At 66.9% G+C, this 54,693-nt stretch carries 64 protein-coding genes (2 of these 64 only partly in view); 22 read left to right on the plus strand and 42 right to left on the minus strand.

The genetic code is table 11. From position 1 onward, the window contains the following. The 6 genes from RA164_RS11245 to efp form a co-directional block, all read right to left on the minus strand. Positions 1-7, minus strand: partial view of a squalene/phytoene synthase family protein gene (locus RA164_RS11245; protein WP_329740943.1) — the 5' end (the start) only. The gene continues 848 nt to the left of window position 1, outside the view; only the first 7 of its 855 coding nucleotides appear in the window; its start codon is at positions 5-7; the stop codon falls past the left edge of the window. Further along, positions 4-678, minus strand: coding sequence for a phosphoglycolate phosphatase (gene gph, locus RA164_RS11250; RefSeq protein ID WP_329740944.1), 675 nt, complete (start codon positions 676-678; stop codon positions 4-6). The genes RA164_RS11245 and gph overlap by 4 nt, the downstream gene beginning before the upstream one ends. Further along, positions 675-1,388, minus strand: coding sequence for a bifunctional 2-polyprenyl-6-hydroxyphenol methylase/3-demethylubiquinol 3-O-methyltransferase UbiG (gene ubiG, locus RA164_RS11255; RefSeq protein ID WP_329740945.1), 714 nt, complete (start codon positions 1,386-1,388; stop codon positions 675-677). Before ubiG ends, gph begins: the two co-directional genes overlap by 4 nt. A 138-nt stretch (positions 1,389-1,526) precedes the next feature. After that, complete coding sequence (locus RA164_RS11260; protein ID WP_329740946.1) at positions 1,527-1,781, minus strand: YciI family protein; 255 nt, start codon at positions 1,779-1,781, stop codon at positions 1,527-1,529. A gap of 20 nt (positions 1,782-1,801) precedes the next feature. Further along, positions 1,802-3,133 (minus strand): TRZ/ATZ family hydrolase, encoded by a 1,332-nt coding sequence (locus RA164_RS11265; RefSeq protein ID WP_329740947.1) that lies wholly within the window; start codon positions 3,131-3,133, stop codon positions 1,802-1,804. Between the two features lie 209 nt (positions 3,134-3,342). Then, positions 3,343-3,912, minus strand: a complete 570-nt coding sequence (efp, locus tag RA164_RS11270; RefSeq protein ID WP_329740948.1) for an elongation factor P — start codon at positions 3,910-3,912, stop codon at positions 3,343-3,345. Between the two features lie 96 nt (positions 3,913-4,008). Here efp and epmB point away from each other — a divergent pair, with 96 nt between their 5' ends. Continuing rightward, the gene (epmB, locus tag RA164_RS11275; protein WP_329740949.1) at positions 4,009-5,019 is read left to right on the plus strand and encodes an EF-P beta-lysylation protein EpmB; all 1,011 of its coding nucleotides are present in this window, start codon (positions 4,009-4,011) and stop codon (positions 5,017-5,019) included. Between the two features lie 160 nt (positions 5,020-5,179). After that, positions 5,180-7,225, plus strand: a complete 2,046-nt coding sequence (locus tag RA164_RS11280; protein WP_329740950.1) for an EAL domain-containing response regulator — start codon at positions 5,180-5,182, stop codon at positions 7,223-7,225. Positions 7,226-7,379: 154 nt separating this feature from the next. Here RA164_RS11280 and rplS read toward each other — a convergent pair whose 3' ends face one another. The 7 genes from rplS to RA164_RS11315 form a co-directional block, all read right to left on the minus strand. After that, the gene (gene rplS / locus RA164_RS11285; protein WP_329740951.1) at positions 7,380-7,772 is read right to left on the minus strand and encodes a 50S ribosomal protein L19; all 393 of its coding nucleotides are present in this window, start codon (positions 7,770-7,772) and stop codon (positions 7,380-7,382) included. Positions 7,773-7,784: 12 nt separating this feature from the next. After that, positions 7,785-8,564: a tRNA (guanosine(37)-N1)-methyltransferase TrmD gene (trmD, locus tag RA164_RS11290; RefSeq protein WP_329740952.1), complete on the minus strand. Its 780-nt coding sequence runs from the start codon at positions 8,562-8,564 to the stop codon at positions 7,785-7,787. A gap of 17 nt (positions 8,565-8,581) precedes the next feature. After that, complete coding sequence (rimM, locus tag RA164_RS11295) at positions 8,582-9,097, minus strand: ribosome maturation factor RimM (protein WP_329740953.1); 516 nt, start codon at positions 9,095-9,097, stop codon at positions 8,582-8,584. Positions 9,098-9,099: 2 nt separating this feature from the next. Beyond that, positions 9,100-9,357: a 30S ribosomal protein S16 gene (gene rpsP / locus RA164_RS11300; RefSeq protein WP_329740954.1), complete on the minus strand. Its 258-nt coding sequence runs from the start codon at positions 9,355-9,357 to the stop codon at positions 9,100-9,102. Between the two features lie 128 nt (positions 9,358-9,485). Then, positions 9,486-10,868, minus strand: a complete 1,383-nt coding sequence (gene ffh / locus RA164_RS11305) for a signal recognition particle protein (protein WP_329740955.1) — start codon at positions 10,866-10,868, stop codon at positions 9,486-9,488. A 76-nt stretch (positions 10,869-10,944) separates the two neighbouring features. Continuing rightward, entirely contained in the window at positions 10,945-11,610 is a 666-nt protein-coding gene (locus RA164_RS11310; protein WP_329740956.1) for an SdpI family protein, read from the minus strand. After that, positions 11,607-11,894, minus strand: coding sequence for an autorepressor SdpR family transcription factor (locus RA164_RS11315; RefSeq protein ID WP_329740957.1), 288 nt, complete (start codon positions 11,892-11,894; stop codon positions 11,607-11,609). The genes RA164_RS11310 and RA164_RS11315 overlap by 4 nt, the downstream gene beginning before the upstream one ends. Before the next feature lie 120 nt (positions 11,895-12,014). Between RA164_RS11315 and RA164_RS11320 the strand changes: the two genes are divergently transcribed. Further along, a complete protein-coding gene (locus RA164_RS11320) occupies positions 12,015-12,821 on the plus strand; it encodes a cytochrome C assembly family protein (protein WP_329740958.1) in 807 nt (268 codons plus the stop codon). 22 nt (positions 12,822-12,843) lie between these two features. Here the strand turns inward: RA164_RS11320 and radA are convergent, their stop codons facing one another. From radA to RA164_RS11355, 7 genes are all read right to left on the minus strand, one after another. After that, positions 12,844-14,220, minus strand: a complete 1,377-nt coding sequence (gene radA / locus RA164_RS11325) for a DNA repair protein RadA (RefSeq protein ID WP_329740959.1) — start codon at positions 14,218-14,220, stop codon at positions 12,844-12,846. Positions 14,221-14,306: 86 nt separating this feature from the next. Further along, positions 14,307-15,395 (minus strand): alanine racemase, encoded by a 1,089-nt coding sequence (gene alr / locus RA164_RS11330; protein WP_329740960.1) that lies wholly within the window; start codon positions 15,393-15,395, stop codon positions 14,307-14,309. 139 nt (positions 15,396-15,534) lie between these two features. After that, complete coding sequence (locus RA164_RS11335) at positions 15,535-16,932, minus strand: replicative DNA helicase (protein WP_329740961.1); 1,398 nt, start codon at positions 16,930-16,932, stop codon at positions 15,535-15,537. A gap of 216 nt (positions 16,933-17,148) precedes the next feature. Beyond that, the gene (gene rplI, locus RA164_RS11340) at positions 17,149-17,595 is read right to left on the minus strand and encodes a 50S ribosomal protein L9 (RefSeq protein ID WP_329740962.1); all 447 of its coding nucleotides are present in this window, start codon (positions 17,593-17,595) and stop codon (positions 17,149-17,151) included. Between the two features lie 102 nt (positions 17,596-17,697). Then, positions 17,698-17,928: a 30S ribosomal protein S18 gene (gene rpsR / locus RA164_RS11345; RefSeq protein ID WP_008213232.1), complete on the minus strand. Its 231-nt coding sequence runs from the start codon at positions 17,926-17,928 to the stop codon at positions 17,698-17,700. 13 nt (positions 17,929-17,941) lie between these two features. Beyond that, positions 17,942-18,367, minus strand: coding sequence for a 30S ribosomal protein S6 (gene rpsF / locus RA164_RS11350; protein ID WP_329740963.1), 426 nt, complete (start codon positions 18,365-18,367; stop codon positions 17,942-17,944). Positions 18,368-18,543: 176 nt separating this feature from the next. Beyond that, a complete protein-coding gene (locus RA164_RS11355) occupies positions 18,544-18,870 on the minus strand; it encodes a HesB/IscA family protein (RefSeq protein ID WP_329740964.1) in 327 nt (108 codons plus the stop codon). 123 nt (positions 18,871-18,993) lie between these two features. Between RA164_RS11355 and asnS the strand changes: the two genes are divergently transcribed. The 7 genes from asnS to RA164_RS11390 all read left to right on the plus strand — a co-directional run bounded on the left by asnS (position 18,994) and on the right by RA164_RS11390 (position 24,997). Beyond that, complete coding sequence (gene asnS / locus RA164_RS11360) at positions 18,994-20,394, plus strand: asparagine--tRNA ligase (RefSeq protein ID WP_329740965.1); 1,401 nt, start codon at positions 18,994-18,996, stop codon at positions 20,392-20,394. A gap of 91 nt (positions 20,395-20,485) precedes the next feature. After that, the gene (locus RA164_RS11365) at positions 20,486-21,196 is read left to right on the plus strand and encodes a MalM family protein (RefSeq protein ID WP_329740966.1); all 711 of its coding nucleotides are present in this window, start codon (positions 20,486-20,488) and stop codon (positions 21,194-21,196) included. Further along, positions 21,193-21,510 (plus strand): hypothetical protein, encoded by a 318-nt coding sequence (locus RA164_RS11370; RefSeq protein ID WP_329740967.1) that lies wholly within the window; start codon positions 21,193-21,195, stop codon positions 21,508-21,510. Before RA164_RS11365 ends, RA164_RS11370 begins: the two co-directional genes overlap by 4 nt. Positions 21,511-21,564: 54 nt before the next feature. Then, entirely contained in the window at positions 21,565-22,353 is a 789-nt protein-coding gene (locus RA164_RS11375; protein WP_329740968.1) for an SDR family oxidoreductase, read from the plus strand. A gap of 69 nt (positions 22,354-22,422) precedes the next feature. Further along, positions 22,423-23,880: an aldehyde dehydrogenase gene (locus RA164_RS11380; protein WP_412731024.1), complete on the plus strand. Its 1,458-nt coding sequence runs from the start codon at positions 22,423-22,425 to the stop codon at positions 23,878-23,880. A gap of 29 nt (positions 23,881-23,909) precedes the next feature. Continuing rightward, positions 23,910-24,575 carry a carbonate dehydratase gene (gene can / locus RA164_RS11385; protein WP_329740970.1) on the plus strand — a complete coding sequence of 222 codons (666 nt, stop codon included), beginning with the start codon at positions 23,910-23,912 and terminating at the stop codon, positions 24,573-24,575. Then, entirely contained in the window at positions 24,572-24,997 is a 426-nt protein-coding gene (locus RA164_RS11390) for a RidA family protein (RefSeq protein WP_329740971.1), read from the plus strand. Before can ends, RA164_RS11390 begins: the two co-directional genes overlap by 4 nt. A 69-nt stretch (positions 24,998-25,066) precedes the next feature. Here RA164_RS11390 and RA164_RS11395 read toward each other — a convergent pair whose 3' ends face one another. The 3 genes from RA164_RS11395 to RA164_RS11405 all read right to left on the minus strand — a co-directional run bounded on the left by RA164_RS11395 (position 25,067) and on the right by RA164_RS11405 (position 27,605). Then, positions 25,067-25,312, minus strand: coding sequence for a hypothetical protein (locus RA164_RS11395; protein ID WP_329740972.1), 246 nt, complete (start codon positions 25,310-25,312; stop codon positions 25,067-25,069). Between the two features lie 139 nt (positions 25,313-25,451). Beyond that, complete coding sequence (gene hutG / locus RA164_RS11400; RefSeq protein ID WP_329740973.1) at positions 25,452-26,231, minus strand: N-formylglutamate deformylase; 780 nt, start codon at positions 26,229-26,231, stop codon at positions 25,452-25,454. Positions 26,232-26,345: 114 nt separating this feature from the next. Then, positions 26,346-27,605: an NAD(P)/FAD-dependent oxidoreductase gene (locus RA164_RS11405; protein ID WP_329740974.1), complete on the minus strand. Its 1,260-nt coding sequence runs from the start codon at positions 27,603-27,605 to the stop codon at positions 26,346-26,348. A gap of 108 nt (positions 27,606-27,713) precedes the next feature. Here RA164_RS11405 and RA164_RS11410 point away from each other — a divergent pair, with 108 nt between their 5' ends. Continuing rightward, the gene (locus tag RA164_RS11410) at positions 27,714-29,066 is read left to right on the plus strand and encodes a hypothetical protein (protein ID WP_329740975.1); all 1,353 of its coding nucleotides are present in this window, start codon (positions 27,714-27,716) and stop codon (positions 29,064-29,066) included. Positions 29,067-29,236: 170 nt separating this feature from the next. Next, on the plus strand, positions 29,237-29,767 hold the full coding sequence (locus RA164_RS11415; protein WP_329743534.1) for a C40 family peptidase: 531 nt from the start codon (positions 29,237-29,239) through the stop codon (positions 29,765-29,767). Positions 29,768-29,844: 77 nt separating this feature from the next. Here RA164_RS11415 and RA164_RS11420 read toward each other — a convergent pair whose 3' ends face one another. Continuing rightward, on the minus strand, positions 29,845-30,330 hold the full coding sequence (locus tag RA164_RS11420; RefSeq protein WP_329740976.1) for an FKBP-type peptidyl-prolyl cis-trans isomerase: 486 nt from the start codon (positions 30,328-30,330) through the stop codon (positions 29,845-29,847). A gap of 71 nt (positions 30,331-30,401) precedes the next feature. After that, a complete protein-coding gene (locus RA164_RS11425) occupies positions 30,402-31,637 on the minus strand; it encodes an MFS transporter (RefSeq protein WP_329740977.1) in 1,236 nt (411 codons plus the stop codon). 242 nt (positions 31,638-31,879) lie between these two features. On the opposite strand from RA164_RS11425, the gene RA164_RS11430 reads away from it, so the two are divergent. Then, positions 31,880-33,187, plus strand: coding sequence for a DEAD/DEAH box helicase (locus RA164_RS11430; RefSeq protein ID WP_329740978.1), 1,308 nt, complete (start codon positions 31,880-31,882; stop codon positions 33,185-33,187). A gap of 91 nt (positions 33,188-33,278) precedes the next feature. Here RA164_RS11430 and RA164_RS11435 read toward each other — a convergent pair whose 3' ends face one another. From RA164_RS11435 to RA164_RS11445, 3 genes are read right to left on the minus strand one after another with little or no spacing between them, the layout of a single operon-like run. Continuing rightward, complete coding sequence (locus tag RA164_RS11435; RefSeq protein WP_329740979.1) at positions 33,279-33,833, minus strand: GNAT family N-acetyltransferase; 555 nt, start codon at positions 33,831-33,833, stop codon at positions 33,279-33,281. Beyond that, complete coding sequence (gene fghA, locus RA164_RS11440) at positions 33,830-34,678, minus strand: S-formylglutathione hydrolase (RefSeq protein ID WP_329740980.1); 849 nt, start codon at positions 34,676-34,678, stop codon at positions 33,830-33,832. The genes RA164_RS11435 and fghA overlap by 4 nt, the downstream gene beginning before the upstream one ends. 39 nt (positions 34,679-34,717) lie before the next feature. Further along, complete coding sequence (locus RA164_RS11445; RefSeq protein ID WP_329740981.1) at positions 34,718-35,467, minus strand: SDR family NAD(P)-dependent oxidoreductase; 750 nt, start codon at positions 35,465-35,467, stop codon at positions 34,718-34,720. Between the two features lie 106 nt (positions 35,468-35,573). Between RA164_RS11445 and RA164_RS11450 the strand changes: the two genes are divergently transcribed. Beyond that, positions 35,574-37,406: a DEAD/DEAH box helicase gene (locus RA164_RS11450; protein WP_329740982.1), complete on the plus strand. Its 1,833-nt coding sequence runs from the start codon at positions 35,574-35,576 to the stop codon at positions 37,404-37,406. A gap of 125 nt (positions 37,407-37,531) precedes the next feature. Further along, positions 37,532-38,314 (plus strand): dioxygenase family protein, encoded by a 783-nt coding sequence (locus RA164_RS11455; RefSeq protein WP_329743535.1) that lies wholly within the window; start codon positions 37,532-37,534, stop codon positions 38,312-38,314. A gap of 21 nt (positions 38,315-38,335) precedes the next feature. Here RA164_RS11455 and RA164_RS11460 read toward each other — a convergent pair whose 3' ends face one another. After that, positions 38,336-38,722: a YkgJ family cysteine cluster protein gene (locus RA164_RS11460; protein WP_329740983.1), complete on the minus strand. Its 387-nt coding sequence runs from the start codon at positions 38,720-38,722 to the stop codon at positions 38,336-38,338. A 124-nt stretch (positions 38,723-38,846) separates the two neighbouring features. After that, a complete protein-coding gene (gene ypfJ, locus RA164_RS11465; protein ID WP_329740984.1) occupies positions 38,847-39,710 on the minus strand; it encodes a KPN_02809 family neutral zinc metallopeptidase in 864 nt (287 codons plus the stop codon). A gap of 112 nt (positions 39,711-39,822) precedes the next feature. Between ypfJ and RA164_RS11470 the strand changes: the two genes are divergently transcribed. Then, positions 39,823-40,218: an MAPEG family protein gene (locus RA164_RS11470; protein WP_329740985.1), complete on the plus strand. Its 396-nt coding sequence runs from the start codon at positions 39,823-39,825 to the stop codon at positions 40,216-40,218. Between the two features lie 9 nt (positions 40,219-40,227). Next, positions 40,228-41,085 (plus strand): CPBP family intramembrane glutamic endopeptidase, encoded by an 858-nt coding sequence (locus RA164_RS11475; RefSeq protein ID WP_329740986.1) that lies wholly within the window; start codon positions 40,228-40,230, stop codon positions 41,083-41,085. A gap of 7 nt (positions 41,086-41,092) precedes the next feature. Here the strand turns inward: RA164_RS11475 and RA164_RS11480 are convergent, their stop codons facing one another. The 8 genes from RA164_RS11480 to RA164_RS11515 form a co-directional block, all read right to left on the minus strand. Beyond that, positions 41,093-41,692, minus strand: a complete 600-nt coding sequence (locus RA164_RS11480; protein WP_329740987.1) for a Maf family protein — start codon at positions 41,690-41,692, stop codon at positions 41,093-41,095. A gap of 2 nt (positions 41,693-41,694) precedes the next feature. Beyond that, positions 41,695-42,144 carry a GNAT family N-acetyltransferase gene (locus RA164_RS11485; RefSeq protein WP_329740988.1) on the minus strand — a complete coding sequence of 150 codons (450 nt, stop codon included), beginning with the start codon at positions 42,142-42,144 and terminating at the stop codon, positions 41,695-41,697. A 37-nt stretch (positions 42,145-42,181) separates the two neighbouring features. Beyond that, positions 42,182-42,652, minus strand: a complete 471-nt coding sequence (rlmH, locus tag RA164_RS11490; RefSeq protein WP_329740989.1) for a 23S rRNA (pseudouridine(1915)-N(3))-methyltransferase RlmH — start codon at positions 42,650-42,652, stop codon at positions 42,182-42,184. A gap of 136 nt (positions 42,653-42,788) precedes the next feature. Next, positions 42,789-43,175, minus strand: a complete 387-nt coding sequence (gene rsfS, locus RA164_RS11495; RefSeq protein ID WP_329740990.1) for a ribosome silencing factor — start codon at positions 43,173-43,175, stop codon at positions 42,789-42,791. A 116-nt stretch (positions 43,176-43,291) separates the two neighbouring features. After that, a complete protein-coding gene (locus RA164_RS11500; RefSeq protein WP_329740991.1) occupies positions 43,292-44,356 on the minus strand; it encodes an NAD(P)H-dependent flavin oxidoreductase in 1,065 nt (354 codons plus the stop codon). A 111-nt stretch (positions 44,357-44,467) separates the two neighbouring features. Further along, entirely contained in the window at positions 44,468-44,842 is a 375-nt protein-coding gene (locus tag RA164_RS11505) for a pentapeptide MXKDX repeat protein (protein ID WP_329740992.1), read from the minus strand. A gap of 107 nt (positions 44,843-44,949) precedes the next feature. After that, the gene (locus RA164_RS11510) at positions 44,950-45,603 is read right to left on the minus strand and encodes an NrsF family protein (protein ID WP_329740993.1); all 654 of its coding nucleotides are present in this window, start codon (positions 45,601-45,603) and stop codon (positions 44,950-44,952) included. Between the two features lie 5 nt (positions 45,604-45,608). Beyond that, positions 45,609-46,265 carry an RNA polymerase sigma factor gene (locus RA164_RS11515; RefSeq protein WP_329740994.1) on the minus strand — a complete coding sequence of 219 codons (657 nt, stop codon included), beginning with the start codon at positions 46,263-46,265 and terminating at the stop codon, positions 45,609-45,611. A gap of 142 nt (positions 46,266-46,407) precedes the next feature. Between RA164_RS11515 and RA164_RS11520 the strand changes: the two genes are divergently transcribed. The 5 genes from RA164_RS11520 (at position 46,408) to RA164_RS11540 (ending at position 51,171) form a co-directional block, all read left to right on the plus strand. Continuing rightward, entirely contained in the window at positions 46,408-48,135 is a 1,728-nt protein-coding gene (locus RA164_RS11520) for a cytochrome c biogenesis protein DipZ (RefSeq protein WP_329740995.1), read from the plus strand. 29 nt (positions 48,136-48,164) lie between these two features. Beyond that, on the plus strand, positions 48,165-48,785 hold the full coding sequence (msrB, locus tag RA164_RS11525) for a peptide-methionine (R)-S-oxide reductase MsrB (protein ID WP_329740996.1): 621 nt from the start codon (positions 48,165-48,167) through the stop codon (positions 48,783-48,785). 259 nt (positions 48,786-49,044) lie between these two features. After that, positions 49,045-49,338 (plus strand): hypothetical protein, encoded by a 294-nt coding sequence (locus RA164_RS11530; protein ID WP_329740997.1) that lies wholly within the window; start codon positions 49,045-49,047, stop codon positions 49,336-49,338. Continuing rightward, a complete protein-coding gene (locus tag RA164_RS11535) occupies positions 49,338-49,601 on the plus strand; it encodes a hypothetical protein (RefSeq protein ID WP_329740998.1) in 264 nt (87 codons plus the stop codon). The genes RA164_RS11530 and RA164_RS11535 overlap by 1 nt, the downstream gene beginning before the upstream one ends. 13 nt (positions 49,602-49,614) lie before the next feature. Next, on the plus strand, positions 49,615-51,171 hold the full coding sequence (locus tag RA164_RS11540) for a PepSY-associated TM helix domain-containing protein (protein WP_329740999.1): 1,557 nt from the start codon (positions 49,615-49,617) through the stop codon (positions 51,169-51,171). A 16-nt stretch (positions 51,172-51,187) separates the two neighbouring features. Here RA164_RS11540 and nadD read toward each other — a convergent pair whose 3' ends face one another. The 4 genes in view from nadD to leuS are tightly spaced (at most 13 nt apart) and all read right to left on the minus strand, a layout consistent with a single transcriptional unit that may run on beyond the window. Then, positions 51,188-51,826, minus strand: coding sequence for a nicotinate-nucleotide adenylyltransferase (gene nadD / locus RA164_RS11545; protein WP_329741000.1), 639 nt, complete (start codon positions 51,824-51,826; stop codon positions 51,188-51,190). Between the two features lie 13 nt (positions 51,827-51,839). Continuing rightward, entirely contained in the window at positions 51,840-52,856 is a 1,017-nt protein-coding gene (gene holA, locus RA164_RS11550; protein WP_329741001.1) for a DNA polymerase III subunit delta, read from the minus strand. A 13-nt stretch (positions 52,857-52,869) separates the two neighbouring features. Further along, a complete protein-coding gene (locus RA164_RS11555) occupies positions 52,870-53,412 on the minus strand; it encodes an LPS-assembly lipoprotein LptE (RefSeq protein WP_329741002.1) in 543 nt (180 codons plus the stop codon). A gap of 5 nt (positions 53,413-53,417) precedes the next feature. Beyond that, on the minus strand, positions 53,418-54,693 hold the end of the coding sequence (gene leuS, locus RA164_RS11560) for a leucine--tRNA ligase (RefSeq protein ID WP_329741003.1). It continues 1,349 nt past the right edge of the window; only the last 1,276 of its 2,625 coding nucleotides appear in the window; its start codon lies off the right edge, out of view — the gene reads right to left on this strand; the stop codon is at positions 53,418-53,420.

The raw sequence follows: 54,693 nt of genomic DNA on the forward strand, positions 1-54,693 counted from the left end.
CGCTCATGCGGTTACCGCCAGGCCGAGCATCGCGGCCAGCTGGCGTGGATGGTCGATCACCGCATCGGCACCCCACTGGTCCGGCTCGCCGCCGTCCAGATAACCCCAGCGCACCGCCACCGTGTACAGGCCGGCAGCACGACCGGCCTGGATGTCACGGGCATCGTCGCCGACGAAAACGCATCGCGCCGGTTCGACTTTCGCGTGTTCGCAGGCCAGCCGCACTGGCGCCGGGTCGGGCTTCTTTACCGGCAGCGTGTCGCCACAGACCACCGCGCTGGCGCGCAGGTCCCAGTCGATGCGCTTGATCAGTTCCTCGGTGAGGAACGCCGGCTTGTTGGTGACGATGCCCCAGGACAGGCCCGCCGCCTCGATCGCGACCAACAGCGGGTCGATGCCGTCGAACGGCCGCGTGTGCTGCGCCATCAGGTCGGCGTAGATCGCCAGATAGCGCGGCATGCGCTTGATCAGCGCCGCATCGTCCTCGGCGAAGGCGCAGCGCAGAATCGCGCGGCCGCCGCGTGACACCACCTCGCGCACCACCGCATAGGACGGCACGGCCGCCCCCATTTCGCCACAGTAGACCTGCAACGCGGCGTACAGATCGGTGGCGCTGTCGAGAAGCGTGCCGTCCAGGTCGAACAGCACCGCCTGCAGGTCGGCAGGCACCGGCTTCATGCAGGTTTCCTGGCGCACAGCAGGTAGTTCACCGCGGTAATGCGGCTGAGCCAGGCCTTGCGGGTCAGCGGGTTGTAGCCCAGGCCGGACACCTCTTCGAGTTCCAGCCCGGCATGCCGAAGCAGACGCCCGAGTTCCGAGGGCTTCAGGAACTGCGCGTAGTGATGGGTACCCCTCGGCAGCATGCGGGTGATGTATTCGGCGCCGAGAATCGCTGCGCCGAACGCCGCCGGCGTCCGGTTGAGCGTGGACATGAACAGCCAGCCGCCGGGTTTGAGCATCGCCGCCAGGTCACGCACCAGCGCGGCCGGATCGGGCACGTGCTCGATCAGCTCCATACAGCAGACCGCATCGAACGACGCCGGCTCGGCCTGCGCCAGCTCGGCCGACGACTGCTGGCGGTAATCCACCTCCAGGCCCGACTCGTGCAGATGCAGGCGGGCGATCTCAATGACCTTCAGGCCCATGTCGATACCGGTGACCCTGGCCCCGGCGCGGGCCAGTGCCTCGCTGAGCAGCCCGCCACCACAGCCGACATCGGCCACCCGCGCACCACGCAGGTCCACGCGTGCCGCCACGTAGTCGGCGCGCACGGGGTTGAGATCATGCAGCGGCCGCGACTCACCGTCCGGGTCCCACCAGCGCGAGGCAAGACTCTCGAAGCGTGCGATTTCGTCAGGACTGACGTTGGCGGTGTGTTCGGTATTCATGGTTCAGGTCCTTCGAGTCCACGGCAGCGTGCCTGGAACGAACGGTTGGAAAGACAGAAAACCCTGATGCCCGCAGGCATCCGGCGGGGCCCACGCCCCTTCATGGGCGATCGGTTCGCGCCAATTGAACGGAAAAGGTTAGCCGGTCCGCCATTCATGCACCGTGACGTCCCAGCCACCGCTGGTGTACGCGGGATCGCGCCGAGCGACGGTCATCGCCTCGTCCATCGAGTCCGCACGCAGCAGATAGGCACCGCCGCTGCCGTCGCCGAACGGACCGGACATCTCGTTGTGCCCCTGCTCGCGCAGCTCTTCCAGGAACTGGCGGTGCAGCGGCACCACGGCCGGGTCGAGCTGCGGACGGCGCATGAGCAGGACAAGGTAACGGTTCATGTGAGGCCTCCGGTCAGCCGTCAGTGTTCGGCGATGCGTTCGCGCCAAGCGCGGGTACGCGCATGGATCGCATCGGCGTCCATGTCCACCAGGTGCCGGTCGGCCAGTTTGCGGCGCCCGGCGATCCAGACGTCGCTGACCTGGTGACGGCCAGTGGCATAGACCAGCTGCGACGCCACATGGAACAGCGGCTGTGTCTCCAGGTCGGACAGTCGAACCGCGGCCAGATCGGCCTGCTTGCCGGCGACGATCGAGCCGATCGATGCATCCAGCCCCATCGCACGGGCACTGCCGAGCGTGGCCGCATGCAGTGCGCTGGCGGCATCGAACGCCGCCGCGTCCTGTGCCACGGCCTTGGCCAGCAGCGCGGCGGTGCGCATTTCGCCGAACATGTCCAGATCGTTGTTGGAGGCGCAGCCGTCGGTGCCGATCGCCAGATTCACGCCTGCGCGACGCAGCTTCTCGGCCGGACAGAACCCGGACGCCAGCTTGAGGTTCGACTCGGGACAATGCACCACCGACACGCCGGCCTCGGCGCAGGCGGCGATCTCGCCCTCGGTCAGTTGCGTCATGTGCACCGCGATCAGCCGGTCGTTGACCAGGCCCAGCTGCTGCAGGCGCTGGAACGGTCGCAGTCCGCTCTTCTTCTTTTCTTCCTCGACTTCGTGGGCGGTCTCGTGCAAATGCAGGTGCACCGGTATGTCGAGCTGGTCGGCCAGCACCCGGATCCGCGCGAAACTCTCGTCGGACACGGTGTAAGGCGCATGGGGCGCGAACGCGGTGGATACCAGCACGTCGCTGCGGAAACTGTCGTGCACTTCGCCGGCACGCTCGAAATATTCGTCCTGGGTCCTGGCCCAGGCGGTGGGAAACTCGATCACCGGCAGGCCGACCACGGCACGGAAACCCAGCTTGCGATAGGTGGCGCCGATTGCGTCGGGGAAAAAGTAGTTCTCGTTGGCGCAGGTGGTGCCACCACGCAGCATCTCGGCCACGGCCAGTTCGACGCCATCGCGCACGAACTCCGGCCCGATCACCTTCGCCTCGGCCGGCCAGATGTGCTCCTGCAGCCAGGTCATCAGCGGCAGGTCGTCGGCCAGCCCGCGCAACAGGGTCATCGGGTTGTGGGTGTGGGCGTTGACCAGACCCGGCAGCAGCGCATGCTCCGGCAACCGCACCGATTCGCGCGGCACATAGGCCCTGCGTGCCTCGGCGATGGGCAGCAAGGCGACGATGCGATCGGCGTCCACGACCACGGCGTGGTCTTCCAGCACGACACCGTGCGGTTCCACCGGCACGACCCAGCGGGCTTCGATCAACAGGTCGACGGACTGGGGTTGGATATCACTCATGGCGGACCGTTCCAGGTTTCAGATGTGCGAAGGGCGGCTGACCTCGCGGCGCCGCCCCATGCTCGTCATTCCAGCGGTGCTGGAATCCAGTGACTTCGCCTTGCCGCACGCATGTTTCCGCGTACTTCGCAGGCCTGCCTCACTGGCCCCCGACTGACGCCGGAAGGATGAACCGGCAAGGGCACGAGCGTGGCCCGTGCCCGGAAACATCACTTGCCGACGCGGCTGACGTATTCGCCGGTGCGGGTGTCGACCTTGATCATCTCTTCCTGGCTGACGAACAGCGGCACGCGCACCACGGCGCCGGTTTCCAGGGTCGCCGGCTTGCCGCCACCGCCCGAGGTGTCGCCACGCACGCCGGGGTCGGTCTCGGTGATCTTCAGCTCGACGAAGTTGGGCGCCTGCACGGCGATGATCTCGCCGTTGAACAGCGTGACCACGCACTCTTCCTCACCCTTGAGCCACTTCACCGCCTCGCCCATGCCGGCCTTGCCGGCCTGGTGCTGCTCGAAGGTATCCGGCTGCATGAAGTGCCAGAACTCGCCGTCCGAATACAGGTACTGCATGTCGGTGTCGGTGACGTCGGCGACCTCGAAGGAGTCGCTCGACTTCATCGTCTGCTCGGTGGTGCGGCCGGTCTTCAGGTTGCGGATGAAGATGCGGGTGAAGGCCTGGCCCTTGCCGGGCTTGATGAATTCGGCTTCGGTAATGACCCACGGGTCATTGTTGTGAAGGATCTTCATGCCCTTCTTGACGTCATTGAGACCGGCGGTGGCCATGCGTATATGCTCCAGAAGTAGATCCGCCGCCCGAAGCGGCCAGAACAGCTAGAATAAGAGGTTGGCGCAGGCCCGGTGGCCTGCACAAGGTTCTCCATGATAACCGCAAGCCCCTGCACTCGCCTATCGCCGCCGGCAGTCGACTGGCGCGAACTGTGGCGAAATGCCGTTACAGACAGCGCCGAACTGCTCCGGATACTGGGCCTCGACAGCCTGGTCGAGTGGTTGCCGTCCGACGACGCCGGCTTCTCGCTGCGTGTGCCACGCGGCTTCGTGGCGCGCATGCGTCATGGCGACCCGCGCGATCCGCTGCTGCTGCAGGTCCTGCCGCAGCTGGCCGAGCTGGACCAGGTGCCGGGGTTCTCCATCGACGCCGTCGGCGACATGCCGGCGCGCGAGGCACAGGGGGTGCTGCACAAATACCATGGCCGTGCCCTGCTGATCGCCAGCGGCAGCTGCGCGGTCAACTGCCGCTACTGCTTCCGCCGCCACTTCCCCTATGCCGAGGAAATGGCCGCTGCCGGACAATGGCGGCAGGCGCTGGAGCATGTACGACGGGATTCGAGCATCAGCGAGCTGATCCTCTCCGGCGGCGACCCGCTGGCGCTGGCCACGCACAAGCTGGAAGAGCTGTCACGCGGCCTCGAAGACATCCCGCACGTGGTGCGGCTGCGCATCCACACGCGCCTGCCGGTGGTCCTGCCCGAGCGGGTCGACGACGCGCTGACGGCATGGCTCGCCGCATTGCCGCTGCAGAAAGTGGTGGTGCTGCACGCCAACCACGCCAACGAGTTCGATGCCCACGTCGACGCCGCCTGCGTACGTCTGCGCGAAGCCGGCGCCAGCCTGCTCAACCAAGCGGTGCTGCTGCGTGGCATCAACGACGATGCGCAGACCTTGTCGGCCCTGTCCGAGCGCATGTTCGCCGCCGGCGTGCTGCCGTATTACCTGCATCAGTTGGACCGGGTGCAGGGCGCGGCCCATTTCGAGGTGGACGATGCCCGTGCGCATGCGCTGATGGCGCAGGTCCGCGCGCGCCTGCCGGGCTACCTGGTACCCAAACTGGTTCGCGAGGTGGGCGGCGAGCCGTCCAAACGCCCCCTGTGAGCCTTTCGCGGCAGACTGCTCCGGGCGATCGGCCCCTGCCGCAAGGTTCTGCGCTGGAAGCTCCGCGCGGAATCCGTTACAACGCAGACATGCTGAAGCAAACGGCACGCCGCCGGCCGGCCATCAGCTTCAGCTCTGCCAACGGGAACGCGATGCATTCATGAAGAATAACGCCGTCATCAAGATCCTCTTCGTCGAAAATTCGGTCGAAGATGCGGAACAGATCATCAGCCTGATTCGTAATGCCGGCATTGCCGTCCGACCCGCGCGGGCCACCAATGCCGACGACTTCAAGACTGCACTCGACGATCTGCGCCCCGACCTGGTGCTGTTCAATTCCGCCATCAGTTCGCTGCCACTGCGCGAGGTGGCCAAGCTGATCGACAGCAGCGGCCGTGATGTGTCGCTGGTGGCCAACGTGTCGCAGCTGGACGGCCAGTCGGTCTCCAGCCTGTTCGCCGACGGCGTGCATGGCGTGGCCCTGCGCAGCCAGCCACGCCAGTTCGTGACTGTGGTGCAGCGCGAGTTCGAGGCACTGAACACACGGCGCCAGGTCCGTCGCCTGGAAAGCGCCCTGCGCGAATCCGAGCGGCGCTGCGATGCACTGCTGGATTCTTCCAACGATGCCATCGCCTATGTGCACGAAGGCATGCACGTGCGCGCCAACCGCTCCTACCTCGACACCTTCGGCTACGACGATTTCGACGATCTGCTCGGCCTGCCCATCCTCGACCTGATCAGCAGCGAGCATGCCGATGCCCTGAAAGGCCTGCTCAAGGATCACTCGCGCGACGAAAAGGCACCGCCCAGCATGGAACTGCAGGCCCGCCGCGCCGATGGCAGCTCGTTCCCGGCCACCATCGAGTTCGCGCATGCCACCTTCGAGGGTGAAGCCTGCCTGCAGGTCGTGTTCCGTCGGCAACTGGTCGACCCGGCGCTGGTCGAGCACCTGCAGCGCGATGCGGTCACCGGGCTGTACGTGCGGGCGCGCACCCTGGAATTCATCGACGAGGCCGTGGCCTCCGCCGCGGAAGGCCTCAAGGGACAGGCACTGCTGCTGGTCGAGCCCGACAACTGGACCAATGCCATCGCAGGCATCGGCCTCGGCAGGATCGACGACCTGCTGCACGGCATCGCCGGCCTGATCGACGACCTGCTCGGCCCCGACGACATCGCCGGACTGATGGCGGAGCACACCTTCGGCATCCTGCTGCACTCGAGCAGCGACGAGGCCATCAAAGCCTGGATCGCCCAGCTGCAGCAGCAGGTCGCCAATCGGATCTTCGACGCCGGCGAGCGTTCCATCTCGCTCACCATCAGCATCGGCGGCAGCCTGCTGGCTGAAAAGAACGCCAACGCCGAACTGCTGCTCAACCAGGCGAGCACGGCGCTGCGCAGCGCTCAGGGCCAGGGTGGCAACCGCAACGAACTGCACGACCCGACCGCCCGCGAAAAGGCCGACGAGGAACGCGAGCGCAACTGGCTTGCACAGATCCGCCAGGCACTGGAGCAGGACGATTTCGTGCTGCACCATCAGCACATCATCAGCCTGCAGGATGCGGATGGCGATTACTCGGAGATCCTGCTGCGCATGCACGGCCCGCAGGGCGAGGTGCAGCCTGGCATTTTCATGCCGATCGCCGAGAAGCACGGCCTGACCGCGGCGATCGACCGCTGGGTACTGGACAAGGCGATCAGCGCGCTGACGGCACGCGATGCACACGGCGGCAACACCACCTTCTTCGTGAAGCTCACCACCGAGTCGCTGCAGGAACCCGGCCTGCTGCCGTGGCTGGCGCAGCGGCTTAAACAGGCCAACCTCAAGCGCGGCCAGATCGTGCTGGAAATGACCGAAAGCCGGGTGGTCACCCTGCTCCGCCCTGCACAGGAATTCGTGTCGGGCTGGAAAAAGATCGGCGGGCGCTTCGCGCTGGAGCAGTTCGGTTCGGGCCTGAATTCGTTCCAGCTGCTGGGCCATATCGAGGCCGACTACCTGAAGATCGACCGTACCTACATGGCCGGCCTGCCGCAGCACCCGGAGAACCAGCAGAAGATCGCCGAGATCTGCCAGCAATCCCATGAGATGAAAAAGCAGGTCGTCGCCGAGTGGGTGGAGGATGCCGCCAGCACCTCGCTGCTGTTCGCCTGCGGCGTGGATTTCGTCCAGGGCAATTTCCTGCAGGAACCCCAGCTGCTGGTGCTTTGATCCCACCGCTGTGCGGCGGGTTCCGCGGCAACGCGGCATCACCCGCTGTCCGGCGGTAGGTGGTCCTCACGCCTGAATGCAAAAAGCCGCGGATCGCTCCGCGGCTTTTTGTTGTGTCGACGCCAGCGCGCTGAAGCGGCGGCGTACGCCCGGATTACTCCGCGGCTGCGCTCTTCGCGGCAGCCTTGGCGGCGGCAGCGGCAGCGATGTCTTCCTTGATGCGGGCAGCCTTGCCTTCCAGGCCACGCAGGTAGTACAGCTTGGCACCACGCACCTTGCCCTTGCGCTTCACCTGCACCGAATCGATGGTCGGGCTGTGCGCCTGGAACACGCGCTCCACACCGGTACCGTGCGAGATCTTGCGCACGGTGAAGGCGGAATGCAGACCGCGGCTGCGCTTGGCGATGACAACGCCTTCGAAGGCCTGCACGCGCTCGCGATTGCCTTCCTTCACCTTGACGTTGACCACCACGGTGTCGCCAGGGCCGAATTCCGGCAGCTGGCGGGTGATCTGCTCGGCTTCGAACTGTTCGATGATCTTGTTCATGGCAACACCTGACTAGATTTCAGTGGCACGACCGTTCTGGCCGCCCTGTTCATGCCGCATGTATTCGCGGCGGAATTCTTCAAGCAAGACGCGGGATTCAGCATCCAGCGCGACTTGCGCCAACAGTTCCGGACGGCGCAGCCAGGTTCGACCCAGCGACTGCTTCAGGCGCCACCGGCGAATCGCCGCATGGTCGCCGGAGAGCAGCACCTCCGGCACGTCGCCGTATGCATCATGCACCGGCTTCGCATAGTGCGGGCAGTCCAGCAGCCCGTTCGAGAACGAGTCCTGCTCGGCCGACTGCGCGTCGTTCAACGCGCCGTCCTGCAGGCGTCCGACGGCATCGATCACCACCGCGGCACCCAGCTCGCCGCCGGACAGCACATAATCGCCGATGGAAAGCTCCTCGTCGACCTCGTGCGCCAACAGGCGCTCATCCACACCTTCGTAACGCCCGCAGAGCAAGGCGATGCGCGGCCGTTTCGCCAGCGCCTCCACCCTGCCCTGCGTGAGCCGCGCTCCCTGCGGACTCATGTAAATCACATGCACCGGTTCCGATGCCGCCTCGCGCACGGCCTTGAGGGCCGCCCGCAAGGGCTCGATCAGCATCACCATGCCGGGCCCGCCGCCGCAGGTGCGGCCGTCCACGGTACGGTAATTGTCGATGGCATAGTCGCGCGGGTTCCAGGTTTCCACCTGCAGCAACTCGCGCTGCTGCGCGCGTCCCACCACACCGACGGCAGCACACTGGCGCACGAAGTCGGGAAACAGCGTGACGACGTCGATGCGCATTCGGATCCTCGATCCCTTCAGAATTCCGGATCCCAGTCCACCACCATGCGTCCACCGGACAAATCCACCGAACGCACATAAACACCCTGGACGAAGGGGATCAGCCGCTCGCGCTCGCCGTCCCGCACCACCACCACGTCGTTGGCACCGGTGGCGAACAGGTGACTGACCCGTCCAAGCACCACGCCCTCCGTGGTGGTGACCTCAAGCCCTTCGAGGTCGACCCAGTAATACTCGTCCCTGCCGGGCGGCGGCAACTGCTCGCGGGCGACATGAATGTCCAGTCCCACCAGCGCTGCTGCCGTGTCCCGATCATCGACGCCGGGCAGGTGGCAGATCAGCCCCTTGCCCTGCGGACGCCCGGTGACTCCGGCCATTTCCGACAACTCACCCGGCGCTGCACCGAGCAGCCAGGGCTGGTAGTCGAAAATACGCGTGCGGGGCTCGGTCCAGGATTCGATCTTGAGCCAGCCCTGCACACCGTACAGCCCGACGATGCGCCCGACCAGGACGCGTCGACCGGCTGTCGCCATGCTTAGGCAGCAACCTGCTGCTTGCCGGCTTCCTTGAGCAGGGCAGCGACCTTGTCGGACATCTGCGCACCCTTGCCCACCCACTCTTTGACGCGCTCGACGTTCAGCTCGAGGCGCTTGTCCTTGCCGGACGCAACCGGGTTGTAATAGCCGACGTTCTCGATATTGCGGCCGTCGCGCTTGCTGCGCTGGTCGGTCACAACGACGTGGTAGAACGGACGGCCCTTGGCGCCACCGCGCGAAAGACGAATCTTGACCATAGTGAAAGCTCCAGAATTGCCGGATGTGCCGGCCACACGCACGGGTCCGTGCGCGGTAAACGCGGCATTTTAGTGAGGAAATTCGAAAAATGGAAGAGTCTGGGCTGCGGAAGATCTGCGACCCCGCCTCAACGCATGGGTGGCAGCCCACCACCCATGCCGCCCATGCCCCGCATGGCACCGCGCATCTGGCGCATCAGCCCCTTGGTGCCACCCTTGGAGAGCTTGGACATCATCTTCTCCATCTGCATGTACTGTTTGAGCAGACGGTTGACGTCGGCCGGCTGGGTGCCGGAGCCCTTCGCCACGCGGGCTCGACGCGAACCGTTGAGCAAATCCGGGTGACGACGCTCTTTCTTGGTCATCGACTGGATGATCGCAACCATCCGCTTGATCTCGCCGTCGTCGACCTTTGACTTCACGTTCTCGGGCAGCGCCGACACGCCCGGCAGCTTGTCCATCAGACCGGCCAGGCCGCCCATGTTGGTCATCTGCTCGAGCTGGTCGCGCATGTCGTTCAGGTCGAAGCGCTTGCCCTTCATCACCTTGGTGGCGAGCTTCTGCGCCTTTTCCTGATCGACCTTGCGCTCGACCTCCTCGACCAGCGACAGCACGTCGCCCATGCCGAGAATGCGCTGGGCCAGGCGATCCGGGTGGAACGGTTCCAGCGCGTCGGTCTTCTCGCCCGCGCCCAGGAACTTGATCGGCCGCCCGGTGATGTAGCGAACCGAAAGCGCGGCGCCACCACGGGCATCGCCATCGGTCTTGGTCAGCACCACGCCGGTCAGCGGCAGTGCCTCGCTGAACGCCTTGGCGGTAGTGGCCGCGTCCTGGCCGGTCATCGAGTCGACCACGAACAAGGTCTCGACCGGATCGATCGCGCCGTGCAGCGCCTTGATCTCGGCCATCATCGTCTCGTCCACGTGCAGACGGCCGGCGGTGTCGACCAGCAGCACGTCGACCACCTCGCGCCTGGCGGCGGCAATGGCGTTACGGGCGATGTCGACCGGATCCTGCCCGGCCTCGGACGGGAAGAACTTCACGCCAACTTGCTCGGCCAGCGTGCGCAGCTGCTCGATGGCGGCGGGACGGTACACGTCACAGCTCACCACCATCACTTTCTTCTTCTTGCGCTCGGCCAGGAAGCGCGCCAGCTTGGCCACGGTGGTGGTCTTGCCCGCACCCTGCAGGCCAGCCATCAGCACCACCGCCGGCGGCTGCTGGGCCAGGTTGAGCTCGGTGTTGACGGTGCCCATCACCTTGGTCAGCTCGTCGCTGACCACCTTCACCAGCGCCTGGCCCGGTGAAAGGCTCTTCAGCACCTCCTGTCCGACCGCACGCACCTTCACCCGCTCGATCAGCGCCTGCACCACCGGCAGCGCCACGTCGGCCTCCAGCAGGGCAATGCGCACCTCGCGCAGCGATTCGCGGATGTTTTCCTCGGTCAGCCGTCCACGACCGCGCAGGCGGTTGACGGTGGTGGAGAGGCGTTGGCTGAGCGACTCGAACATGGGAATGGTCGTCTGGATGGATGGAGCGGACTGGTAAATATAGCAGACCGCCCTTGCGACTCAGTGCCGAAATGGCTCACGGCGAGTCGCCTTGCCCCGGATGAGTCCGCTCAAGACGCCGGTAGATGACGTATGAATAGACCGACGGCACCAGCAGCACGCCAACCAGCACCACCAGCAGCCATGTCGACATGACCCCGGCCAGCATCAGCGCGATCCATGCCAGCCCGGCCAGCACGAATACCCAACCGGCCAGACGATGCGTGCGTTCCCATACCTCTTCGCTGGCCAATGTCCAGGGCGTGCGGATGCCGGCGAAGAAATTGCGTTGCAGCTTGCCCATGTAGTTGCCGATGATGATCAGCATCACGCCCACCACCGTCATGCCGATCGTCGCCATCGGCAACGGGTAGCCGGCTCCCTTCAGCAGCGCGCACAGACCGATCACCAGTATCAGCCCCTGCACCGACAGCATCACCACGTGCCAGACCCGGAGGAACGGCGCGATCTCGAAGCGGCGCGGGGAGATCTTTGGCAGCACGACCATCAGGAGTGCAAGGAACGACACCAGCAGCACCGGGATCGCCGCCGCCCACAGACGTGGCATGGTGCCGTTGACGTGGCCCTGCAGGTCCCAGTGTGTCGGCGTCTGCGCAGGCAGACTCGGATAGAGCCAGACCGCCGCCGCCAGCGCGACCAACACGAAAGCCGCCGAGACGACGGCACTGTGTACGGGTTTCATGACTTTCCTCCGATAGTTCCCTTCGATGGGAACAGATCCAGCAACAGCCGCGTGACGTCCTCGAACACCGTGCTGTTGAGCGAATAGACGATGAACTGGCCACGGCGCTCGGTACGCACCAGCTCGGCCTGCTTGAGCACCGCGAAGTGGTGCGACAGCGACGCTGGGGTGATGTCGAACGCCGCACCGATCTCGCCCGCATTGAGCGCACCGCCCTGCAGCCGCTTGAGAATCGCGCGGCGCGTCGGATCGGCCAGTGCCTTGAATACGTCCTGCTGCTTCACGGACAGTCTCGCTACCTGAGCTCGCCTAGATATTTAGACAAATATCTAAATGATACAAGTGCCGTCGCGACGCCATGCCCCGTTCGCGGCTGGCGCATGCCTGTGCGACACTTTGCGGCTATGTCGCTCATGCTTCCCGCCATCCTTGCCATCGTGCTCTATCTGGGGGCTGCCACCGTGCTGGCAGCGCCGATGACCGGCTGCCCGCACTCGCTGCGCCGCTCGGGACTGGCGGCGGCCACGCTGGGCGTGATGCTGCATGCCTTCGTGCTGCTGGGCGCACACGGCGGCCGCCTCGACCTGCACTTTTTCGCCGCACTGTCGCTGGTGGCCTGCGTGGTGGCGGCACTGACCCTGCTGGTGAACCTGTGGCGCCCGGTGGCCGGCCTGGGCGTGATCGTGTTTCCGCTGGCCGCGCTGGTGCTCGCGCTGGACGACTTCGTGGCAGCGCCCACCGCACCGATGCCGGTGCCGCTGGACTGGCAGATCAAGCTGCATGTGGTGATCGCCCTGCTCGGCTACAGCCTGCTGTCGATCGCCGCGCTGCTGGCGATCCTGCTGGCGGTGCAGGAACGCGCGCTGCGCTCGCATCGTCCGGGCCGACTGGTGCGTGCTCTGCCACCGCTGACCCAGACCGAAGCCCTGCTGTTCCGCCTGATCGAGAGCGGCTTCGCGCTGCTGACCCTGACCCTGCTCAGCGGCCTGATGTTCATCCAGAACATCCGCGCCCAGCATCTGGTGCACACCACGGTGCTCACCACCGTCGCCTGGCTGATCTTCGGCGCACTGTTGTGGGGCCGCTGGCGCTACGGCTGGCGCGGTACCCGCGCGGTCAATCTCACGCTGGCCGGCATGCTGGTACTGGCGCTGGCGTTTTTCGGCTCGAAGTTCGTGCTGGAGATGATCCTGCACCGTCCGGGCACCTGATCACCTGATCCCCGCGTGCCGGTCACCCGGCCGCATCCAGCGCCTCGGCCAGCCGCTCCACCCCGACCACGTCCATCTCGCCGATGCGTCCCTTCTTCGGCGCGTTCGCCTTCGGCACGATGGCACGCCGGAAGCCGTGGTGCGCGGCTTCCTTCAGGCGTTCCTCGCCATTGGGCACGGGGCGGATCTCGCCGGACAGGCCCACCTCGCCGAACGCCACGGTCTTGTCGGGCAGCGGCCGGTCGCGCAGCGAGGAACGGATCGCCAGCAGCACCGGCAGGTCGGCCGCAGTTTCCTGCACCCGGATACCGCCCACCACGTTGACGAACACGTCCTGGTCGTAGGCCGCCACGCCACCGTGCCGGTGCAACACCGCCAGTAGCATCGCCAGACGATTCTGCTCCAGGCCCAGCGCCACCCGGCGCGGGTTGCCCAGCGAGCTCTGGTCGACCAGCGCCTGCACTTCCACCAGCAGCGGACGGGTCCCCTCGCGAGTCACCATCACCGCGCTGCCGGAGGTCGGCCCGGCATGCGCCGAGAGGAAGATCGCCGACGGATTGGGCACCTCGCGCAGCCCCTTGTCGCCCATCGCGAAAACGCCCAGCTCGTTCACTGCGCCGAAGCGGTTCTTGAACGCGCGCAGCACCCGGAACCGGCTGCCGGACTCGCCCTCGAAATACAGCACCGCGTCCACCATGTGCTCCAGCACGCGCGGCCCGGCGATACCGCCCTCCTTGGTCACATGTCCGACCAGCATCACGCTGGTACCGCTCTCCTTGGCGAAGCGGGTGAGCTTGGCCGCCGACTCGCGCACCTGCGACACCGCACCCGGCGCCGCGGTAAGCAACTCGGTCCAGATGGTCTGGATGGAGTCCACCACCAGCACGCGCGGACGTGTGACGACCGCCTGTTCCAGAATGCGTTCGATGCAGGTTTCCGCCAGCGCCTGCAGCGGCTCCAGCGGCAGGCCAAGCCGCTGCGCGCGTGCCGCCACCTGGGCCAGCGACTCCTCGCCAGTGACGTACAGGCCCGGCAGGCGTTCGCCGAGCTGGCCCATCATCTGCAGCAGCAGGGTGGACTTGCCGATCCCCGGATCGCCGCCCACCAGCACCACCGAGCCATCGACCAGCCCACCGCCCAGCACACGGTCCAGTTCGCCGATGCCGGTCAATGTGCGCGACTCGGTTTCCGCCGCCACGTCGCGCAGGGCGGTCACTTTCGGCGCCCCCGCACTCTTGCCGGCATAGCCGCTGCGTGCCGCACCCGCCGACTTCACTGCCGGCTGCAGCACGATCTCGCTGAGCGTGTTCCAGGCGCCGCACTCGATGCACTGCCCCTGCCACTTCGAATGCTCGGCACCGCAGTCGGTGCAGACGTAGGCGGTCTTGGCTTTGGCCATGAAGCCGATCCGTAAACTGATGAAGAAGGCCGAAGCTTAGCCGCCCGGCATCGCAGACGGCGAGACGGCAAGGCCGACGCGAGGTGTCAGCCCTCGTCCTCGACGAACAGCACGCGCCGGGTCATGCCGCAGGTGAGGTCGTAGCTGATCGTGCCCGCCTGCGCCGCGATGTGCTCGACTGGCAGCTCCGCCCCCCACAGGACGACCCGGTCGCCCACCTGCGCCTGCGGCGCATCGCGCAGGTCGAGCGTGATCAGGTCCATCGAGACACGACCGATCAGCGGTACCTGCGCATCGCCGACAAGTACCGGTGTGCCGGCGACCGCACTGCGCGGATAGCCGTCGCCGTAGCCGATCGCCGCGACGCCGACCGGCATGTCTTCCGGGCAGGTCCAGGTGCCGTTGTAGCCGATGCGCTCGCCCTTGCCGATGCGATTGATCGCGATCAGCCGGGTCGACAGCGTCATCGCCGGCCGGAACCCGACATCGGCTCCGCTCTTGCCGTCGACCACCGACAATCCGTACAGCAGGCCGCCGGTACGCACCCATTCACCCCGCGCCTGCGGCCAGCCCAGCACGCCCGCCGAATTGGAAAGCGAGTGCGGCCCCGACAGACCCCGAGTGGCCTCGACGAAGCGGGCGATCTGCGCCGACGTAGCCTCACCATCGAACACTTCGGATTCGGCGAAGTGGGTGAGCAGACCGATCTCCGGATCGAGCCCGGACATGCCGGCCAGGCGCGCGTGCACGGCCGCGACCTGCGCGGGCGCGAAACCCAGCCGGTGCATACCGCTGTCGACCTTCAGCCAGACCCGCAGCCGACCACGCGAAATCGACGCTTCGGCCAGCCAGTCCAACTGCGTCGCGTGATGGATGACCGCATCCAGGCCCAGCCGCTGCATTTCGGCGATATCGCCGGGCTGGTCCGGGCCCGACAGCACCACGATACGCTGGCGATGCCCCGCCGCGCGCAGGCGCAGGCCATCGCCCAGCGCGGCCACCGCAAACGCTTCCGCGTCGGCATCGAGCGCACGCGCCACCCGTTCCAGCCCATGCCCGTAGGCATCCGCCTTGACCACGGCCATCACCTTCGCCGGGGCAGCCATGCGCTTGAGCAGGGCCAGGTTGTGGCGCAGGGCGCCGAGATGGATGGTGGCGACAGTGGTGCGGCTCATGGGCTGAAGCGGATGATGGAAAATATGGAACGGACTACGGGAGCAGCTCGGCGCAGCCGGCGGACACCCCAATCAAAGGCGGAACCGTCGCCGTACCACCGCCCCGGACGGAGCTGCGCCCGGCGACCGGCCACTGCCGTCATTCGAACGACCCGACGAACGAATCGGGCGCGTAGTTCTCGAACTTGGTGTAGTGGCCAAGGAAGGTCAGCTTCACCGTATCGGTGGGGCCGTTACGCTGCTTGCCGATGATGATCTCGGCCAGTCCCTTGTCCGGCGATTCCTTGTTGTAGTACTCGTCGCGGTAGATGAACATGATCACGTCGGCGTCCTGTTCGATAGCGCCCGATTCGCGCAGATCGGACATCATCGGACGCTTGTCGGCGCGCTGTTCCAGCGAGCGGTTCAACTGCGAGAGGGCAATCACGGGTACGTTCAGTTCCTTGGCGAGCCCCTTCAGTGAACGCGAGATTTCTGAAATCTCGGTGGCGCGATTCTCCTTGTTCCCGGGCACCTGCATCAGCTGCAGGTAGTCGATCACGATCAGACCCAGCCCGCCGTGCTCGCGGTGCAGACGACGCGCGCGCGAACGCAGCTCCACCGGCGACAGGCCCGGGGTGTCGTCGATGTAGATCTTCGCGTCGGACAGCAGCGCGATGGCATTGGTGACACGCGGCCAGTCTTCCTCGGCCAGGTCGCCATTGCGCAGATGCTGCTGGTGGATGCGGCCCACCGAGGAAATCAGACGGAAAGCCAGCTGCGAGGCGGACATTTCCATCGAAAAGATCACCACCGGCTTCTTAGCCCGCAGCGCGACCGCCTCGGCGATGTTCACCGAGAACGCGGTCTTGCCCATCGACGGACGTGCAGCCACGATGACCAGGTCGGACGGCTGCAGTCCCGAGGTCAGCTCGTCCAGATCGTTGAACCCGGTGGAGACACCTGTGAGCTGGCCACGGTTCTGGTAGCGCTCGTGCAGCAGGCGGAAGGCGTCCTTCACCGCTTCGCGCATGGACACCGAGTCCTTCTTGCCGCGCGCACCCGATTCGGCAATGTGGAACACGCGCTGCTCGGCGCTTTCCAGCACCTCATGCACGCTCTTGCCCTCGGGCCGGTAACCGTCCTCGGTGATCGCGGTGCCGGCGTCGATCAACTGCCGCAGCACCGACTTCTCGCGCACGATTTCCGCGTAGGCGGCAATGTTCGCGGCACTCGGCGTGGCGTTCGCCAGTTCCACCAAATAGCTGGCGCCACCCACCATCTCGGCCAGGCCGTTGGCCTCGAACCAGTCGCCCAGGGTCACCGCGTCGCAGGGCATGCCCTTGTTGGCCAGCTCGTTGATCGCGCGCCAGATCAGGCGGTGGTCCTTGCGGTAGAAGTCACCCTCGCCGAGGCGATCGGCCACCTTGTCCAGTGCGTCGGGCGCCAGCATCAGGCCGCCGAGCACGGCCTGCTCGGCATCGATCGAATGCGGCGGCACCCGCAGCGTTTCGATGGACGGCGCCCGTTCGGCGTGACGCTCGGGAACGAAGGACATGACTCTCAACCTCGCGAAAGAACGGGCGCCCGCCCGCGGGACGCGCTGACCGGCACTGCTGTCGAGCATACGCGGCGGCGTCGCACAGGGCGAGACAACAACTCTCTGGATATGCTGTGGATAAGCTGTGCGCTGGAGTGGATAACACGCCCCGGCGACCACAACGAAAACGGGCGCCCGAAGGCGCCCGTCATGATCTGGGCAGCGGCAGACGGCTTATTCGCCGACCACGACCACCTTGATCTGCGTCTCGACGTCGGCATGCAGGCTGATCAGCACCTCGAACTCGCCAGTGTGGCGGATCGGGCCTTCACCCTGAATCACTTCGCCCTTGTGCACGTCGTGACCCAGCTTCTGCAGCGCCTCGGCGATGTCGCGCGGACCGACCGAACCGTACAGCTTGCCTTCGGGGCTGGCATGCGCGGCGATGGTGACCGAGACGTCGGCCAGCTTGGCCTTACGGGCCTCGGAGTCGGCCAGCTGCTTGTTGGCCTTGGCCTCGTACTCGGCGCGGCGCTGTTCGAACGCAGCCAGGTTCTCGGCGTTGACGCGAACGGCCTTGCCCTGCGGCAGCAGGTAGTTGCGGCCGTAGCCCGGCTTCACGACGACCTTGTCGCCGAGGTTGCCGAGGCCACGCACCTTCTCGAGAAGAATGAGTTCCATGATGTGTTCCTTTTCGTTAGCGCCGGTAGGCCGGCGCAGCCGTGGACGGTTGTCCGAACCGGGGTCGCCCTTCCCCTCGTCGCCGGGGAGAAGGGTTCAACCTCAGACGTCGTGGTTGTCGGTATACGGCAACAGCGACAGGAAGCGGGCGCGCTTGATCGCGGTCGCCAGCTGGCGCTGGTAACGCGCCTTGGTGCCGGTGATGCGGCTCGGCACGATCTTGCCGTTCTCGGTGATGTACTGACGCAGGGTGTTGAGATCCTTGTAGTCGATCTCCTTCACCTTCTCGGCAGTGAAGCGGCAGAACTTGCGGCGGCGGAAAAACTTGGACATGTCGTGTCTCCTATCACTCGTCGCTGTCGTTGTCGTCGCTGTCGCGACTGCTGCGGCGGTCGTCGCCATCGCTGTCGTCGTCACGGCGACGTGCGGTCTTGGCGTCGTCCTTTTCCTTCGACTTCAGGATGAAGGACGGCTCGGTGTCGGCTTCGTCACGCTTGATGACGAGGTGGCGCAGCACGGCGTCGTTGAAGCGGAAGCCCGACTCGAGCTCGTTCAGCGCGTTCTGGCCGACTTCGATGTTCAGCAGCACGTAGTGCGCCTTGGCCAGGTTGGCGATGGAATAGGCCAGCTGGCGACGGCCCCAGTCTTCCAGGCGGTGGATCTTGCCGCCGTCGGCCTCGATCAGCGCCTTGTAGCGCTCGATCATCGCCGGCACCTGCTCGCTCTGGTCAGGGTGGACCAGGAACACGACTTCGTAATGACGCAGGGTCATTGATCGGTAACTCCTTGTGGATGCGGCCCTTGCGGGCCTGGCAGCCTCCCGCACAATGCGGTGAGGCAAGGTTCCATCCGCACCGATGGCGGCCGGACAGAAGCGGGATTGTAGGATGCCGCGGGCTTGCCGCGCAAGCGCTTGATCAGCAAGGCCGATGCAGCCCTTCCAGCAGCTCAGCCGACGGTGAAACTCTCGCCGCAGCCGCAGGCACCGGTGGCATTGGGGTTGCTGAACACGAAACTGGCGTTGAGTCCCTGGCGCTGGAAGTCGATCACCGTGCCATCGACCAGCGGCAGGCTGCGGCTGTCGACCACCACCGGCACGCCGTCCACATCCACCAACTGGTCGTCGGCCCCCATCTGCTCGGCCAAATCGACCACGTAGCCGAAGCCGGAGCAGCCGGTGGGCTTCACGCCAAAACGAATGCCGGCCGCACCGGGGGAACGGTCGAGGAACTGGCGCATGCGCTGGCTGGCGGCGGGGGTAATCGTGAAGGTCATGGCGATTCGTGTCTGCCGGGGTCGGAATGCGTGGCGAAAGGTCGCGGGGCCGGCATGCCTACATTATCATGGCGGTTTGTCCCCATGCGCCTACATGCGGCGCCCAACCAGGAGTTTCAATCCATGACGGTGGTCAGCGTCAAGCGCGCGCTATCCGGCCAGCTCGAGGCCGGCAGCCAGGTAACCGTGCGCGGCTGGGTCCGCACCCGGCGCGATTCCAAGGCCGGGCTGTCCTTCGTCAATGTGACCGACGGCTCCTGTTTCGACCCGATCCAGGCCGTGGCACCGGCCACCCTGGCCAACTACGAGAACGAGGTGAAGCACCTCACCGCCGGCGCCGGCGTGATCGTCAGCGGCACGCTGGTGGCGTCACAGGGCAAGGGCCAGGCGTTCGAGATCCAGGCCAGCGCGATCGAGGTCACCGGTTTCGTGGACGACCCGGAAACCTATCCGATCCAGCCCAAGCAGCACTCGATGGAGTTCCTGCGCGAAGTGGCCCACCTGCGCCCGCGCACCAATCTGTTCGGCGCCGTCACCCGCGTGCGGCACACCATGATGACGGCGATCCACCGCCATCTGACCGAACAGGGCTTCTGCTGGATCAACACACCGATCATCACTACTTCCGACGCCGAGGGCGCGGGCGACATGTTCCGCCTGTCCACGCTGGACCTGGCCAACCTGCCCCGCACCGACGAGGGCAAGATCGATTTCCGCAAGGATTTCTTCGGACGCGAGGCGTTCCTCACGGTGTCCGGCCAGCTCAACGTCGAGGCCTACTGCCTGGCGATGAGCAAGGTCTACACCTTCGGCCCCACCTTCCGCGCCGAGAATTCCAACACGCCCCGCCATCTGGCCGAATTCTGGATGGTCGAGCCGGAAATCGCCTTCGCCGACCTTGCCGCCGACGCCGACTGCGCCGAGGCTTTCCTCAAGGCGATCTTCAAGGCAGTGCTGGACGAACGCCCGGACGACATGGCGTTCTTCGCCGAGCGCGTGCAGCCGGACGCCATCACCCGTCTGGAAAAGTTCATCGCCCAGCCGTTCGAGCGCATCGACTACAGCGACGCCATCGAGATCCTGAAGAAGTCCGGCGAGAAGTTCGAATACCCGGTCGCCTGGGGCGTGGACCTGCAGACCGAGCACGAACGTTACCTGGCCGAGAAACATATCGGCCGCCCTGTTGTCGTCATGAACTACCCGGAAGCGATCAAGGCTTTCTACATGCGACTCAACGACGACGAGAAAACCGTGGCAGCAATGGACGTGCTGGCGCCCGGCATCGGCGAGATCATCGGCGGCAGCCAGCGCGAGGAACGCCTGGACTACCTCGACCGTCGCATGGCCCAGTTCGGACTCGATCCGGTTACCTACGGCTGGTATCGTGACCTGCGCCGTTACGGCACCGTCCCGCACGCCGGCTTCGGCCTCGGCTTCGAGCGCCTGCTGGTCTACGTGTGCGGCCTGTCCAACATCCGCGACGCCATCCCGTATCCCCGTGCGGCGGGCACCGCCGAATTCTGACCTCATCCCGATGCGCTATCGCCTTCCTGTCATCGTACTCGTCACCGCCCTGTGCATGATGCTGGGCGCCTGTCACAGTGCAAGGAAGCTGTTGCCACCGAACCTGCGTCCGGTACAGGACGCCGGTCAGACCCTGGCCCAGGCGAAGAAGGAATTGCTGGACGCGACCCCGTGCTGCGGCAGCTTCGCCGACTTCTCCTACCAGAACCTGCTGCCGTGGCGCCCCAAGAAGTTCAAGCTGGGCGACGGCAGCCTGGTGGCCGATCTCAACGGCACGCGCAGCTACTTCCTGGCCTTCAGCCTGCCGACCGACGTGAAGCTGCCCTACCGGATCGGGCTCAAGTCGGCCCTCAGCGGTCGCTGGCTCAAGGACAGCTACTTGTTCGCACCCACCATGGTGCTGCTGGACAGCGCCTTCCAGCCGATCGACACCAAGGACGTGAACCTGTGCGAGTACATGGGCTGGAGCAACGATGCCAGCGGCGCCTTCGGCAGCATCACGGTGTCCAACCCCGAGGCACGCTATCTGGTGGTCTACAGCTCCGCGCAACAGCAGTCCAGCAGCACCTACTGGGAACAGTCGCCCGCCGCCTTCTCGGTGGGCACACCCAACAACATGGTGTCCAACGGCAGCTTCACGGTGCCGCACGGACCTGACGGCACGATCTGGGTCGGACTGATGACCAAGAGCTATGCCAACGCAGTGGACCATGGCATCTGCGGCAAGCCCGCGGCGGGCCCGGGTCTGCTGCACACCCTGCGCACGGCGCTGCCGGTGCATTGGAGCGGAAGCGGTACATGAGTCGAGTGATTGTCTATGTCGCCCTGCTGCTGGCAGGCCTGGTCTGCCTGATCCTTCACTACATGGCGCCATTCCGCGTGGCCGGTGTGCTGCGCCGCCAGCACCCCAGGCAATGGCAGATCGTCGAAGGCGATGGCGGCGTGCGCGGCCTGCGACTGTGGATGCGCATGCAGCACGTGCTGCGTTCACCGGCGATCCAGGCCATCGGCGACCCCGCGATCACGGGCTGGTGGCGGGTCTGGCGCTACAGCCAGTGGCTGGCCTGGGGCTGCTGGCTGGTCGCGCTCGGACTGCAGTGGGCGCAACGGCTGTAACCTGCAAACCGCACACCGTCGAATTTCGCAAACCGCCACCAGGAGGCCCTCACGATGAAACTCGATCTGAGCGGGCACCACGCACTGGTCTGCGGCGCCTCGCAGGGCATCGGCCGTGCCAGCGCCATCGAACTGGCCGAACTGGGGGCGAGCGTCACCCTGCTCGCCCGCTCCGCCGAATCGCTGCAGGCACTGGCCGCGGCACTGCCGTGTCGCGACGGCCAGCGTCATGCATGGCACAGCGTGGACATGCTCGATACCGCGAGACTCGGTGAAGTCGCCGACGCGATTGCTGCCATGGCCCCGGTCCACATCCTCATCAACAATACCGGCGGCCCGCCCGGCGGACCGGTGCACACGGCCACGACAAGCGCCTTCGAAACCGCCTTCCGCCAGCACCTGCTGGCCGGACAGACCCTGGTACAGGCGTTTCTCGCCGGCATGCGCGAAGCCGGCTACGGGCGCATCGTGAATGTGATCTCCACCTCGGTGAAGGAACCCATCGCCGGGCTGGGCGTCTCCAATACGGTGCGTGCCGCCGTCGCCAGCTGGGCCAAGACGCTGGCCGGCGAAGTGGCCGCCGACGGCATCACCGTCAACAACGTGCTGCCCGGCTACACCCGCACTGCGCGCCTGGACGGCCTGCTGGCAGCCAGGGTGCAGGCCAGCGGCCGCGACCCCGACGACATCGCCCGCGACATGCTGGCCACGGTGCCGGCACGTCGCTTCGGCGAACCCGCGGAGGTCGCCGCGGTGGTCGCATTCCTGTGCACGCCGGCCGCCGCCTATGTCAACGGCGTCAGCATCGCGGTGGACGGTGGCCGCACCCGCGCGCTGAGCTGAGCCGCGCCGGGCATACGCCCGCGTCCGGTGCAATCGACGCGGGCAGGTTTTAAGCTTGCAGGAATGCCCATGCGTCTTGCCAACCTGATCGACGGCCACTTGCACGCACCGGCCAGCATGTCCTACCTCGACGTGTTCGAACCTGCTACCGCAGCGCCATTCGCACACTGCCCGGACAGCGATGCCACGGACGTCGAAACCGCCGTCCAGGCAGCCCGCCGTGCCACACCCGGCTGGGCCGCCATGCCGGTGGAACAGCGCGCACAACGGCTGTTCCGTCTGGCCGACCTGATCGAAGCACGACTGGATGCATTCGCGGCACTGGAGTCACGCGACAGCGGCAAACCGCTGCAGTTGGCCCGCAGCGTGGACATTCCGCGCGCGGTCAGCAACCTGCGCTACTTCGCCGCCGCCATCGTGACCTGGAGCAGCGAGTCGCACGCCACCGAATCCGGCACGCCAGGCACTGGCGCGATCAACGTCACCCTGCGCCAGCCGCTGGGCGTGGTCGGCTGCATCAGTCCCTGGAACCTGCCGCTGTACCTGTTCACCTGGAAGATCGCACCGGCGCTGGCCGCCGGCAACGCGGTGGTCGCCAAACCTTCGGAGATCACGCCCTGCACGGCCGCCCTGCTGGGCGAGCTGAGCATCGAGGCGGGACTGCCACCCGGCGTGTTGAACATCGTGCACGGTCGCGGCCCCAGCGTCGGCCAGGCCATCGTCGAGCATCCGGCGGTGAAGGCCGTGTCGTTTACCGGCAGCACCGCCACCGGGGCACGCATCGCCGCCACCGCCGCTCCCCGCTTCAAGAAACTCTCGCTGGAACTGGGCGGCAAGAACCCCGCCATCGTGTTCGCCGACGCCGATCTGTCCGACGACAATCTCGACACCATCGTGCGCTCGGGCTTCGCCAACCAGGGCGAGATCTGTCTGTGCGGCTCACGCTTGCTGGTACAGCGCTCGATCTACGAACGCTTCCGCGAGCGCTATCTGGAGCGCGTCGGCACCCTGCGCGTCGGCGACCCGGAAGACGCGCGCAGCGATCTTGGCGCGCTGGTATCGAAAGCCCATTTCGACAAGGTCACGGCATGCATCACGCAGGCCCGTACCGAGGGCGGTCGCATACTGTGCGGCGGCGAGGCCGTGCGGATCGATGGCCGCTGTGCCGATGGCTGGTTCGTGGCACCCACGGTGATCGAGGGGCTGGACAACGATGCCGCCACCAACCAGCAGGAAATTTTCGGCCCGGTCGTCACCTTGATCCCGTTCGACGACGAAGCGGAGGCCCTGGCGATCGCGAACGGCACCGGCTACGGACTGGCCGCCTCGCTGTGGACCCGCGACCTGGCCCGTGCACACCGGCTCGGCACGCAACTCGACTTCGGCATCGTATGGGTCAACTGCTGGATGCTGCGCGACCTGCGCACCCCGTTCGGCGGGGTCAAGCATTCCGGCATCGGTCGCGAGGGCGGTGTCGAAGCGCTGCGCTTCTTCACCGAACCGAAGAATCTCTGCATCCGCTACTGACAAACATTCACCTCACCAAGGTCACTCCGATGGATTCACTCAAAGATCTTCTTGCCAACAACCGTCGCTGGGCTGAAGGCGTCACTGCCCAGGACCCGCAGTTCTTCGAGAGCTTGTCCAAGCAGCAGGCGCCGAAATATCTGTGGATCGGCTGCTCTGATTCGCGCGTGCCCGCCACCCAGATCGTCGATCTGCCGCCGGGCGAGATCTTCGTCCACCGCAACGTCGCCAACGTGGTGGTGCATTCCGATCTCAACGCACTCAGCACCATTCAGTTCGCGGTGGACACGCTGAAGGTGAAACACATCCTGGTGGTCGGCCACTACGGTTGCGGCGGCGTCGGTGCGGTGCTGGCGAAATCGCAGCTGGGCCTGATCGACAACTGGCTGAAGCACATCGACGACATCGCCATGAAGCACGCCGACCGGCTCGATCCGGCCCAGGCCATGACCATACGTCACGCACACCTGTGCGAGTTGAACGCCATCGAACAGGCGGTGAACGTCTGCCGCACCACCATCGTGCGCGATGCCTGGGAGCGTGGCCAGCCGCTGGCCGTGCATGCCTGGATCTACGGTCTGGACAATGGTCACATCCACGACCTCGGTCTGGATGTGCGTGGTAACGACCAGTTGCACGACGCCTACCACGCTGCCCTCACCGGGCTGGCCGAACGCTGGAAGGCGCCGGCATGAGCGACATCGTGCGCACCGACGCCGCCCCGGCGCCGGTGGGCGCGTATCCGCATGCGCGGCGCGTGGGCCAGCTGCTGTTCCTGTCCGGCGTCGGCCCGCGCGAACCCGGCACGCATGTCATTCCCGGCAATGTCCACGACGCCGACGGCAGGCTGTTGAGCTATGACATCGAGGCGCAATGCCGCCAGGTATTCGCCAACGTGCGTGCGGTGCTCGAAGCCAGTGGTGCACGCTGGCAGGACCTGGTCGATATCACCGTGTTCCTGACCGACATGACCCGCGACTTTGCCAGCTATAACCGCATCTATGCCGAATGCTTTGCCGGGGTGGATGCCTGTCGCACCACAGTGGGCATCACCGCCTTGCCCACGCCGATTGCGATCGAGTTGAAGTGCGTGGCGGCACTGCTGCCCCAGGCATGAAAAAACCCGGCGCACGATGTGCGCCGGGTTTCCGAGCGGGCTGCAAGCCTGCGGCGCGCCCGATCGTCTTCACTTCCCGGTGTTGCCGTCGGTCATCGGCTTGGCGGCCTTCTTGGCATGCGCCTTGTGGTGATGGTGATGATGGTGCTTGTGGTGATGCTTGTGATGCTTCTTGGCGTGATGATGTTCGGCCGTCGTCGCATGGGGCGCCGCCATGGCCTTGGGCGTGGGCTGCTCGGTGGTCTGGGCCAGCACCGATCCGGAAAGGGCCACACCCACCACCAGCAGGATAGCGATTGCGAATTTACGAATCATGATCATGAGCCTCTACGTGATGTAGTGTCGCGGACCCGGCCGGAACCCGGCTGCCTCGAGCGGCGCGACGGGCCAACAATGCGACCGCCCTGGCATACCGAAACTGAACGAGCCACCCCCGGTATGGCCCCGGCAGGATCTAAGCCAGGCAGGCCTGCAGCAGGCGCCGGATCAGATCCTGCACCGGACGCGCCTTCGTCGCATCCCACTCGAAACTGCCTTCGTCCATGTAGCGATGCTGGGCCAACTCCAGTTGGATCCCCTGCACGCCCTCGTCCGGCTGGCCGAAATGACGGGTGATGAAACCACCCTTGAAACGCCCGTTGACCACGAAGTCGTAGGCATCCTGCGATTCGAGCACATTGGTGAGTTGCCACTGCAGTTCGGCGCTGCAGCTGGCGCCATCGGCCGTGCCCAGGTTGAAATCCGGCAGCCGCCCCTCGAACAGCATCGGCACCTGGCTACGGATCGAATGCCCTTCCCACAGCACCACCGAGCCGAAGCGCTCGCGCAGCCGTTGCACCTCGTCCGCCAGTGACTGGTGATACGGCCGCCACCAGTCGGTGACGCGTTGTGCCACCTCAGCCGCATCGGGTTCACAGCCGTCGAGGTACAGCGGCTCGCCATCGAAACCGACGGTCGAGACCAGGCCGGTTTCGCGGCGCCCCGGATACAGCGCATGCCCATCGGCCGGTCGGTTGAGGTCGACCACGTAGCGCGAGGCCAGCGGCCGGATCAGGCTGGCGCCCAGTTCCTCCGCCAACGGTCCGTAAAGCTGACCGACATGCCAGTCGGTGTCCGGCGAGTGACGCGCGGCCGGTCGCATGCGCGCCGCGATGTCGTTGGGAATATGACTGCCGTCGTGCGGCAGGCTGATCAGTAGCGGCACGCTGCCGCGATGCAGGGTATGGGTTTCCATGACCACGCAGTGTCGCGCCAACGCGGCGCATGCGGCAACAGCAGATCGCCCGGCTCGGCAACGCGGAAATCGCATCCGCAAACCGTGATCCTGGCCGGTGAGTGATGGCGCGCTTCAGATACCGAAGCGCGCTGGCGCGTAGGGCGCCGGATCGATCGCCGGCGCCGTTCCGGCAAGCTGTGCCGCCACCAGTTCGCCGGTGGCGGCCGACATGCTCACACCCAGCATGCCGTGCGCGGTGGCGAAATGCAGGTTGGCCCAACGCGAACTGGGCCCGATGATCGGCACTTCGTCCACACACATCGGGCGCCAACCCCACCATTCCTCCAGCAACTCCGCGCCCTCGGGCTCGTGCATGCCCGCAGCCGCACCTCGACGCAGTGCGTCGAGACGGGTCTGGTTGAGGCCTTCCGCATAACCCGAGAATTCCATGGTGCTGCCCAGCCGGTAACCGCTGGACCAGGTGGTCACGCATACCGACGGCTCGCGCAGCACCAGCGCACGGCGCGGTACGCGGACAGGCCGGGTGTAGGTGAGCGAATAGCCCTTGCCCGGCTGCATCGGTACGCGCAGGCCAAGCATGCGCCCCAGCATCGGCGTCCATGCGCCCAACGCCATCATCACCTGTTCGCCACTGAAGACGCCGCGCGTGCTGCGAACATGGGTGAGACGCTTCGCATCGGTATCCAGCCGGTCGATTTTCGCACCGGAGACGATCGCTCCGCCCAGTGCCCGCACGCGCTCGGCCAGCTGCGACACATAACGATCGGGGCGCAGCTGGGCATCTCCCGGGTGGAACAGGCCGCCGACCACGCCCGGCTTCAGCACCGGCTCCATCGCCTCGACATCCTCACCACGCAGCCGCTGCGTCTCGACGCCCAGGCCATCGAGCACGGCGGCGTGATGGCGTTCGTCGTCGGCCAGCGGCTTGGTGGTGCGGTAAACGTAGAGCACTCCGGTTTCGGTGAACTCGCACTCAAGGCCCTCCGTCTGGATCAGTTCGGCCAGCAGACGACGCGAGCGTTGCAGGATGGCCGCGCGCGCCACCGTGGCGCGCTGGAAGTCACGCCAGTTGCAATGCCGCGCGAAGCCGAGCAGCCAGCGCAGGCGCGGGCCATCGAAACGCGGATTGAGATAAAGCGGCGCGTCAGCATGCAGGATCGAGCGCAGCGCCATGCCGAAGGTGCCAGGCATGGCCAGCGAAGGCGCATGACTGGGCGTGATCGTGCCGCAGTTGCCGTGCGAGGCACCGTTGCCCGGCATGCCCTGCTCCAGCACCCGCACACTGATGCCCGACCTGAGCAGGAACAGCGCGCACGATAGGCCGATCACGCCGCCGCCCAGAATCAGTACATCGCTGCTGTGATCATTCATGCCGCCATTCTAAGCACAGCCATCAGGGATCAAGGAACAGGTCATGGCACTTGATTACCCGTGTGTGCGAAGCGCACGATCATTGGATATCGGTCGCATGAGTCCTCCATGTCGAACAGGGTATTACGCACACTCCTTGTCGCGGTCCTGCTGCTCTCGACCGCAGCCTCGGCGCAGTCATTCGACCCTGTCGAGATCCGGCTTTTCAGGACGCTTTTCGCACTGCCGAGCGCGCTGGCGCGTTACACCTACCTACAGAACGAGATGCCGCACCTGAATGCGGACGATCGTATCGTCGCCATGCAGATGCTGGCCTCCGCCGAAAGCGAGCTGGGCCTCTACAACCGGGCGGTATTCAGTTTCCCGATCAAGGTCAGTCCGCCGCCCGGACTGGTTCTTCCCACGGCCGCCCAATGGCGACCCGCTGGGGCAGTGGACGTGATTGCCAGGCTCGCGGCGCATCGTCATATCGTGATGGTCAACGAAGCGCACCACGACGCCCAGACCCGCGTGCTGGCCCTCGCTCTGCTGCCACGCCTGTATGCACTCGGCTTCCGCTATTTTGCGGCGGAGGCACTGGTCGACACCGACCCAGGCCTGCAGAAGCGCGGATACCCAGTCAGATCCAGCGGCACCGAATACCTGCACGAACCGATCTACGGCGAGATCGTGCGGGAAGCGATCCGGCTGGGTTTCACCATCGTCCCGTACGATATCGAGCACCAGGTCGCCGAACAGGCGCGCGAGACCGGACAGGCCGAGAACCTCTATCGCGAGGTTTTCGCCAAACATCCCGATGCACACCTGTTCGTGCTGGCAGGCTACGCGCACATCGACAAGGCGAAAGGGCGCCTGGGCGACATCACTCCAATGGCGATGCACCTGGAAGCACTCAGCGGGCATGTGCCGCTGTCCATCGACCAGACCCAATTTCTCGAGACGGGCTTGCAGGACACGGACAACTATCACCGGCTGATCGCCCGCTTCCGGCCCACCCGACCCATCGTGCTGATCAACCGTTCCGACGGAAAGGTCTGGAGCGCCGATCCGAAGCTCTATGACGCCAATGTGATCCTGCCGCCGGCACTGAGCATGAAATCCTTCGGCAACAGCCAGTCAGTCGATGGCCAGATGTACAAGAACGTAGCGGACCCGGCACATCTTTCGCTCAGCACCTTCATGGCACTCGACAAGATGTTTCGCCCCGCCTGGCTGAGCCTGGGCGGCAAGCGGCAGGCGTTCCCTATCAGTGCGGCATTGTGCCGGAAGCAATTGCCCTGTGTGGTCGAAGCCCAGTATGCGGATGAAAGCGACAATGCCATCGCGGCCGACCGCTACGCCTTTCTGCAGGAAAGCGCGATAACGAACCTGTACCTGTTCCCCGGCAAGTACCACTTGCGGGCCATCGACAGTCGCGGCAAGACACTCGACGAACAGGCCATCACGATACCCAGGCAGTGAACAACGGCCGATCGCGGCCGGCACGCCCACAGAGTTGAGAGTAATTTTCGAAATAGCACAGACAGCATTGATTTGCGTACGAATTATTGACTTGATAACCTCACCACAAAGCAATTTTCGAGGTTATCGTCGTGAACACCACTCCAGCCCATCGATCCCGCACCTGCGCGATACGGCAGCCGTGGCGCGGCGGCGTGCTGGCCTGCACCGTGCTGTTGCTAGCCGCCTGTGCCGGCAACCCGCATCGGCGCGAACCGACCTTCCGCGCCTCGCACTCCTCGCTGGCTGACGAACCGGCCCGTGCCCCCAGCGGTGAGGCCGCCACCGCCAACGACGTGCTGTTCCGTGCCTTGGCGCTGGTCGGCACGCCCTATCACTGGGGCGGCAACACACCCGAGAGTGGTTTCGACTGCAGCGGTCTGGTCGACTACATCTATCGGCATGGCGCCGACATCCTGCTGCCGCACAGCTCGCGCGAAATGGCGCGTATGGATGGCCGCAAGGTGAAACAGATGCGCGACCTGGTCAGCGGTGACCTGGTGTTCTTCGACATCAACGGTGGGATCAGCCACGTGGGCGTCTATGTCGGCAAGGGACGCTTCGTCCATGCGCCCAACAGTGGCGGTACCGTGCGACTGGACGATATCGACGGCCCGTACTGGCGCACCCACTTCGCCTACGGCAAGCGACTGCTGGACTGAACTCCCACCGCGGCGCTGCAGCAAACGAAAAACGGCGCCAACGGCGCCGCTTTTCGTTTTACCGGGTACGGACGGAATCAGTGCACCTCAGCGCCCGGAGCATGCGCGTGGCCGTGCTTCAGCTCCTCCTCGGTCGCGTCACGCACGTCCTGGATCGCCACGTCGAAGTGCAGCGTCTTGCCGGCCATCGGGTGGTTCAGATCCACGTCGATCGCACTCATGCCGACCTTGTGCACGGTCACCGCACGCTGGCCACCTTCCTTCAGCGCCAGCACGGTGGTCATGCCGGGCTTCAGATACTTGGCATCGCGGAAGTACTTCTTCGGCACGCGCTGGATCTGGCCTTCCTGACGCTCTCCATAACCGTCGGCAGGAGCGATCTCGACCTGCAGGCTCTCGCCCGCCTCATGCCCTTCCAGTGCCGTTTCCAGCCCCGGAATCAGCTGGCCGTGGCCGAGCAGGACCCACAGCGCCTCGTCGCGGTCATGCGAGCTTTCGACCTTGTCGCCATCCACCGTCAGCGTGTAGTGGAGCGAGATCACCTTGTCCTTGCCAGCCTTCATGTTCGTCTCTGTGTCATTGGAATCGGGCCGACAAGTTTATCAGGCCCCGGCGTTGTCAGACCGCGGGGGTATCAGCCCTCGGGAGGCTGGCCGAAGCGCACCCCGCGCACCTCCGGCCCTCGCCAGGCCAGCAGGGCCAGCAGCAGGGCGACCGCCACCATCCAGACCGACATCACGCTGGCGTAATTGCCTCCATGGGCTTCGGCCAACCGGGCCTGCACATAGGCCGTGCTGGCGGCAAGCAGGTTGCCCAGCTGGTAGGCGAACCCCGGCAGGGTGCCACGCACCGCATCCGGCGAAAGCTCGTTGAGGTAGCTCGGCACCACGCCCCAGGCGCCCTGGACCATCACCTGGATCAGGAACGCGCCGATCGCCAGCAGCACCAGCGAACCGCCGTACATCCACAGCGGAATGCACGGCAACGCGAGCAGCGCCGCCACGGTGATCGCACGCCTGCGCCCCACCCGCTCCGACCATGCGCCGAAGCTCAGGCCACCGATGATCGCGCCGACATTCAGCAGCATCGTCAGCACGGTCACCTCGCCCGGGCCAAAATGCAGCTGCGACTTGAGGAAGGTCGGATACATGTCCTGCGAGCCATGACTGAACATGTTGAACGCGGCCATCAGCAGCATCATGTAGACCAGCCGACGACCCTGGCCGCGCATCGCCTTCCGCGCGCTGCTTGGCTCCGACCGTGCCTGCGCCGCCTGCCACACCGGCGATTCCGGCACCTTGCTGCGCAGGTAGAGCACCAGCAGCGACGGCAGCGCACCGGCCACGAACATGGCGCGCCAGTTCAGACCGAATACGCTGAAGACCAGCCAGTAGGTGATCGCGGCCAGGAAGTAGCCGAACGGATAGCCACTCTGCAGCAGACCCGAGACCAGCCCGCGCGACTTCGACGGAATGCTCTCCATCGCCAGCGAGGCTCCGATGCCCCACTCGCCGCCCATCGCCACTCCGAACAGGAAGCGCAGCACCAGCAGCACGCCCAGGGATGGCGCGAAGGCACAGGCCAGTTCCAGCGCGGCGAAACACAGTACGTCGATCATCAGCACTGGCTTGCGCCCGAAGCGGTCGGCCAGCCGGCCGAACAGCAGCGCGCCCAGCGGACGGGCGCCCAGGGTCAGCAGGATGCTGAAAGCCACCTCGGGAGTCTTCACGTGGAAGTCGCCGGCGATATTGCTCATGACGAAAACCAGCAGGAAGAAATCAAACGCGTCCAGCGTCCAGCCAAGGAAGCTGGCCAGCACGGTATGGCGCTGCTGGCTATTCAGTTCGCGCAGGGAAGCCAGGAACGGCATGCCTCGTCTCCAACAGAGCAACAGTCGGCGGAGGCTAACACGAGTCGGCGATGGCTCCATGCGCACCGGCACCCTCGCGTTTCGATCCTGGCGCACACCGCACGATACGACACGGTATTTCGACCGGTTTCGGCTATACTTGCGCGACGGTTCCCCCACCGTCGCGGCTTTCGCCGCCGTCCATTCCCCCACCGCAACACGGTTCTGCACGAACGCTCCGGGTTGCACATAGGAGTTGTTCCATGTCTTTTGAATCGCTGGGCCTTGCGCCCGCGTTGCTGCGTGCGCTTGCCGAACAGGGCTACGCCGAGCCCACCCCGATCCAGGCCGCCGCCATCCCGGTGGTGCTGGAAGGCCACGACCTGCTGGCCGCCGCACAGACCGGCACCGGCAAGACCGCCGCCTTCGCGCTGCCCCTGCTGCAGCGGCTGGCCGACACCCCCGCAACCACCCGCAAACCGCGCGCGCTGGTGCTCACGCCCACCCGCGAACTGGCTGCGCAGATCGACGACAACCTGCGCGCCTATGCGCGTCACCTGAAGGTGCGCAGCACGGTGATCTTCGGCGGCGTCGGCATGAACCCGCAGATCAATGCGCTGCGCCGCGGCGTGGACGTGATCATCGCCACGCCGGGTCGCCTGATCGACCACATGCAGCAGCGCACCGTCGACCTGTCCGGCATTGAGGTGCTGGTGCTGGACGAAGCCGACCGCATGCTCGACATGGGCTTCCTGCCGGCGCTCAAGCGTGTGCTTTCGGCGCTGCCCGCCGCCCGCCAGACCCTGCTGTTCTCCGCCACCTTCGCGGCCCCGATCAAGGCACTGGCGATGCAGTTCATGCACCAGCCGCGCGAAGTTTCGGTGACCCCGCCGAATACCGTGACCCAGCTGATCACCCACCGGGTGCACCCGGTCGACGCCGAGCGCAAGCGCGACTTGCTGCTGCACGTGCTCAGCGAGGACAGCCGGCGACAGACGCTGGTGTTCAGCCGCACCAAGCACGGCGCCGACAAGCTGGTGAAGTTCCTGGAGGCTTCCGGCCTGCGCGCCGCGGCGATCCACGGCAACAAGAGCCAGAACGCGCGTACCCGTGCACTGGGCGACTTCAAGAGCGGCCGCATCACCGTACTGGTGGCGACCGACATCGCCGCACGCGGCATCGACATCGACCAGTTGCCGGTGGTGATCAATTACGACCTGCCGATGGTCGCCGAGGATTACGTGCACCGCATCGGCCGGACCGGCCGCGCGGGTGCCGAGGGCCTGGCCCTGTCGCTGGTCAGCCACGACGAATCCGGGCTGCTGCGCGACATCCGCCGCCTGCTGGACAAGGACGTGGCCATCACCGACGTCGCCGGCTTCGAACCGTCGGCCCCGCTGCGCCTGGACGCCGGCGCACCGCGTCCCAAGCAGGGGCAGCGGCAGCCACGCCAGGGCGGCCAGGGCAACGGCCGTGCCCACGGCCATGGCCAGTCGCAGGGCGCGAACGGTTCGCATGCGGCCGGCAACCGCAAGCGGCAGCGGCGCAGGCGGCCAGCCGCTAAGGCCTGATCCGCCCACATCAGCCGGAGCGCCCGCCTTGCGGGTGCTCCGTGTCTCCTTCGCACCGCAGCCGGGATATCTTCGACGGAAGCCGCAGTGCTCAGTCGTCGGCGCGGGTTCTGGCGGTGAGCACGTGGTCCTCCCAGACGCCGTTGATGCGCAGGTAACGCTTGGCGTAACCCTCGCGCTCGAACCCCAACCGCGCCAGCAGACGCGCGCTGCGCTCATTGCGCGGCATGTGGTTGGCCATGACGCGGTGCAGGTCCAGCTCGCCGAAGGCCCAGTCCAGGCCAGCGCGCAGGGCTTCCTGCATCAGGCCCTGCCCCTGCGCTTCGGCCGCCACGCCATAACCCAGATGACAGGCCTGGAACACACCACGTACCACGTTGGCGAAGGTGAAGGTCGCCAGGATCGTCTCGCCGTCGGGATCCAGCACCAGCAGCGGATAACCGCGCCCCTGTGCGGCCGCCTCGCGGCCCTCGGCAATCGTGCGCACGCAATGATCGAGCGTGTAGTACGAAGCATCGCGTAGCGGCTCCCACGGCGCCAGATGCACACGGTTGTCGGCGCGGTAGCGCAGCAGTGCCACCGCATCGACCTCGTCGGCCAGGCGGATCCGGGTACGCGGCGTGTACAGCTCGGGCGAAGCGATCACGCCAGTCCCAGCGCGCGGGCATGGTGCTGCAGATGCTCGCCGGCAAAGCTGGCGATGAACCAGTAGCTGTGGTCATAGCCGGCATGCCGGCGCAGGTCCAGCGCCTGCCCCGCTTCAGCGCAGGCCTGCTCGAACAGTTCGGGCCTGAGCTGGTTGGCCAGGAACGGGTCGGCCTCGCCCTGGTCGATCAGGATCGTGCCCGGGAAGCCACCGCGACGCACCAGCTCGCAGGCGTCGTGCCGGGCCCAGGCAGCGCGGTCGTCGCCCAGGTAACGCGGCAGCGCCTTGTGCCCCCACGGCACCTGCATGGGCGCCACGATGGGCGCGAACGCGGATACCGAGCGATAGCGTTCGGGATGCTTGAGTGCCAGGGTCAGGGCGCCGTGGCCACCCATCGAATGGCCGCAGATCGCGCTGCGCGACACGTCCACCGGAAAGTGCGCTGCCAGCAAGGCCGGCAGTTCGTCCACCACGTAGCTTTCCATGCGGAAACGCGAGGACCATGGCGTCTGCGTGGCATCGAGATAAAACCCGGCGCCCTCGCCGAACTCCCAGTCGCCGGTGGCACCCTTGAAGCCGGTCTCGCGCGGGCTGGTGTCCGGCATCACCAGCGCCAGTCCCAGCCGGGCGGCAAGGCGCTGCATACCGGCCTTGATCGTGGCGGTCTCTTCGGTACAGGTCAGTCCGGCCAGGTAGTAGAGCACCGGACAGGGCGCCGCCTCGGCCTGCGGCGGCAGATACAGTGCGAAGCGCATCGGCCCGCCGCAGCTGGCCGACACGTGCCGGTGGAAGCCCTGCGTGCCGCCGAAGCAGTGTTGCGCGGAAATCGTCTCGATCGCAGTCATGGTGCCCTCGCCGTGTGCAAGAGCGCCATGATAACGGGCTCAGCGTTCCTGGTCGGTCGGCCGCATCAGCACCTCGTTGATGTTGACGTGCGACGGGCGGCTCACGCAGAAGGCGATCGTCTCGGCCACGTCCTGGCTCTGCAACTGGCGCATGCTGTCGGCCCAGGCATTCAGTGCATCCTTGGTCGCGGCATGGCCGATGTGGTCGCGCAGCTCGGTTTCGACCACCCCCGGCTCGATCACGCTGACCCGGATGTTGTCCTTGTAGACCTCGCGACGCAGCGCCTCGGAGAACGCCACCACGCCGAACTTGGTGGCCGAATAGGCGGCCGCGTTCGGGTTGGCCACGCGGCCGGCAGTGGACGAGATGTTGACGATGTGGCCGTCGCGCCGCGCGCGCATGCCGGCCAGTGCGGCCTGGGTCGAGGCGATCAGACCCAGCACGTTGAGCTCCAGCATGTGCCGCCAGCGGCCCAGATCGGCCTCGCCGACTGGCTCCAGATACATCACGCCGGCATTGTTCACGAGGATGTCCAGACGTCCAAAATGCCGCTCGGTCTCGTGCACGATGCGCTGCGCCTCGGCCTCGTCGGCCAGGTCGGCGGTGAGCACCAGCGGCTCGGCACCGAGTGCCTTGAGCTGCGCCGCCAGCGCATCCAGCCGGTCGCGCCGGCGAGCGGTGACAGCCAGTCTGGCGCCCTGCCGGGCCAGCTCCAGCGCGGTGGCTTCGCCGATGCCCGAGGATGCGCCGGTGACCAGGGCGACGCGGCCGTTCAATCGATTCGACATGATGGACCCCTATACGGATGGACTCAGTGAGGGTGGGGGCGCGCCAAGCTGATACAATAGGGGCCTCTCCCCCGCATGCCGTCGCGCGTGCCACTCGAGGTTTCCCATGTCCGCCCCGTCTTCCGACCACGCCCCGGCTGCCGCCGGCTTCACCGCGCTTGCCCTCTCACCGGAAGTGCTGCGCGCGCTGGCCGACGTGGGCTACGAATCGCCCTCGCCGATCCAGGCCGCCACCATTCCGCCGCTGCTGGAAGGTCGCGACGTACTGGGCCAGGCACAGACCGGCACCGGCAAGACCGCCGCTTTCGCCCTGCCGATCCTGACCCGGATCGACCTCAAGCCCGGCAAGCCGCAGGCGCTGGTGCTGGCGCCCACGCGCGAGCTGGCGATCCAGGTGGCCGAGGCGTTCCAGCGCTATGCCGCGCACCTGCCCGGACTGCAGGTGCTGCCGATCTACGGCGGACAGAGCTACGGCCCGCAGCTGCACGCGCTGCGCCGTGGCGTGCACATCGTGGTGGGCACGCCCGGTCGCGTGATCGATCATCTGGACAAGGGCACGCTCGACCTGTCGGAACTGAAATACCTGGTGCTCGACGAAGCCGACGAAATGCTGCGCATGGGCTTCATCGACGACGTCGAGAAGGTGCTTGAGGCCACCCCGCCCGGTCGTCAGGTGGCGCTGTTCTCGGCCACCATGCCGGCACCGATCCGCAAGATCGCCCAGCGGCACCTGAAGGATCCGACCGAGATCACCATCAAGGCCGCCACCACCACCAACACCAATATCCGCCAGCGTTACTGGTTCGTCAGCGGCTTGCACAAGCTGGACGCGATGACGCGCATCCTGGAAGCCGAGCCGTTCGACGCGATGATCGTGTTCTCGCGTACCAAGCAGGCCACCGAGGAGCTGGCCGAGAAGCTGTCCGCCCGCGGTTTCGCCGCGGCCGCGATCAACGGCGACATCGCCCAGCCCCAGCGCGAGCGGGTGATCCAGCAGCTGAAGGACGGCAAGCTCGACATCCTGGTCGCCACCGACGTGGCCGCCCGCGGCCTCGATGTAGAGCGGATCAGCCACGTGCTGAACTACGACATTCCCTACGATACCGAAAGCTATGTCCACCGCATCGGCCGCACCGGCCGTGCCGGGCGCAGCGGCGAGGCGATCCTGTTCGTCACCCCGCGCGAGAAGGGCATGCTGCGGGCGATCGAGCGCGCCACGCGCCAGAAGATCGACGAGATGAAGCTGCCCACCGTCGAGGCGGTGAACGACCAGCGCATCGCCCGCTTCAAGCAGCGCATCAGCGACGTGCTGGCGATCGGCGGGCTGGAGCAGTTCCAGCAGCTGGTCGAGCAGTACGAGCAGGAACACGACGTGCCGGCGGTGGAGATCGCCGCCGCACTCGCCCGCATCGCCCAGGGCGACCGCCCGCTGCTGATGGAGCCGCCGCCGGTGCGCGAGCGCGCGCCGCGCGAAAACGACAGCGAACGCGCGCCGCGACGCCGCGACGCCGATGGCAGCCACGAACGGGCACCGCGCCGCGAACATGCGCCGCGGCCGCACGCCACCGAGCCGGGCAAGATCACCTACCGCATCGAAGTCGGTCACGAACACGGCGTGAAGCCCGGCAACATCATCGGCGCCATCGCCAACGAAGCCGGCCTGGACAGCCAGTTCATCGGCAAGCTCAGCATCCGCGGCGACCACAGCCTGGTCGATCTTCCCGAGGGCATGCCGAAGGAAATCTTCGAGCACCTGAAGAAGGTGTGGGTCGCCCGCCAGCAACTGCAGATCCATGCATGGGACGGCAACGACGACGGCGGTTCCGCCGCACCGACGCGTCGGCCTGGCGGCTTCCGCAAGCCCGGCGGCAACCGTCCCGGCAATCGCAAGCCACATCCGCACGGACACGGTGGCGGCAAGCCGGGCCGCGGCAAGTGAGTTGACGCGCGGGCGCCACGCCCGCGCGATTGTCGCCGTCGGCAAGACGCTGCGTTCCGCCGTACCGGGCTGCAAACCGGTCGACGGAACCCCATGATGACCTCATTCATCGAGGTCACATGCCCATGTCCACCCTGCCCAGCCTGTATATCTCCCACGGCTCACCGATGACCGCGCTCCAGCCCGGCGCCACCGGCGAGCGCCTGGCCGAGCTGTCCGCCAGCCTGCCGCGCCCCGAAGCCATCGTGGTCGCCAGCGCGCACTGGCTTGCCCCCGCCCCGACGGTCGGCGGCGCGGCGCAACCGGAAACCATCCACGATTTCCATGGCTTTCCGCCTGAACTGTACCGGCTGCGTTACCCGGCCCCCGGCGCGCCCGCGCTGGCCGCACGGGTAGCCAAGCGACTGCAGGCCACCGGCATGCCGGCGCGGCTGGACCCGCAACGCGGCCTGGACCATGGCGTGTGGGTGCCGTTGCGCATGCTGTATCCGCAGGCCGACATCCCGGTGATCCCGCTCACGATCCAGCCGCAGCTCGGGCCGGCGCATCAGTACGCCATCGGTCGCGCGCTGGCGCCACTGCGCGAGGAAGGCGTCCTGGTGATCGGTTCGGGCAGCATCACCCACAACCTGTACGACCTGCGCGCCGGCTACGACGCGGACCACGAGGCACCGTACGTGCGCCCGTTCATCAGCTGGATCGAACAACGTCTTGCCGCGGGCGATCTCGACGCCCTGCTGGACTACCGCCGCCAGGCGCCATTCGCCGAACGCGCGCACCCCACCGACGAGCACCTGCTGCCGCTGTTCGTCGCGCTCGGTGCCGCCGGCGAACAGGCGCACGCGCAACGCATCGACGCCGGGATCGACCTGGGTTTCCTGGCGATGGATATCTACCGCTTCGACTGACCGCCCGCGCCGCGGCTGCGCTCACGCGCTGCGCGGCAGCGGCGGGTCACTGGGGCCGGGGCGTTCCAGCCAGTCTTCCGGCGTCAGTACGGCAAGACCGTGCGCGATGCGCCCCTTGTCGCACTGCAGGCTGTGCCGGCCGAACTCCCACGACGGCTCGACTTCGCGGCAGACCGACGGCTTGATCGGATGGATGCCGCAGCAGGCAGCCTCACCGATGGTGCCCTGCAGCGCCACGCAACGCGGCGTTTTCGACTGCGTACCGCGCATCACCACGCGGTGCGGATCGAGTTTCTCGGTCAGCTCGACGGGCACCGTGCCGCCAAGAAAAGGATCGGTTTCGGACCAGTGGAAGGCGATCCGGAAATGCGCGCAGCAGGCGCCACAACTCAGGCAGGGATGACTCATACAAGCCAGCGAAAGCGCACCCCGAGGCGCGCAGCGAGCGGATTCTAGAGCCAGTCGCGAGCCGGCGGAAGATCCCCCGTCACGGCCTGCCGGCGTCGCCGACAGGCCGCTCCCGGAGTCCGCGTCAGGGCTCGCCGGCGAAGGTGTTGCAACTGCGTATATCGCCGCTGTCCAGTCCGGTCTTGAACCACTTCACCCGCTGCGCCGACGTACCGTGGGTGAACGAGTCGGGCACCACAGTGCCGCGTGCCTCGCGCTGCAGGGTGTCGTCGCCGATCTGGCTTGCCGCATTCAGCGCCGACGCCACGTCGCCGGGCTGCAGCCACTGCAGCCGTTGCTGGCTGCGGTTGGCCCACACGCCGGCGAAACAGTCGGCCTGCAGCTCCTGCCGCACCGACAGCCCGTCGGGCCCGTCCATCGGCACGCCACGGCGCTGCAGCTGCTGCACCTTGGCGAAGATGCCGAGCTGGTTCTGCACGTGGTGCCCCACCTCGTGCGCGATCACGTAGGCCCGCGCGAAATCGCCGCTGGCGTGGAAGCGCTGCTGCAGCTCGCGGAAGAAATCCAGGTCGAGGTAGACCTTCTGGTCGCCCGGGCAGTAGAACGGCCCCACCGCAGTGGACGCCGTGCCGCAGGCGGTGCGCACGCTGCCGCTGAAAAGCTCCAGCTTCGGGTCGACATAGGTACGCCCCATCGAGGCAAAAATGTCGCCCCAAGTCTTCTCGGTGGAGCCGAGTATTTTTTCCACGAAAAGCTTCTGTTGCGGATCGACCTGGGCCGGCTGGCTTGTGGGCGCATAACCGCCAGTCTGCTGACCGCCCTGGTCCAGCAGGGCCATCGGATTCTTGAAGAACACCCAGCCGAGCACGGCCAGGATCAGCAGGCCGCCAAGTCCCAGCCCACGGCCACCACCGAAACGCGGACCTCCGCCACCGCCGCCGCTGTCGACTTCCACGTTGTTGCTGGTTTCGCCTTTTTGCCAGTCCATCGCACCGTCCTCGTCCAGGCTGCCGTCTGCGGCATGCAACCATGACGATAGCGCCAGGCGCAGGCTGCGGCCAAACCGTTAAAGTGGGATACCGCCACCAAAAAGCCTGCCCATGCTCCAGCAACTCCCCGCCCTGGTCGTCCTGCTTTCCGTGCTGCTGATGTTCGGCACCATGTACGCCGCGGGCAAGGCACGCGAGAAACACAGCATCAAGGCACCCGCCACCAGCGGCCATCCCGCGTTCGAGCGCGCCTACCGGGTCCAGATGAACACGCTGGAAAGCACAATGCTGTTCCTGCCCACGCTGTGGCTGGCCGTGCATTACGGCTTTGCCGCCTGGGCCGGCGTGGCCGGGCTGGTGTGGGTTGCCGGCCGGATCTGGTATGCCCTGGCCTACCTGCAGGACGCATCGCGTCGCGGCGGTGGCTTCCTACTTGGCATGCTAGGCTGGGCCGCGGTCGTGCTGATGGCCGTCACCGGTATCGCGCGCACGCTGCTGGCCGGCTGAAGGTCCACCATGAATTCCGCGTCGATCACATCTCCGGCCGAACTGCCGCCTCTGCCACCGCCAGCGGCACGCATCGACAACGGTCCGCCACAGCTGCCGCAGGCCCCCGGGCTATGGTCCGCGGTCGGCATGATCGCGCTGTATTTCCTGCTGCAGCTTGCACTGAGCGTCGCCGGCGGGTTCATGGTCGGGCTGGTCGTCGGCCTGAAGCACATGGGCGAGACCGGCGCGCGCATCCGCCAACAGGTCTCGGCGATCATGCAGCAGCCCGACGCGCTGACCCTGATGGTCGTGCTTACCGTACCGTTGGCCGCACTGGTCGTGATGACGGTGGTCCGCCGCAACTGGCCACGGCTGTGGACACAGGCCTACCCGCCGGGCTTCGGCATGCGCCGGCCGGTTACGCCGGCGTTTTTCGTCATCGCCGCCACGGTGGGACTGCTGGTGCCGCCGCTGGGTGGCCTGATCACGCAATGGCTGGCGCACGGCCAGCAGGTGACCCAGAACGTGGCCCAGATGGGCCAGAGTGCGACACCGGCGATGCGTGCCCTGCTGCTGGTCGTCGTGGTCAGCGTCGGCCCGCTGGTGGAAGAACTGCTGTTCCGCGGGGTGCTGCTGTCCGCGCTGCTGCGCCGCTTCCCGACAGCCTGGTCGGTAGCCGCATGCGTGCTGTTGTTCGGCCTGGTGCATCTGCCCGGCCTGCACTTTCGCTGGTACGCCTTGCCCGACCTGATGCTGCTCGCGCTGGCGCTGTGCTGGCTGCGGCTGAAGTCCGGTTCGCTGTGGCCTTCGGTGCTGGCGCATGGCGTCAACAACCTGGTGGCGATGGTGGCGCTGTTCGTGACCGTGGCGCATCACCACACCTGATCCGGCCTTATCCCACCGGGCCGAACAGCACCATGCCGGCCTCGCGCAACAAACGGGCCGTCTCGAACAGCGGCAGCCCCATCACGCCCGAATAACTGCCTTGCAGATGCTCGATCAGCGCCGCGCCGGCGCCCTGGATCGCATAAGCCCCGGCCTTGCCGAACGACTCGCCGGTGGCCACGTACGCCGCGATCGTGGCCTCGTCCAGGTCAGCGAAACGCACCTCCGACTCGCAGCCGGCCACATGCTCGTCCGCAGCACCGACCAGCCAGGCCACCGAGATCACCCGATGGCTGCGGCCCGACAGCCGGCGCAGCATCGCGGCCGCGTCCGAGGCGTCGCGTGGCTTGCCGAATACCTCGTCGTCCAGCACCACTTCGGTGTCCGCGCCCAGTACCCAGGCATGCACGGCATCGCCCAGCGCTTCCCTGCCCGCACGGGCCTTGTCGCGGGCGACCCGGCTGACGTAGTCGTACGGCGACTCGCCGGCTGTGCGCTGCTCGGGCACATCCACATCGAGCGCGGAAAACGCCACGCCGAGTTGTTCGAGCAACTGGCGCCGACGCGGCGACTGCGAGGCGAGGTACAGCTGCGGTGCAGACGCCATGGTCACAGTCGCAGCCCGTAATGGCAGAAGTGCTGATCGCGCTGCCAGCCCAGTGACTCGTAGAGTGTCTGCGCCGGCAGATTGTCCAGCGCAGTGGAAAGCGACAGGCTGGATGCGCCACGTGCTGTCGCCGCGGCAGCGGCCGCCTGCATCAGGGCTTTCGCCACGCCCTGCCGACGCGCGGAGATCGCCACGAACAGGTCATTGAGCAGATAGGTACGCACGGCACGCACCGATGAAAACAACGGATACAGCTGGGTGAAGCCCAGCGCCGCACCCTGCGCATCGCGGGCCAGCAGGATCAGCGACTCGCTCCGCTCGATCCGCTCGGCCAGAAAGTCACGGGCGCGGACGGGATCGGGCGCCTGGTCGTAGAACTGGCGATAAGCGTCGTACAGCGGAGCCAGATCGTCGAGATCGTGGACAGTCGCCGACTCGATGCGGAAGGACATGGAAGCTCTCCGGGTTTGCAGTGTGGTCGCCTGACGATCAGGCGCGATGGTAGGGATGGCCGGCCACAATCGTCGTGGCGCGGTAAAGCTGTTCGGCCAGCACCAGCCGCACCAGCATGTGCGGCAGAGTCAGCGGCCCCAGCGACCAGCGCTGGTCGGCCCGGGCCAGAACCTCGGGCGCGTGGCCGTCCGGTCCGCCGATCAGGAAGGCCAGTTCGCGACCGGCCATGCGCCAGTTCGTCAGCTGCGCTGCCAGATCCTCGCTGGACCACGACTTGCCGCGGCCATCGAGCGCGATCACATGACTGTCGCGCGGCAGCGCGGCCAGGATCGCCACGCCCTCGTCATGCATGGCGCGTGCATCGTCGCGCCCCTTGCCGCGTACGCCCGGTTTCAGCTCGATCAATTCCAGCGGCAGCTCGTGCGACAGACGCTTGCGGTACTCGGCAAAACCGTCAGCGACCCAGCCGGGCATGCGCTCGCCGACGGCGATCAGGCGTGCGCGCACGATCGCCGTCCAGCCAGTGCGGGGCCTACCCGTCCGGGGCCTACGGAAAAAGGCATCACGGCGTTGCCGGATACCCGTCGGGCGATGCCGGTGTCGCGTTCTCGCCCACCCGCGCGGGAAGACGGATGTCCCTGGGTCACACCGCGCCCGCGGCGTCGAGGTCGGGCTCGCGGTCGCCGATGGTCCACAGGCGCTCCAGCCCGTAGAACTCGCGGATGCGCGGCAGCATGACATGGACGATCACGTCACCCAGGTCGACCAGCACCCATTCGGCTTCCTGCTCGCCTTCCACGCCCAGCGGCATCACCCCGGCTTTCTTGGCGAACTTCACCACTTCGTCGGCGATGGATTTGACGTGACGGGCCGAGGTACCGGAGGCGATTACCAGCAGATCGGCGATGGAGGTCTTGCCGCGGACATCGATCTCGCGGATGTCCTTGGCCTTCAGTTCTTCCAGCGCGTCGATGACAGTCTTGCGCAGGGCGGCCGTGGTGTCGGCCTTGACGTTACGGGTTGTGCTCAAGTGCGGGTGCCTCGCGGCGTGGTCTGTACGCGGGATCGCGTAGCCCCATTATAGCCGCCAGACCACAAACGCAAGAGATTGCGCCCGCTGGCCGGCCCGGACGGCCCCGGCGCGGCTCAGCCCAGCGCACGCGCCGCGCTGTCGTATTCGTCCATCAGCAGCGCCACCAGTTCGCCGGCGGGCAGGTTGCGCGCCATCGCGGCGGCCTGTCCGCACCACTCGGACAGCAGGTCACCGCGCCCGGCCTGTGCCGCGGCACGCCGCAGCGGCGCGGTAAGCGCGTTGAGCACCGGATAGAGTGGCAGCGCGTCGACACCGGGCTCCATCATCGCCACGTAGTGGTTGCGCAGGCCGCGGGCCGCGCGCCCGGAAAAACTGCGTATGGTGACCACACGGTGTTCCTCGACATTCGGCAGGTCGCGCTTCCAGGCTGCGGCGGCGGTCGATTCCGGACAGGCCAGGAAGGCCGTGCCCAGCTGGCTGGCGGACGCGCCCAGCACCTCGGCAGCGAGCATGCCGCGGCCATCCATGATGCCGCCGGCGGCGATCACCGGAATCTCCACGGCACGGGCCACCAGCGGCAACAGCGCGAACAGGCCAATCATGGATTCTTCCGGCGCATGCAGGAAGCTGCCGCGATGACCGCCCGCCTCGGCGCCCTGCACGCACACCGCATCGGCTCCCAGCTCGGCCCAGGCGCGCGCCTCGGCCACGCTGGTGGCATTGCCGACCACGACGATGCCGCGCTGTTTCAGTTCGTGTACCTGCGTGGGCGAAATCAGGTCGAAGGCGAAGCTGGCCACCGCCGGGCGCGCTTCGCACAGGGCAGCGAACTGGTCGGAGAAGCGTGGTGCCCAGCGTGCCGGCATCGTGGTGCGTACATCGAGGCCTTCGCGTTCCATCAACGCATCGAGCCGCTCGCGCGCACGTGCCACTGCCGCCATGTCGGGCTCTAAATCGTCGGGCAGCACGAACAGGTTGATCGCAAACGGCCGACTCGTGCCGGCGCGGATCTGGGTCGCCTGGTCGAGTATGGCCTGCGGTTCCAGGTAGCCAGCCCCCAGCGAACCGAGGCCGCCCGCCGCTGACACCGCAGCCACCAGCGCCGCAGACGTGGACCCGGCCATCGGGGCCTGGATCAGTGGATGCTCGATGCCGAGCCGGCGCGCGAACGAGGACATGCTGACCACCACGTGCGGAAAGTCGCGGTCATTATCCGCCTCGCGGGCCGGTTACGCACGAACACCCCCGACGTGGCGGGCCACAATGCGCCCGCCATGCCATGCGGTCGCTCAGCCGCCGTGCCCCATGGCTGCGTCCTTCTTCATTTTCTTCGCGTCTTTTTTCATGGCATCCATGCTGCCTTTCTTCATCATGTGGCCGTGTTTCTTCATGTGGTCGTGCTTCCACATGGCGTGATGCTTCATCGCATCCTTCTTCTTCATCGCATCCTTCTTCTTCATCGCATCTTTCTTCATCATCATGCCGTCCTTGTGCATGGTGCTTTTCATCATCGCATCCTTGTGCATCTCTCCCTTGTGCATCGCCTCCTGCGACATCGACGAGCTGTTGCCCGCGCTCATCGCGTCCTGCGCGAAGGCCGGAGCCAGGGCAAAGCAGCCGATGGCGACAGCCACGGCAAGGGTGCTGAGCATGCGTGTGTTCATGAGTGGAATCCTTGTATGCGGAGAAAGCGTGGAAAGCCGCGACGCGACCCCCATAGGCTTGTTCGCCGAAGGTACCCTCACGGTTACCTCGCTGCGTAAACGCCGCGTCAATGCCGCGTCAACAGTCGCCCGCCCATCGCCGCATTCAGCGCCACCACGATGCCTACCGCCAGCGCATGGGTCAGCAGGTCGGTGGCGGCAGCGTCGAAGGCGTGGCAGATCTCCAGCAGGCTGGCCGATGCCGCCGCGCTGGCCAATCCCACCATCATCGCCGCAAGCACCGGGCGCAACGGGCAGGCCCGGCGCAATAGCCAGATCATCAGCGCCGACAGCGGTATCGAGAAGCTGACGATGAACACCAGGCAATCGGTGGACTGATGCAGCGTGGCGATGCTGGTTCCCGGCGCCAGCCAGGTGCGCAGACAACCCACGCCGCTGGCGCCGATCCACAGCAGCGCGCCCGGCAACGGCAGCCAGGCCCATGCACGCGAGCGCCCCGGCACACCAAGCGTGAACGCCGCCCATGCCGCCGACACGGCCGTCAGCACCGCACCCGCGGCGGCCCAGGCCAGGTCGTGGGCTCCAGCCCAGCGTCGCAGCATGGGCGCGGTACCGTAATGGACCAGCAACACCACCGCGATCGCCGCCACTGCCAGCAGCCAGCAGAGCGTACGCAGCCAAGGCGGCAGCAGACGCCGCACCGGCGTCAGCTCTGCGCCCAGCGCGTCGATCAGGGCTTGGTGGCGTGGATCGGACGACATGGGTATCAGGGTTCTCCGTGCAGACGCCCGCGCAGGGCTTTCAGTGCGCGGTGCAGGTTCACTTTCAGGGCACCGGTGTTGCGCCCTGTGCGTTCGGCCACCTCGGCCAGCGATTGTTCCTTCAGGCCCAGCTCCTCGACCGCCTCGCGTTGTCCGGGCGGCAGGGTTTCGATCGCCGCGCGCAGGCGCGCGGCCTCCTGTGCACGCTCGCTGTCGACACTTGCATCGTCGTGGCCGTGCGCCAGGTCCAGCACGGACTCGTCGTGCACCTCGCGGCGATCGCGGCGTCCACGTCGACGCAATGCATCGATCGCCCGACGGCCCGCGATGGCAGCCAGCCAGGCATCGTAGGAACGAGCCGGATCGTAGGTGTGCCGCACCCGATGCACGGTGAGCAGGGTTTCCTGCACCACGTCGTCGAGCAGATCGACCGGCACCCCGTGACGCCGTGCCACGCTGCGGACCAGCGCCACCGAATCGGCCAGCACGCGCTCGTAGGCGCGACGGTCGCCGGCCTGTGCGGCCGCCATCCACGCAGCGCGGCGCTGGTCGGCTGGCTCGTCAGGGCTGGAGGATTCGGCTGACACGCGCGCGCAGAGGTCCGATGACGGCGAAAGTCCATCATCTAGTACCCAGGTCGCCTCGGTGGTCAAGTGCAGCATGCAGATTCCGCGGCAAAGCACTCATCATGCGATTCGCCGCATCCATCGCCGCCGTTACTCCGTATCGGTTGCGACGAAGGTGTAACCGGCGCACCGATCACGGCGAATAACCCGTCGAACCTATTCCAGGAACCTGCTGATCATGATCCTGCTGCTTCTCGCCTATCTCGGCGGTGTGCTCACCATCCTCAGCCCGTGCATCCTGCCGGTGCTGCCATTCGTGTTCGCCCGTGCCGACCGGCCATTCATGCGCAACGGCCTGCCGATGCTGGCGGGCATGGCACTGACCTTCGCACTGGTCGCCACGCTGGCCGCGGTGGGCGGCGGCTGGGCCGTGCACGCCAACCAGTACGGCCGCATCGCAGCGCTGGTGGTACTGGCCCTGCTCGGCCTGACCCTGCTTTCCACGCATCTGGCCGAATGGATCACGCGGCCGTTCGTGGCGCTGGGCAACCGGCTGTCGCAGCGTTCGCACGATGACGGCGACTCGATCTGGGGCGCGGTGGGCCTGGGCATCGCCACGGGCCTGCTGTGGGCGCCCTGCGCGGGACCGATCCTGGGCCTGCTGCTGACCGGTGCGGCACTGAAGGGCGCCAGCGTGGCGACCACGCTGTTGCTGCTGGTCTATGCCGCTGGCGCAGCCACCTCGCTGGCTTTGGCGCTGGCCGTGGGCGGTCGCGTGTTCGCCGTGATGAAGCGGTCGCTGGGCGCGGGCGAGTGGATCCGCCGCGTGCTGGGCGTGCTGGTGCTGTGTGGCGTGGCAGCGATCGCGCTGGGACTGGATACCGGTCTGCTCACCCGCGTTTCGCTGGCCAGTACCAACCATATCGAGCAGACCCTGATCAATGCCGTGCGGCCCGCACCCGCCGAAGCCGCGGAAGCGCAGCCCAAGGCCGGGCAGGCACTGCCGGTGGAGGGGCGGTTCCCGTCGCTGGCCGGTGCCACCGGCTGGCTCAACAGCGCACCGCTGACGCGCGCCTCGCTGCGCGGCAAGGTGGTGCTAGTCGATTTCTGGACCTACTCCTGCATCAACTGCCTGCGTTCGCTGCCCTACGTCGAGGCCTGGTACAACAAGTACAAGGACCACGGACTGGTGGTGATCGGCGTGCATTCGCCGGAGTTCGCCTTCGAGAAGGACCCGGCCAACGTGGCGGCGGCGGTCAAGCGCCTCGGTGTCACCTACCCGGTGGCGCTGGACTCCGACTACGCCATCTGGCAGGGCTTCAACAACGAGTACTGGCCCGCCCACTACTTCATCGACGCACAGGGGCGTATCCGTCATCACCACTTCGGCGAAGGTGGCTATGCCGAGAGCGAGGACGTGATCCGTCGCCTGCTCGCCGACGCCGGCTACAAGAACCTGCCCGGCGGCTACGTGGACCCCGATGGCAAGGGTGCGGAAGCGGCCGCTCCCGGCGATGCCAACCGTTCGCCGGAAACCTATGTGGGTTATGCCCGCGCGGAGAATTTCGCCAGCGGCCAGGTAGCCCATGACGACCCGTTCGACTACCACGCCCCGGCCACCCTGGCGACCAACCAGTGGGCACTGGACGGTCGCTGGACGGTGCACCCGCAGTCCGCCGTGCTGGAACGGGCCGGCGGCAGCATCACCTACCGCTTCCGCGGCCGCGACCTGCATCTGGTGCTGGGTCCGGGCAAGGACGGCAAGCCGGTACGTTTCCGCATCACCCTGGACGGCAAGGCGCCCGGCGCCGACCACGGCATGGATACCGACGCCGCCGGCAACGGCACGGTGACCTCGCAGCGCCTGTACCAGCTGGTACGCCAGGCCCACGGCACCGGCGAGCGGGTGTTCGAGATCACCTTCCTCGATCCGGGCGTGCATGCCTACGCCTTCACGTTCGGTTGATCCGCAGGGGCTGGCCCAGGGAGTCCGTCATGTCACGCATCGATGATGTTGTCGTCATGGAACGCCGCCGTTTCCTTCGCTCGGCCTTGGTCGGTGGAGCGGTCCTGGTCACTGGCGGCAGCCTGGCACTGCCACGCCTGCTTGCAGCCGGTGCCGACACCTGGCCACCCGGGCTGATCCACACCACTCCCGGCATGGTGCTGCTGGAAGTGTTCGCCGACGACGGCCGCGACCTGGGCCGGAAACGCCTGCCCCGGCTCGTGCTGAGCGACGCCGAATGGCATCGGCGACTGTCGCCGGCGGCCTTCGACATCATGCGTCGCAGCGGCACCGAGCGTGCCTTCAGCGGTCCGCACGAACGCCCCGCCGCACGCGGTATCTATCGCTGCGCAGGCTGCGCCACGGCCCTGTTCGACGACGCGACCCAGTTCGACTCCGGCACCGGCTGGCCCAGCTTCTGGCAGCCGATATCCCATCTCAACGTGATCGAACGCAACGACGACAGCCTTGGCATGGAACGTACCGAGGTGCGCTGTGCCCGCTGCGAAAGTCACCTCGGCCACGTCTTCGACGACGGCCCGCGCCCGACCGGCCTGCGTTACTGCATGAACTCGCTGGCCCTGCATTTCGTGGCGCGCACGGCCGGCTGAAGCCACAGGCCGCTCCCGCGCCACGCCACCCTGACCGGCCGCATTGCCGACCGGCCCTGCGCTATGCATAATAAGAATTATTCGCATTAACTGACAGACGTCGCGGCCTGTCCGGCGGTGCCCGGCAGCTGCATCGGGCCGGTCGCCACGGAACAAGCGTCGCCGCGTGGCATATCCGATCTCGCGCAGGGCCTTGCATGTCCAGACCTATTCCCCACCCGTCGTGCCGCTGCCGGTATCCAGCGCAGGACACACGCTCATGAGCGCATGGTTGCCGGGCATGGCTGGCGTGGCCAGCCTCATTTCCGCCGTCCTGATCTACGCCGCATCGCCGCACGGCCGGTGGTCCGCGGGCCGCTGGCGTCCCCGCCTGCTCGCTACCGGTGTCGCATCGGCCGTGCCGGCGCTGGGCGGCTGGATCGCCGCCCTCGGCGTCGGCGCCGGATGCTGCGCGATGCTGGCCGGCTGGATGCTGGCCTTGCTGGTGCAGCCCGGCGCAGGTCTGCTCGTCGGTCATGCCCCGACCGCCACGGCCGCACGGGACCACGCCTGATGTGGGCCCGTGCGAGTGCCGGGGTCGTGCCCGGGTTCTTCCTGGTGACGGCCGTCATCGGGCTGGTCGACTGGCTGCTGCCCGGCCCCTGGCAGTCGGCCCTGGTGCCCAGCGTGCTGGCGTTCTGCCCGCTGTGGGTCGGGGTGATCTGCGCCAGCCTGCAGTTCGCGGGCGGTCGGCAGGCATGGCTGTGGCTGGGCGCGCTGGCCGGCACTGGACTGCTCCTGCTGCATGCGCTGCAGACGCTCGACTGGGTCCGCTGAGGCAGGCACAGCGATGAAACTGAAATCCACCACCCTGCGGGCCTTCACCGCCCTGCACTCATGGGTCGGCCTGTGCGCAGGATTCGCGCTGTTCGTGGCGTTCTACGCGGGCGCCATCACCGTGTTCCAGCAACCGGTGCAGCAATGGGCCTCGCCGCGGACCGTCGCCGCGGCCTCGCTGGATGACATGCAAGGCCTGCTCGACCACGTGCTGGCCACGCATCAGGAAGCACGCATCCGGCTGGGCATGACCTTCCCCGGTTATGCAGGGAACAGCCCGACCGCCTACTGGCCCGACCGCCACGGCACATGGCAGTTCGCGTCGCCGGAGCAGCCTGATGGCGGCCCGACCCTGCCCGGTGCCGCGCTGCCCGAGCTGATCAACGCACTGCACTATTCGCTGGGCCTGCCGCTGGCCGGCATGTACCTGATGGGGGTGGTCAGCCTGCTGTACGGCATCGCCTTGGTCAGCGGCCTGATCATCCACCTGCCTCGGCTGACGAAGGACCTGTTCGCCCTGCGCCCCGGACGCAACCTGAAACGCTTCTGGCAGGATGCGCACAACGCCATCGGCGTGCTGAGCCTGCCCTTCCATGCAGTGTTCGCCGTCACCGGCGCCATGCTGTGCCTGTCCGTGGTGCTGATGATGGCAATCGGCCCGCTGGCCTACCGTGGCCAGCTGCTGGGCGCATCGGCAACGGCGATGGACACTGCACCGCAGCGTCCCGTAACCGGTGTCGCCGCCACGCTGGCACCGGTTTCGACCTGGGTCGCACAGGCACGCGCGGTCGCACGACAACAGGGATTGCGGGATTTCGAGCCGCGCTACCTCAAGCTGTCGCATGCAGGCGATAGCCACGCGACCGTGGAAATCACCGGTGAGGTGCCACATGCCATGGCGACCGGCACGCTGGCGCTGGACGCCCATGACGGCACCTTGCTGGCTGACCAGTTGCCGGGCCAGCGCGACGCCAACCACGCCACTCTGGCCTGGGCATACGCGCTGCACTTCGGCGACTACGGCAATGCGCTGGTGCAATGGCTGTATTTACTGCTCGGACTCGGCGGCGCCTTCCTGTTCTATTCCGGCAATCTGCTGTGGATCGAGACGCGCCGTCGGCGCCAGCAGGCCGAGCAACGCCGTTCGTCGCGGCTGATGGCCCGCGCCACGGTAGGCGTGTGCATCGGCGTCTGCGTGGCGATCTCGAGCGCCGCGGTGGCTGCGCAGTGGCTGCCCCGGCTGGGCCTGTCGGTGGACAATGGCGAGCGCTGGGCGTGCTTCGTCAGCTGGGCGTTATGCCTGCTGTGGGCCTGCCTGCGCACACCGGCCCAGGCCGCGCGCGAACTGCTGTGGCTGGCCGCCGTAGTCACCGCAATGGTCCCGCTGGCGCACGGCATGGCCACCGGCGCGTGGTTCTGGCGCAGCGCGGCGGCCGGCCAGACTGCGATCGCCGCGGTCGACCTTGGCGCACTCGCCCTGGCCGCAGGCTTCGCCGCCATGGCTCGCGCTTCCGCACGCCGCGCCCGGACCGGCGAACCGAACAGCGTGTGGGCCGATACCCGCGAGTGAAGCGTGCCCGCGCCGCTCAGGCGACGCGATGGCGATAAGGTGCCAGCAAGGCCTCGTCGGCCAGCAGGCCGGCGGGCAACAGGTAACGCGGCACGCGGCCTTCGGCCAGCAGCTCGCGTACATGGGTGGCGGAAATCTCCAGTGGCGTGATCGGCACGGCGGCAACCTGACCGGCGGCGCTGTCGGCCAGCGCCGCCGGCGGCACCAGCCGCGCCTGGGTCGCTTCGTGCAACGCGGCCGGCCAGGCCAGCGCCGTGCCCGGCCGGGTCAGCACGCCGACGTGGGCCAGCTCGAACAATGCCTGCCAGCGATGCCAGCTGGCCAGGCCCGCAAAAGCATCCTCGCCGACCAGCAGCACCAGCGGGCGTGCACCGACTTCCGCACGCAGCGCGGCCAGCGTGTCGACCGTATAGGAAGGCCCCGCACGCTCCAGCTCGCGGGCATCCAGCGACAGCCGCGACTGTCCCGCCAGCGCGGCGCGCAGCATGGCAACCCGCTGCGCTGCCGTGGCGACCGGCGGCGGCCGGTGCGGCGGCACGCTGGCCGGCATCAGGCGGACATCGGCGCCCAGCACCTCGGCTGCTTCCCAGGCTGCGTTCAGATGACCGATGTGCACCGGGTCGAAGGTGCCGCCGAGGATCGCAAGCGGGCGCATGATCCGGACCAGATCAGGCCAGGGCGCCGGCCGCGCGGGGTTCGGCGATGGCCGCGACCAGCCGTTCGGCTTCCAGCCACGGCTCGCCGGCCTCGCGTCCCTTGGCCATGCGGTCGATTCGCGACGCACGGGCCAGGCAGGCCAGCCAGTGCTCGCGCGGCGCGCGGCGGAGTGCCTTGCGGAACAGTTGTTCGCGCGCGGGCCACAGGCGCTCGGCGCGGGCCTGCGCGGCAAAGTCGCGCGCGTTGGCCAGGCGCAGCGCCAGCTGCAGTTGGTTGACCAGCCAGCCCATCAGGCCGATCAGTTCTTCGCCCTCGGCATGCAGCCCGGCCAGAATGCGCAGTGCGCGCGCGCCGTCGCCGGCAAACGCCGCATCGGTGAGCTTGAAGGCATCGTAGCGGGCGCTGTCGGCGACCAGTTCCTCCATCGCCGCCGCATCGATGCGCGCGCCATCGCCACCGCGCAGCACCGCCAGCTTGTCGATCTCCTGCGCCGCGGCAAGCAGGTTGCCCTCGACGCGTTCGGCCAGCAACGCGGCCGCGTCGGGCGTCGCCGACAGTCCGCGCGAGGCCAGCCGAGCACCGATCCAGGCATTCCATTCGTTCGGTCGCGGCGCATTGAACACCACCATCGCGCCGGCAGCATCCAGCTTCTTGCTCCAGGCACCTTCGTGCTTGTTGCTCCAGGTGGTGGCGGTGACCAGCAGGGTCACGTCGGGCGGCGGATCGTTGCAGAATTCGACCAGTGCTGCCGCCCCGTCCTTGCCCGGACGACCGGTCGGCAGACGCAGGTCGATCAGCCGCCGGGTGGCGAACAGCGACATGCCGGCACCGGCACGGGCCAGGTCGTTCCAGTCGAAATGCTGGCCTGCGTCGAGCACCTCGCGCTCGGTGTAGCCCAGCTGGCGCGCCTGCGCGCGCAGCGCATCGGCCGCTTCGAGCACCAGCAGTTCCTCACCCGCCAGCAGGTAAACCGGCCGCAGCTGATCGGCGGCCAGCGACTTTTGCCATTGGGCGATGTTCAGCGGCACGGGCTGTCGGCACTCAGTGCGAGTGGTCCATCAGCGCGGCCGAGGGCGACACGGTCTGCGGGTGCCTGGCGGCCGCCTGCAGGCGGAACAGGATCGCCTGCACCATGTCGTCGGTGAGGCTGCGCTGCAGTTCTTCCACTTCGGCCGTGCTGCCTACCGTGTCGCCGGCGTTGTAGCTGTATTCGCGTGACATGTTGATCTGCTGGTTGGGCACGATCACGTTGCCGCTGCCGTCCTTGACCAGGAATTCGACGTGGTAGCGCACGGCATACTCAGTGACGCGGGCCGAACCGTTGATGCTCAGCGAATCGGTGCTGAACTGGGCCGTGCCCACGTCCAGCTCGGCGATGCCGGGGCCGCTGGTGTCCTCGACATCCACGCCGGACGCGTACAGCGTGCGCGCCAGGCTGCGCTGCAATTTGCCGCCGCCGTTGACGGTGAGGTGCAGGTGCTGCATCGACGGCGGCAGCGACGCACTACGCCGCAGATGGAACCCGCAGGCACCCAGCGCGAGACTGCCCAGCAGCAGCAGCGAGATTCGGAACGGACGGCTCATGGCGTTCATCCTGCAACGATGTTGACGATCTTGCCCGGCACTACGATCACCTTGCGCACGCTCAGTCCTTCCAGGAACGTCCGCACGTTGGGAAGGGCCAGCGCCTGCGCCTCGACGGCATCCTTCGCGGCGTCGGCGGCCACCTCGATGGTACCGCGCAGCTTGCCGTTGACCTGAACGGCCAGGGTCAGCGAGTCGCGCACCAGGGCACTCTCGTCCACCTGCGGCCACGGCTGGTCTTCCAGCACGCCGACGGGATGGCCAAGCACCTGCCACAGCCGGTGGCTGACGTGCGGCACCACCGGGTTCAGCAGCAGCACCATGGTTTCCAGCGTCTCGTGACGCACGGCCCGGCCCTGGGCGCTCATGTCGGTGAACTTGCCCACCGCATTGAGCAGCTCCATCAGTGCGGCGATCGCGGTGTTGAAGGAGTGGCGGCGGCCGAAGTCGTCGCCGACCTTCTGGATGGTTTCATGCAGCTGGCGACGCAGCGCCTTCTGGCCGGCATCGAGCGTGGCCGGATCGACCACCGGATGGTCCGGCTGCGATGCATGCGTGACGACCTCGCGCCAGAACCGGCGCAGGAAGCGGGCCATGCCCTCGACCCCGGCCTCGTTCCATTCCAGCGACTGTTCCGGCGGGGCCGCGAACATCGAGAACAGGCGCACCGTGTCGGCACCGAACTTGCCGACCATCGACTGCGGATCGACACCGTTGTTCTTCGACTTGGACATCTTCTCGATGCCGCCGATCTCCACCGGCAGGCCATCGGCCTTCAGCACGGCACCGGTCACGCGCGCCTTGTCATCGCGCTGGATCTCGACGTCGGCCGGGCTGATCCAGTCCTTCGAGCCGTCGGCGTTCTCGCGGTAGAAGGTCTCGGCGATCACCATGCCCTGGCACAGCAGGTTGGTGGCCGGCTCGTCGGCCTGCACCAGGCCCGCGTCGCGCATCAGCTTGTTGTAGAAGCGGAAGTACAGCAGGTGCAGGATCGCGTGCTCGATGCCGCCGATGTACTGGTCGACCGGCAGCCAGTAGTTGGCGCGCTCGTCGACCTGCTCGGCGGCGCCCGGCGAGGTGTAGCGCGCGTAGTACCAGCTCGACTCCATGAAGGTGTCGAAAGTGTCGGTCTCGCGCTCGGCCGCACCGCCGCAGGTCGGACAGGCGGTCTTGCGCCATTCCGGGTCGGCCTTGATCGGCGACTGCACACCCGAGAACGCCACGTCCTCGGGCAACAGCACCGGCAACTGGTCTTCCGGCACCGGCACGTCGCCGCAATGC

Origin of the sequence: Dyella sp. A6, assembly GCF_036320485.1 — a bacterium.
Taxonomy (GTDB): domain Bacteria; phylum Pseudomonadota; class Gammaproteobacteria; order Xanthomonadales; family Rhodanobacteraceae; genus Rhodanobacter_A; species Rhodanobacter_A aluminiiresistens.

Coding starts and splice junctions, on each gene's coding strand:
- RA164_RS11280 (WP_329740950.1), top strand. CDS start 5,180: ATGAAGAATAACGCCGTCATCAAGATCCTCTTCGTCGAAAATTCGGTC.
- RA164_RS11455 (WP_329743535.1), top strand. CDS start 37,532: ATGTCCACCCTGCCCAGCCTGTATATCTCCCACGGCTCACCGATGACC.
- RA164_RS11540 (WP_329740999.1), top strand. CDS start 49,615: ATGAAACTGAAATCCACCACCCTGCGGGCCTTCACCGCCCTGCACTCA.
- can (WP_329740970.1), top strand. CDS start 23,910: ATGGATTCACTCAAAGATCTTCTTGCCAACAACCGTCGCTGGGCTGAA.
- RA164_RS11475 (WP_329740986.1), top strand. CDS start 40,228: ATGAATTCCGCGTCGATCACATCTCCGGCCGAACTGCCGCCTCTGCCA.
- RA164_RS11460 (WP_329740983.1), bottom strand. CDS start 38,722: ATGAGTCATCCCTGCCTGAGTTGTGGCGCCTGCTGCGCGCATTTCCGG.
- RA164_RS11430 (WP_329740978.1), top strand. CDS start 31,880: ATGTCTTTTGAATCGCTGGGCCTTGCGCCCGCGTTGCTGCGTGCGCTT.
- rplS (WP_329740951.1), bottom strand. CDS start 7,772: ATGAACAAGATCATCGAACAGTTCGAAGCCGAGCAGATCACCCGCCAG.
- RA164_RS11355 (WP_329740964.1), bottom strand. CDS start 18,870: ATGACCTTCACGATTACCCCCGCCGCCAGCCAGCGCATGCGCCAGTTC.
- rpsF (WP_329740963.1), bottom strand. CDS start 18,367: ATGACCCTGCGTCATTACGAAGTCGTGTTCCTGGTCCACCCTGACCAG.
- RA164_RS11505 (WP_329740992.1), bottom strand. CDS start 44,842: ATGAACACACGCATGCTCAGCACCCTTGCCGTGGCTGTCGCCATCGGC.
- RA164_RS11390 (WP_329740971.1), top strand. CDS start 24,572: ATGAGCGACATCGTGCGCACCGACGCCGCCCCGGCGCCGGTGGGCGCG.
- RA164_RS11410 (WP_329740975.1), top strand. CDS start 27,714: ATGTCGAACAGGGTATTACGCACACTCCTTGTCGCGGTCCTGCTGCTC.
- rpsR (WP_008213232.1), bottom strand. CDS start 17,928: ATGTCCAAGTTTTTCCGCCGCCGCAAGTTCTGCCGCTTCACTGCCGAG.
- RA164_RS11265 (WP_329740947.1), bottom strand. CDS start 3,133: ATGAGTGATATCCAACCCCAGTCCGTCGACCTGTTGATCGAAGCCCGC.
- RA164_RS11445 (WP_329740981.1), bottom strand. CDS start 35,467: ATGTCGAATCGATTGAACGGCCGCGTCGCCCTGGTCACCGGCGCATCC.
- RA164_RS11450 (WP_329740982.1), top strand. CDS start 35,574: ATGTCCGCCCCGTCTTCCGACCACGCCCCGGCTGCCGCCGGCTTCACC.
- RA164_RS11555 (WP_329741002.1), bottom strand. CDS start 53,412: ATGAGCCGTCCGTTCCGAATCTCGCTGCTGCTGCTGGGCAGTCTCGCG.
- RA164_RS11395 (WP_329740972.1), bottom strand. CDS start 25,312: ATGATTCGTAAATTCGCAATCGCTATCCTGCTGGTGGTGGGTGTGGCC.
- trmD (WP_329740952.1), bottom strand. CDS start 8,564: ATGCGCATCGACGTCGTCACGCTGTTTCCCGACTTCGTGCGCCAGTGT.
- asnS (WP_329740965.1), top strand. CDS start 18,994: ATGACGGTGGTCAGCGTCAAGCGCGCGCTATCCGGCCAGCTCGAGGCC.
- ubiG (WP_329740945.1), bottom strand. CDS start 1,388: ATGAATACCGAACACACCGCCAACGTCAGTCCTGACGAAATCGCACGC.
- RA164_RS11260 (WP_329740946.1), bottom strand. CDS start 1,781: ATGAACCGTTACCTTGTCCTGCTCATGCGCCGTCCGCAGCTCGACCCG.
- efp (WP_329740948.1), bottom strand. CDS start 3,912: ATGGCCACCGCCGGTCTCAATGACGTCAAGAAGGGCATGAAGATCCTT.
- fghA (WP_329740980.1), bottom strand. CDS start 34,678: ATGACTGCGATCGAGACGATTTCCGCGCAACACTGCTTCGGCGGCACG.
- RA164_RS11530 (WP_329740997.1), top strand. CDS start 49,045: ATGAGCGCATGGTTGCCGGGCATGGCTGGCGTGGCCAGCCTCATTTCC.
- RA164_RS11520 (WP_329740995.1), top strand. CDS start 46,408: ATGATCCTGCTGCTTCTCGCCTATCTCGGCGGTGTGCTCACCATCCTC.
- RA164_RS11425 (WP_329740977.1), bottom strand. CDS start 31,637: ATGCCGTTCCTGGCTTCCCTGCGCGAACTGAATAGCCAGCAGCGCCAT.
- RA164_RS11310 (WP_329740956.1), bottom strand. CDS start 11,610: ATGAAACCCGTACACAGTGCCGTCGTCTCGGCGGCTTTCGTGTTGGTC.
- RA164_RS11420 (WP_329740976.1), bottom strand. CDS start 30,330: ATGAAGGCTGGCAAGGACAAGGTGATCTCGCTCCACTACACGCTGACG.
- RA164_RS11535 (WP_329740998.1), top strand. CDS start 49,338: ATGTGGGCCCGTGCGAGTGCCGGGGTCGTGCCCGGGTTCTTCCTGGTG.
- radA (WP_329740959.1), bottom strand. CDS start 14,220: ATGGCCAAAGCCAAGACCGCCTACGTCTGCACCGACTGCGGTGCCGAG.
- RA164_RS11320 (WP_329740958.1), top strand. CDS start 12,015: ATGTCGCTCATGCTTCCCGCCATCCTTGCCATCGTGCTCTATCTGGGG.
- RA164_RS11510 (WP_329740993.1), bottom strand. CDS start 45,603: ATGTCGTCCGATCCACGCCACCAAGCCCTGATCGACGCGCTGGGCGCA.
- rplI (WP_329740962.1), bottom strand. CDS start 17,595: ATGGAACTCATTCTTCTCGAGAAGGTGCGTGGCCTCGGCAACCTCGGC.
- alr (WP_329740960.1), bottom strand. CDS start 15,395: ATGAGCCGCACCACTGTCGCCACCATCCATCTCGGCGCCCTGCGCCAC.
- rpsP (WP_329740954.1), bottom strand. CDS start 9,357: ATGGTCAAGATTCGTCTTTCGCGCGGTGGCGCCAAGGGCCGTCCGTTC.
- RA164_RS11470 (WP_329740985.1), top strand. CDS start 39,823: ATGCTCCAGCAACTCCCCGCCCTGGTCGTCCTGCTTTCCGTGCTGCTG.
- RA164_RS11380 (WP_412731024.1), top strand. CDS start 22,423: ATGCGTCTTGCCAACCTGATCGACGGCCACTTGCACGCACCGGCCAGC.
- RA164_RS11405 (WP_329740974.1), bottom strand. CDS start 27,605: ATGAATGATCACAGCAGCGATGTACTGATTCTGGGCGGCGGCGTGATC.
- rimM (WP_329740953.1), bottom strand. CDS start 9,097: ATGGCGACAGCCGGTCGACGCGTCCTGGTCGGGCGCATCGTCGGGCTG.
- RA164_RS11375 (WP_329740968.1), top strand. CDS start 21,565: ATGAAACTCGATCTGAGCGGGCACCACGCACTGGTCTGCGGCGCCTCG.
- ypfJ (WP_329740984.1), bottom strand. CDS start 39,710: ATGGACTGGCAAAAAGGCGAAACCAGCAACAACGTGGAAGTCGACAGC.
- epmB (WP_329740949.1), top strand. CDS start 4,009: ATGATAACCGCAAGCCCCTGCACTCGCCTATCGCCGCCGGCAGTCGAC.
- ffh (WP_329740955.1), bottom strand. CDS start 10,868: ATGTTCGAGTCGCTCAGCCAACGCCTCTCCACCACCGTCAACCGCCTG.
- RA164_RS11500 (WP_329740991.1), bottom strand. CDS start 44,356: ATGTCCTCGTTCGCGCGCCGGCTCGGCATCGAGCATCCACTGATCCAG.
- RA164_RS11485 (WP_329740988.1), bottom strand. CDS start 42,144: ATGTCCTTCCGCATCGAGTCGGCGACTGTCCACGATCTCGACGATCTG.
- hutG (WP_329740973.1), bottom strand. CDS start 26,231: ATGGAAACCCATACCCTGCATCGCGGCAGCGTGCCGCTACTGATCAGC.
- gph (WP_329740944.1), bottom strand. CDS start 678: ATGAAGCCGGTGCCTGCCGACCTGCAGGCGGTGCTGTTCGACCTGGAC.
- RA164_RS11515 (WP_329740994.1), bottom strand. CDS start 46,265: ATGCTGCACTTGACCACCGAGGCGACCTGGGTACTAGATGATGGACTT.
- RA164_RS11335 (WP_329740961.1), bottom strand. CDS start 16,932: ATGTCCTTCGTTCCCGAGCGTCACGCCGAACGGGCGCCGTCCATCGAA.
- RA164_RS11370 (WP_329740967.1), top strand. CDS start 21,193: ATGAGTCGAGTGATTGTCTATGTCGCCCTGCTGCTGGCAGGCCTGGTC.
- msrB (WP_329740996.1), top strand. CDS start 48,165: ATGTCACGCATCGATGATGTTGTCGTCATGGAACGCCGCCGTTTCCTT.
- nadD (WP_329741000.1), bottom strand. CDS start 51,826: ATGCGCCCGCTTGCGATCCTCGGCGGCACCTTCGACCCGGTGCACATC.
- RA164_RS11480 (WP_329740987.1), bottom strand. CDS start 41,692: ATGGCGTCTGCACCGCAGCTGTACCTCGCCTCGCAGTCGCCGCGTCGG.